Source organism: Massilia endophytica, assembly GCF_021165955.1.
Lineage (GTDB): Bacteria > Pseudomonadota > Gammaproteobacteria > Burkholderiales > Burkholderiaceae_D > Rugamonas > Rugamonas endophytica.
The window spans coordinates 2,549,828-2,606,303 of the sequence record NZ_CP088952.1; the positions used below are offsets into that span (position 1 = coordinate 2,549,828).

At 65.5% G+C, this 56,476-nt stretch carries 51 protein-coding genes and 1 tRNA gene (2 of these 52 cut by a window edge); 18 read left to right on the forward strand and 34 right to left on the reverse strand.

The window, feature by feature from the left end:
* The 4 genes from fdhF to LSQ66_RS11405 all read right to left on the reverse strand — a co-directional run.
* On the reverse strand, positions 1 to 1,951 hold the 5' portion of the coding sequence (gene fdhF, locus LSQ66_RS11390) for a formate dehydrogenase subunit alpha (RefSeq protein ID WP_231769891.1). The gene continues 827 nt to the left of window position 1, outside the view; the window shows 1,951 of its 2,778 coding nt (coding positions 1-1,951); its start codon is at positions 1,949 to 1,951; the stop codon falls past the left edge of the window.
* Complete coding sequence (locus LSQ66_RS11395; RefSeq protein ID WP_231769892.1) at positions 1,948 to 3,624, reverse strand: NADH-ubiquinone oxidoreductase-F iron-sulfur binding region domain-containing protein; 1,677 nt, start codon at positions 3,622 to 3,624, stop codon at positions 1,948 to 1,950. Before LSQ66_RS11395 ends, fdhF begins: the two co-directional genes overlap by 4 nt.
* An 81-nt stretch (positions 3,625 to 3,705) precedes the next feature.
* A complete protein-coding gene (locus LSQ66_RS11400; protein WP_231769893.1) occupies positions 3,706 to 4,725 on the reverse strand; it encodes an alpha/beta hydrolase family protein in 1,020 nt (339 codons plus the stop codon).
* Between the two features lie 262 nt (positions 4,726 to 4,987).
* Positions 4,988 to 6,562, reverse strand: a complete 1,575-nt coding sequence (locus LSQ66_RS11405; protein WP_231769894.1) for an MFS transporter — start codon at positions 6,560 to 6,562, stop codon at positions 4,988 to 4,990.
* 106 nt (positions 6,563 to 6,668) lie between these two features.
* Between LSQ66_RS11405 and LSQ66_RS11410 the strand changes: the two genes are divergently transcribed.
* Complete coding sequence (locus LSQ66_RS11410) at positions 6,669 to 7,004, forward strand: flagellar basal body protein (protein ID WP_231769895.1); 336 nt, start codon at positions 6,669 to 6,671, stop codon at positions 7,002 to 7,004.
* On the opposite strand, the gene LSQ66_RS11415 is transcribed toward LSQ66_RS11410, so the two are convergent.
* From LSQ66_RS11415 to LSQ66_RS11425, 3 genes are all read right to left on the reverse strand, one after another.
* On the reverse strand, positions 7,001 to 7,813 hold the full coding sequence (locus LSQ66_RS11415) for a phytanoyl-CoA dioxygenase family protein (RefSeq protein ID WP_231769896.1): 813 nt from the start codon (positions 7,811 to 7,813) through the stop codon (positions 7,001 to 7,003). The genes LSQ66_RS11410 and LSQ66_RS11415 overlap by 4 nt on opposite strands.
* Before the next feature lie 63 nt (positions 7,814 to 7,876).
* Positions 7,877 to 8,497 carry a PEP-CTERM sorting domain-containing protein gene (locus tag LSQ66_RS11420; protein WP_231769897.1) on the reverse strand — a complete coding sequence of 207 codons (621 nt, stop codon included), beginning with the start codon at positions 8,495 to 8,497 and terminating at the stop codon, positions 7,877 to 7,879.
* A 124-nt stretch (positions 8,498 to 8,621) separates the two neighbouring features.
* Positions 8,622 to 9,044: a response regulator gene (locus LSQ66_RS11425; RefSeq protein ID WP_231769898.1), complete on the reverse strand. Its 423-nt coding sequence runs from the start codon at positions 9,042 to 9,044 to the stop codon at positions 8,622 to 8,624.
* A 135-nt stretch (positions 9,045 to 9,179) separates the two neighbouring features.
* Here LSQ66_RS11425 and LSQ66_RS11430 point away from each other — a divergent pair, with 135 nt between their 5' ends.
* Positions 9,180 to 9,815: a phosphoribosyltransferase gene (locus LSQ66_RS11430; protein ID WP_231769899.1), complete on the forward strand. Its 636-nt coding sequence runs from the start codon at positions 9,180 to 9,182 to the stop codon at positions 9,813 to 9,815.
* Here LSQ66_RS11430 and LSQ66_RS11435 read toward each other — a convergent pair.
* From LSQ66_RS11435 to LSQ66_RS11445, 3 genes are all read right to left on the reverse strand, one after another.
* Positions 9,812 to 10,696: a ZIP family metal transporter gene (locus LSQ66_RS11435; protein ID WP_231769900.1), complete on the reverse strand. Its 885-nt coding sequence runs from the start codon at positions 10,694 to 10,696 to the stop codon at positions 9,812 to 9,814. The genes LSQ66_RS11430 and LSQ66_RS11435 overlap by 4 nt on opposite strands.
* Before the next feature lie 3 nt (positions 10,697 to 10,699).
* Positions 10,700 to 11,653: a manganese catalase family protein gene (locus tag LSQ66_RS11440; protein ID WP_231769901.1), complete on the reverse strand. Its 954-nt coding sequence runs from the start codon at positions 11,651 to 11,653 to the stop codon at positions 10,700 to 10,702.
* 121 nt (positions 11,654 to 11,774) lie between these two features.
* Positions 11,775 to 13,340, reverse strand: a complete 1,566-nt coding sequence (locus LSQ66_RS11445; RefSeq protein WP_231769902.1) for a hybrid sensor histidine kinase/response regulator — start codon at positions 13,338 to 13,340, stop codon at positions 11,775 to 11,777.
* 146 nt (positions 13,341 to 13,486) lie between these two features.
* On the opposite strand from LSQ66_RS11445, the gene LSQ66_RS11450 reads away from it, so the two are divergent.
* The 8 genes from LSQ66_RS11450 to LSQ66_RS11485 are packed head-to-tail and all read left to right on the forward strand — an operon-like array spanning position 13,487 to position 21,355.
* The gene (locus LSQ66_RS11450; RefSeq protein WP_231769903.1) at positions 13,487 to 14,278 is read left to right on the forward strand and encodes an IclR family transcriptional regulator; all 792 of its coding nucleotides are present in this window, start codon (positions 13,487 to 13,489) and stop codon (positions 14,276 to 14,278) included.
* The gene (locus tag LSQ66_RS11455) at positions 14,275 to 15,429 is read left to right on the forward strand and encodes an acyl-CoA dehydrogenase family protein (protein ID WP_231769904.1); all 1,155 of its coding nucleotides are present in this window, start codon (positions 14,275 to 14,277) and stop codon (positions 15,427 to 15,429) included. Before LSQ66_RS11450 ends, LSQ66_RS11455 begins: the two co-directional genes overlap by 4 nt.
* Positions 15,426 to 16,964 carry a class I adenylate-forming enzyme family protein gene (locus tag LSQ66_RS11460; protein WP_407659614.1) on the forward strand — a complete coding sequence of 513 codons (1,539 nt, stop codon included), beginning with the start codon at positions 15,426 to 15,428 and terminating at the stop codon, positions 16,962 to 16,964. The genes LSQ66_RS11455 and LSQ66_RS11460 overlap by 4 nt, the downstream gene beginning before the upstream one ends.
* 19 nt (positions 16,965 to 16,983) lie before the next feature.
* Positions 16,984 to 18,144 (forward strand): ABC transporter substrate-binding protein, encoded by a 1,161-nt coding sequence (locus LSQ66_RS11465; RefSeq protein WP_231769905.1) that lies wholly within the window; start codon positions 16,984 to 16,986, stop codon positions 18,142 to 18,144.
* A 9-nt stretch (positions 18,145 to 18,153) separates the two neighbouring features.
* A complete protein-coding gene (locus LSQ66_RS11470; RefSeq protein WP_231769906.1) occupies positions 18,154 to 19,026 on the forward strand; it encodes a branched-chain amino acid ABC transporter permease in 873 nt (290 codons plus the stop codon).
* Positions 19,023 to 19,955, forward strand: coding sequence for a branched-chain amino acid ABC transporter permease (locus tag LSQ66_RS11475; protein ID WP_231769907.1), 933 nt, complete (start codon positions 19,023 to 19,025; stop codon positions 19,953 to 19,955). The genes LSQ66_RS11470 and LSQ66_RS11475 overlap by 4 nt, the downstream gene beginning before the upstream one ends.
* Complete coding sequence (locus LSQ66_RS11480) at positions 19,948 to 20,661, forward strand: ABC transporter ATP-binding protein (protein WP_231769908.1); 714 nt, start codon at positions 19,948 to 19,950, stop codon at positions 20,659 to 20,661. The genes LSQ66_RS11475 and LSQ66_RS11480 overlap by 8 nt, the downstream gene beginning before the upstream one ends.
* Positions 20,654 to 21,355, forward strand: a complete 702-nt coding sequence (locus LSQ66_RS11485) for an ABC transporter ATP-binding protein (protein ID WP_231769909.1) — start codon at positions 20,654 to 20,656, stop codon at positions 21,353 to 21,355. The genes LSQ66_RS11480 and LSQ66_RS11485 overlap by 8 nt, the downstream gene beginning before the upstream one ends.
* On the opposite strand, the gene LSQ66_RS11490 is transcribed toward LSQ66_RS11485, so the two are convergent.
* A complete protein-coding gene (locus LSQ66_RS11490; protein ID WP_231769910.1) occupies positions 21,340 to 22,149 on the reverse strand; it encodes a helix-turn-helix domain-containing protein in 810 nt (269 codons plus the stop codon). The two genes, LSQ66_RS11485 and LSQ66_RS11490, sit on opposite strands and share 16 nt — an antisense overlap.
* Positions 22,150 to 22,206: 57 nt before the next feature.
* Here LSQ66_RS11490 and LSQ66_RS11495 point away from each other — a divergent pair, with 57 nt between their 5' ends.
* Entirely contained in the window at positions 22,207 to 22,653 is a 447-nt protein-coding gene (locus LSQ66_RS11495; protein WP_231769911.1) for a DUF3224 domain-containing protein, read from the forward strand.
* 65 nt (positions 22,654 to 22,718) lie between these two features.
* Positions 22,719 to 23,675, forward strand: a complete 957-nt coding sequence (locus tag LSQ66_RS11500) for a gamma-glutamyl-gamma-aminobutyrate hydrolase family protein (RefSeq protein ID WP_231769912.1) — start codon at positions 22,719 to 22,721, stop codon at positions 23,673 to 23,675.
* On the opposite strand, the gene LSQ66_RS11505 is transcribed toward LSQ66_RS11500, so the two are convergent.
* A complete protein-coding gene (locus LSQ66_RS11505) occupies positions 23,672 to 24,103 on the reverse strand; it encodes an ester cyclase (protein WP_231769913.1) in 432 nt (143 codons plus the stop codon). The genes LSQ66_RS11500 and LSQ66_RS11505 overlap by 4 nt on opposite strands.
* Before the next feature lie 81 nt (positions 24,104 to 24,184).
* On the opposite strand from LSQ66_RS11505, the gene soxR reads away from it, so the two are divergent.
* Positions 24,185 to 24,655 (forward strand): redox-sensitive transcriptional activator SoxR, encoded by a 471-nt coding sequence (gene soxR, locus LSQ66_RS11510; RefSeq protein WP_231769914.1) that lies wholly within the window; start codon positions 24,185 to 24,187, stop codon positions 24,653 to 24,655.
* Here soxR and LSQ66_RS11515 read toward each other — a convergent pair.
* Positions 24,652 to 25,770, reverse strand: a complete 1,119-nt coding sequence (locus LSQ66_RS11515) for a YbdK family carboxylate-amine ligase (RefSeq protein WP_231769915.1) — start codon at positions 25,768 to 25,770, stop codon at positions 24,652 to 24,654. The genes soxR and LSQ66_RS11515 overlap by 4 nt on opposite strands.
* On the reverse strand, positions 25,770 to 26,954 hold the full coding sequence (locus LSQ66_RS11520) for a cation:proton antiporter (protein WP_231769916.1): 1,185 nt from the start codon (positions 26,952 to 26,954) through the stop codon (positions 25,770 to 25,772). Before LSQ66_RS11520 ends, LSQ66_RS11515 begins: the two co-directional genes overlap by 1 nt.
* Positions 26,955 to 27,075: 121 nt before the next feature.
* Between LSQ66_RS11520 and fghA the strand changes: the two genes are divergently transcribed.
* Positions 27,076 to 27,921, forward strand: a complete 846-nt coding sequence (gene fghA / locus LSQ66_RS11525) for an S-formylglutathione hydrolase (RefSeq protein ID WP_269449172.1) — start codon at positions 27,076 to 27,078, stop codon at positions 27,919 to 27,921.
* Here fghA and LSQ66_RS11530 read toward each other — a convergent pair whose 3' ends face one another.
* Positions 27,922 to 28,878, reverse strand: coding sequence for a chemotaxis protein (locus tag LSQ66_RS11530; protein WP_231769917.1), 957 nt, complete (start codon positions 28,876 to 28,878; stop codon positions 27,922 to 27,924).
* A gap of 141 nt (positions 28,879 to 29,019) precedes the next feature.
* Positions 29,020 to 29,095 (reverse strand) — tRNA-Gly (locus LSQ66_RS11535).
* 90 nt (positions 29,096 to 29,185) lie between these two features.
* On the opposite strand from LSQ66_RS11535, the gene LSQ66_RS11540 reads away from it, so the two are divergent.
* The 4 genes from LSQ66_RS11540 (at position 29,186) to LSQ66_RS11555 (ending at position 33,992) form a co-directional block, all read left to right on the forward strand.
* Positions 29,186 to 30,823: a Na+/H+ antiporter gene (locus tag LSQ66_RS11540; RefSeq protein WP_231769918.1), complete on the forward strand. Its 1,638-nt coding sequence runs from the start codon at positions 29,186 to 29,188 to the stop codon at positions 30,821 to 30,823.
* Complete coding sequence (locus LSQ66_RS11545) at positions 30,823 to 32,019, forward strand: sensor histidine kinase (protein WP_231769919.1); 1,197 nt, start codon at positions 30,823 to 30,825, stop codon at positions 32,017 to 32,019. The genes LSQ66_RS11540 and LSQ66_RS11545 overlap by 1 nt, the downstream gene beginning before the upstream one ends.
* The gene (locus LSQ66_RS11550) at positions 32,007 to 32,717 is read left to right on the forward strand and encodes a LytR/AlgR family response regulator transcription factor (protein WP_231769920.1); all 711 of its coding nucleotides are present in this window, start codon (positions 32,007 to 32,009) and stop codon (positions 32,715 to 32,717) included. Before LSQ66_RS11545 ends, LSQ66_RS11550 begins: the two co-directional genes overlap by 13 nt.
* Before the next feature lie 90 nt (positions 32,718 to 32,807).
* Positions 32,808 to 33,992 carry an acyltransferase family protein gene (locus LSQ66_RS11555; RefSeq protein WP_231769921.1) on the forward strand — a complete coding sequence of 395 codons (1,185 nt, stop codon included), beginning with the start codon at positions 32,808 to 32,810 and terminating at the stop codon, positions 33,990 to 33,992.
* Here LSQ66_RS11555 and LSQ66_RS11560 read toward each other — a convergent pair.
* From LSQ66_RS11560 to araD1, 18 genes are all read right to left on the reverse strand, one after another.
* Entirely contained in the window at positions 33,985 to 34,914 is a 930-nt protein-coding gene (locus LSQ66_RS11560) for a sensor domain-containing diguanylate cyclase (protein ID WP_231769922.1), read from the reverse strand. The genes LSQ66_RS11555 and LSQ66_RS11560 overlap by 8 nt on opposite strands.
* Positions 34,915 to 34,982: 68 nt before the next feature.
* Positions 34,983 to 37,367, reverse strand: a complete 2,385-nt coding sequence (locus tag LSQ66_RS11565) for a penicillin acylase family protein (protein WP_231769923.1) — start codon at positions 37,365 to 37,367, stop codon at positions 34,983 to 34,985.
* A 76-nt stretch (positions 37,368 to 37,443) separates the two neighbouring features.
* The gene (locus LSQ66_RS11570; RefSeq protein ID WP_231769924.1) at positions 37,444 to 38,316 is read right to left on the reverse strand and encodes a pyridoxamine 5'-phosphate oxidase family protein; all 873 of its coding nucleotides are present in this window, start codon (positions 38,314 to 38,316) and stop codon (positions 37,444 to 37,446) included.
* 2 nt (positions 38,317 to 38,318) lie between these two features.
* Positions 38,319 to 38,927: a glutathione S-transferase family protein gene (locus LSQ66_RS11575; RefSeq protein ID WP_231769925.1), complete on the reverse strand. Its 609-nt coding sequence runs from the start codon at positions 38,925 to 38,927 to the stop codon at positions 38,319 to 38,321.
* A gap of 151 nt (positions 38,928 to 39,078) precedes the next feature.
* Positions 39,079 to 40,218 (reverse strand): esterase-like activity of phytase family protein, encoded by a 1,140-nt coding sequence (locus LSQ66_RS11580; RefSeq protein WP_231769926.1) that lies wholly within the window; start codon positions 40,216 to 40,218, stop codon positions 39,079 to 39,081.
* A 94-nt stretch (positions 40,219 to 40,312) separates the two neighbouring features.
* Positions 40,313 to 41,254 carry a LysR substrate-binding domain-containing protein gene (locus LSQ66_RS11585; RefSeq protein WP_231769927.1) on the reverse strand — a complete coding sequence of 314 codons (942 nt, stop codon included), beginning with the start codon at positions 41,252 to 41,254 and terminating at the stop codon, positions 40,313 to 40,315.
* 12 nt (positions 41,255 to 41,266) lie between these two features.
* A complete protein-coding gene (locus tag LSQ66_RS11590) occupies positions 41,267 to 42,229 on the reverse strand; it encodes a glycoside hydrolase family 43 protein (protein ID WP_231769928.1) in 963 nt (320 codons plus the stop codon).
* A 9-nt stretch (positions 42,230 to 42,238) separates the two neighbouring features.
* A complete protein-coding gene (yjfF, locus tag LSQ66_RS11595) occupies positions 42,239 to 43,225 on the reverse strand; it encodes a galactofuranose ABC transporter, permease protein YjfF (protein WP_231769929.1) in 987 nt (328 codons plus the stop codon).
* The gene (locus LSQ66_RS11600; protein ID WP_231769930.1) at positions 43,222 to 44,265 is read right to left on the reverse strand and encodes an ABC transporter permease; all 1,044 of its coding nucleotides are present in this window, start codon (positions 44,263 to 44,265) and stop codon (positions 43,222 to 43,224) included. Before LSQ66_RS11600 ends, yjfF begins: the two co-directional genes overlap by 4 nt.
* Positions 44,262 to 45,782, reverse strand: a complete 1,521-nt coding sequence (locus LSQ66_RS11605) for a sugar ABC transporter ATP-binding protein (RefSeq protein WP_231769931.1) — start codon at positions 45,780 to 45,782, stop codon at positions 44,262 to 44,264. The genes LSQ66_RS11600 and LSQ66_RS11605 overlap by 4 nt, the downstream gene beginning before the upstream one ends.
* 11 nt (positions 45,783 to 45,793) lie before the next feature.
* Complete coding sequence (locus LSQ66_RS11610) at positions 45,794 to 46,750, reverse strand: ABC transporter substrate-binding protein (protein WP_231769932.1); 957 nt, start codon at positions 46,748 to 46,750, stop codon at positions 45,794 to 45,796.
* 90 nt (positions 46,751 to 46,840) lie between these two features.
* Positions 46,841 to 49,171 (reverse strand): glycoside hydrolase family 127 protein, encoded by a 2,331-nt coding sequence (locus LSQ66_RS11615; RefSeq protein WP_231769933.1) that lies wholly within the window; start codon positions 49,169 to 49,171, stop codon positions 46,841 to 46,843.
* Complete coding sequence (locus LSQ66_RS11620; protein ID WP_307730261.1) at positions 49,168 to 50,175, reverse strand: arabinan endo-1,5-alpha-L-arabinosidase; 1,008 nt, start codon at positions 50,173 to 50,175, stop codon at positions 49,168 to 49,170. The genes LSQ66_RS11615 and LSQ66_RS11620 overlap by 4 nt, the downstream gene beginning before the upstream one ends.
* A gap of 5 nt (positions 50,176 to 50,180) precedes the next feature.
* The gene (locus tag LSQ66_RS11625; protein WP_231769934.1) at positions 50,181 to 51,713 is read right to left on the reverse strand and encodes an alpha-N-arabinofuranosidase; all 1,533 of its coding nucleotides are present in this window, start codon (positions 51,711 to 51,713) and stop codon (positions 50,181 to 50,183) included.
* Positions 51,714 to 51,733: 20 nt separating this feature from the next.
* A complete protein-coding gene (locus tag LSQ66_RS11630; RefSeq protein WP_231769935.1) occupies positions 51,734 to 53,641 on the reverse strand; it encodes a glycoside hydrolase family 97 protein in 1,908 nt (635 codons plus the stop codon).
* A gap of 2 nt (positions 53,642 to 53,643) precedes the next feature.
* A complete protein-coding gene (locus LSQ66_RS11635; RefSeq protein WP_231769936.1) occupies positions 53,644 to 54,411 on the reverse strand; it encodes an SDR family NAD(P)-dependent oxidoreductase in 768 nt (255 codons plus the stop codon).
* A 23-nt stretch (positions 54,412 to 54,434) separates the two neighbouring features.
* A complete protein-coding gene (locus tag LSQ66_RS11640) occupies positions 54,435 to 56,006 on the reverse strand; it encodes an aldehyde dehydrogenase (NADP(+)) (RefSeq protein WP_231769937.1) in 1,572 nt (523 codons plus the stop codon).
* A protein-coding gene (gene araD1 / locus LSQ66_RS11645; protein ID WP_231769938.1) for an AraD1 family protein crosses the window boundary here: on the reverse strand, positions 56,003 to 56,476 show its 3' end. Its footprint extends 507 nt past the window's final position; 474 of the gene's 981 nt are visible here — the last part of the coding sequence; its start codon lies off the right edge, out of view — the gene reads right to left on this strand; it ends in the stop codon at positions 56,003 to 56,005. Before araD1 ends, LSQ66_RS11640 begins: the two co-directional genes overlap by 4 nt.

Below are 56,476 nucleotides of genomic sequence, written 5' to 3' on the forward strand. Positions count from 1 at the left end.
CCTGCACGACGAGATGGTCCAGCGCGGCCAGCGCCTCGCGCGCATGGCTCGCGTCGGGATCGGACATGGCGGGGTTCTCGCCCATGATGTACATGCCGCGCACCTTGCCCGCGATGATGGCGTCCATCACTTCCACCACGGTGAGGCCGGGCCGCTCGTCGAGAGACTCTGGCGGCACCTTCCAGGCCTGCGCGAAGCGCTGGCGCACCGCAGGCTCGCTCACACGCTGATAGTCCGGATACATCATCGGAATCAGGCCTGCATCGGAAGCGCCCTGCACATTGTTCTGGCCGCGCAGCGGGTGCAGGCCGGTGCCGGGGCGCCCGATCTGGCCCGTCATGAGCGCCAGGGCGATCAGGCAGCGCGCGTTGTCGGTGCCGTGCACGTGCTGCGAAATGCCCATACCCCACAGGATCATCGATCCTTTCGACTTCGCGTACAGCCGCGCCACATAGCGGATGGTATCGGCATCGATGCCGCAGACCGGCGCCATGAGTTCGGGGCTGTAGCCCTCCACATTGGCGCGCAGCTCCTCGTAGCCGATGGTGCGGCTCGCAATAAAGTCTTCATCCACCAGGCCCTCGTGCACGATCACATGCATCATGGCGTTGAGCAGCGCCACGTCGGTATCCGGCTTGAACTGGAGATAGCGGTGCGCATGGCGCGCCAGTTCCGAACGGCGCGGATCGCAGACGATGAGCTGCGTCCCCTGCCGCACGGCGTTCTTGATCCAGGTCGCCGCCACGGGATGGTTCACCGTGGGATTGGCGCCGATGACCAGCACCACCTCGGCCTGCATCACGTCCATCACGGGATTCGACACGGCGCCCGAGCCTATCCCTTCCAGCAGCGCCGCCACGGACGAGGCATGGCACAGCCGCGTGCAGTGATCGACGTTATTGCTGCCGAAGCCTGTGCGCACCAGCTTCTGGAACAGATAGGCTTCCTCGTTGCTGCCCTTGGCGGAGCCGAAGCCCGCCAGCGCGCCCCGCCCGTGGGTATCGCGCAGCTGCGCCAGTTTGCCGCCCGCCAGCGCCAGCGCCTCTTCCCATGTCGCCTCGCGGAAGACGTCGGACACGCGCTCCGGATCCATGGTGAAGTCGCCGGACTTTGGAGCGTCCGCACGGCGGATAAGCGGCTTGGTCAGGCGCTGGGGGTGGTGGGCATAATCGAAACCGTAGCGTCCTTTGACGCACAGGCGTCCATGGTTGGCCGGGCCGTCGCGTCCCTCCACATACTGGATGCGGTTGTTGCTGACGTTGTAGGTGAGCTGGCAGCCCACGCCGCAATAGGGACAGACCGAATCCACGCGCTTTTCCGGCACTGGCAGCGCGGCGCCGCGCGCGGGCATCAGCGCTCCGGTCGGGCAGGCCTGCACGCATTCGCCGCAGGCCACGCAGGTGGAGGCGCCCATCGGGTCGGCCATGTCGAAGACGATGCTGGCGCGGTCGCCACGGAAGGCCAGGCCGATCACATCGTTCGCCTGCTCGTCGCGGCAGGCCCTGACGCAGCGCGTGCACTGGATGCAGGCGTCCAGGTTCACGGCGATCGCGGCGTGCGACAGGTCGGCCTGCGGCTGGGTGCGTGGCGCGAAGCGGGGCTTGCCCACCTCCAGCTTCGCAGCCCATTCGTCCACCTCGTTATGGCGGGTGTAGTCCGTTTCCGGCATGTCGGAGAGCAGCAGCTCCAGCACCATTTTCTGCGCGCTGAGCGCGCGCGGGCTGTCCGTCGCCACTTTCATGCCTTCGGCCGGGTAGCGGCAGCAGGACGGCGCCAGCACCCGCTCGCCGTCGATCTCCACCATGCACGCGCGGCAATTTCCAGCCACGTCCACGCCGTCCTTGTAGCAGAGATGGGGAATCTCCACGCCCTCGCGGCGCGCGGCCTGTAACACGGTCTCGCCAGGCGCCGCCTCCACGCTGCGGCCATTCAGTTCGAAGCGTACGCTCATGCCGACACCTCGTGCGGGAAGTAGCGCAGCACGCAGTCGACGGGGTTCGGCGCAGCCTGTCCCAGCCCGCAGATCGAGGCGTCGCGCATCACCTGCGACAGTTCGGCCAGCAGCCCCGCATCCCACTTCGGCTGCGCAATGAGCTCGGCCGCCTTGGCCGTGCCCACGCGGCAGGGAGTGCACTGGCCGCAGGACTCGTCGCGGAAGAAGTTCATCGTATTGCGCGCCGCGGCCACGGCGCTGTCATGGTCCGACAGCACCACAATGGCGGCCGAACCGATGAAGCAGCCGTAAGGCTGCAAGGTATCGAAGTCCAGGGGAATGCCGCTCATCGACGCGGGAAGAATGCCGCCCGAAGCGCCTCCCGGAAGATAGGCGTAGAACGCATGCCCGTCCTGCATGCCGCCGCAGTACTCGTCGATCAGCTCCTGGATTGTGATGCCCGCAGGGGCCAGTTTCACGCCCGGCGATTTCACGCGGCCGGAAACCGAGAAGGAGCGCAGGCCCTTGCGGCCGTTGCGTCCCTGGGCAGCAAACCATTCGGCGCCCTTCTCTATAATCTCGGGCACCCAGTAGAGCGTTTCGAAGTTGTGTTCCAGCGTGGGCCGTCCGAACAGGCCCACCTGCGCTACGTATGGCGGGCGTAGGCGCGGCATACCGCGCTTGCCCTCGATGGACTCGATCATGGCCGATTCCTCGCCGCAGATATATGCTCCGGCGCCGCGCCGCAGATGGATGCGCGGCAGCGTTGGCACGGGAGGCCGGGCGGCCAGCTGCGCCAGCGCCTCCGTGAGGAGCTTGCGGCAGTCGTGGTACTCGTCGCGCAGATAGATGTAGATTTCGTCGATGCCCACGGCCCAGGCGGCGACGAGCATGCCTTCGATGAAACGGTGCGGATCGCGCTCCAGGTAGTAGCGGTCCTTGAAGGTGCCCGGTTCGCCCTCGTCGATATTCACGGCCATCAGGCGCGGACCGGGCTCGTTGCGCACAATGCGCCACTTGCGCCCTGCCGGGAAGCCTGCGCCGCCGAGGCCGCGCAGGCCGGAGTGTTCGAGTTCCGCGATCAGCGAATCGGAGGTATGCACGCCTGCGTAACAGGCGCGCAGCAGCGCGTAATCCCAACCCTCCGGGGTCTGTCCCCGAACGGGGACAGACCCCTCAACTATTTCCTTCACCGCATCGCAGCTCGCATGGCCAAGCGCCGCCTGTCCAACAAGTGCAGCTGGCGCCTGCTCGCAGCGGCCGATGCACGGCGCCGCCAGCACGCGAACCTCGCGCCCAAGAATCGCAGGCAGGCGCTCGAGCAGTTCTACCGCGCCAGCCATTTCGCAGGACAATCCCGCGCAAACGCGCACAGTCAATGCGGGCGGAGCCTCGCCGCCTTCCTTCACGATGTCGAAATGATGGTAGAAGCTGGCCACCTCGAAGACCTCGGCCTGGGCCAGGCGCATCTCCTGCGCCAGTGCGGCGAGATGGGCCGAGGACAGGCAGCCGTAGCGGTCCTGGATCAGGTGCAGATGCTCGATCAGGAGATCGCGCTGGCGCGAGGCGCTGCCCAGCAAGGCCTGCACTTCAGCCAGCGCAACGGGATCGACGCGCCGGCCTTTGGGCGCCTGCCGCTTGCGTTCGCGGCTCGGCCCCTGCACGGCTATTGGAATTACCGGATGGTTCAATTGCTGCCTCATCTGAATTTGCACTGCATGCCGGTCCGGCAAAATGCTATTTTGTGCAATATTCAGCTTCGCAGCAAGAGGCTAATCGGTCCGGCCCGCGACGCCGTTCCTGCTATCGGTCCAGACCACGTCGTTATCCACCGAATACAGTCGGCAGGGCTCCTTGCTTGCGGACTGGCAGGCCGCCAGGGCGCGCGCATCGGGCGACTCGCCCTCCTCCGCCCAGCCCCAGGCGCCGCTGGACGACACCGCAAAGGCGCGCGGCAGCTCGCGCTTCAGGAAATCGCGGTACTGCTCGCGTCCACGCTCGGGCAGGAAAGGCACGGCGGCCACATCGTCGATCTTCGCGTAGTTGCTGGGCGGCTGGGCGGGCGGCTCGGCCAGGGCATAGACCTCGCGTGTCGGCATGCCCACCCTGGCCAGGAAGCGCTCGACTTCCGGCACCCAGATCTGCTGGCCGTCGCGGCTGCCCAGCATCGTGTGCGCATCGTTCTTGAAGGCGCCGTAGGCCACCAGCTGGGCCTTGCCGCCGTTGTTGCGGAAAGCCTGGTACATGCGGCTTACGAGCTCGGGGCCGAAGTAGCTGTCGTTCGCGCCATACATCCACAGGCTGTCGATCTTGTTGTTGCGGCCATACTCGCCGAAGGCATCCACCAGCGCCTTCTGCCAGTCGCAGCTACCGCCATGCATCTTCAGGCCGCCCGCGAAATTCATGATGCCGCGCACACCCGGCAGCTCGCGGGTGCTGAGCGCCACGCTGGCCAGGCCGCCGTAGGACTGGCCGGCGATGACGATATGTTCAGGATCGATCCATGGCTGCTGGCGTGCGTAGTCCACCACGTCCGCGATATCGCTGGCCTGGGTGTAGCCGTTGGCGGTCATATTGCAGCCATAGTCCACGTAACGGCCGGTGGACTGTGCGAAACCGGTGCGCATGGGCACCATGACGGCATAGCCGCGGCGCACGAACTGGCTGGCCATGTACACGAAACGGTCGCGCGTCTGCAGCTTCGGGTTGCCGGGCGCCTTGCCGTGATTGATGATCAACAGCGGGAAAGGCCCGGCTCCGGATGGCTTGTACAAGGTGGTTTCGAGCGCCACGGCGCGGCCTGCGCCCGCGGGAACGGAAATGACCTGCTCATTCAGGCGCGCGTCGAGGGGCAGCTGCTGCGCTTGGGCGGCGGGCGCCAGCAGGCTGCCGAGAATGGCAGCCAGGGCAAGCTGGCGGGCACAATGGAGGACGGTAAAAATGATACGCTCCGGAACTGTTTGCGTGAGGCAATGTCCCGATTCTGGTATCGATACCCGTCAATTGCAATCCCAAAACATTAATGCTGGTAAATTTTTAATGGCTGAGTTCGGGTCAGCTGTTGCGTTTTTGCTTGCCGATGGTGAGCCAGGCGCTGAGGGCGCTTAGCAGCGCCAGTGCGGCGGAGAGCCACATCACCCAGCGGAAGCCGGTCACGAATGCGCTTTTCACCGCTGCTTCGGCCTTGGCGCGCTCGGCCTTCGGCAGGCTTTCCGGCAGGGCTATCGCTGCGAGGCGGCTGCGCTGCTGTTCCACTTCGGCCCGCGTGCCGCCCGCCACTTCGCGCTTGGCCATCTCGTCTGTCAGCTGCCGGTTGAAGCCTGCCTGCATGGCGATGCCGAGCACAGCAATGGCCAGCAGCGCGGCGGCGCGCGATACGGCGTTGTTGATGCCGGACGCAGCACCCGCCTGGCTGGCCTGCACCGCATTCATTACCGTCGTCGTCAGCGGCGCCACGGCAATGGTCATGCCGATGCCCAGCACCAGCACCGCCGGAAAGAAGGTGGTCCAGTAGCTGCCGCCGATGCCCGGCACCGCGAACAGGGCGAAGCCCCCAGCAGCGATGGCCGGACCGATCACGAGCGGGAGCCGGGCGCCGAAGCGGTCGCTCAGGCCGCCCGTGAAGCGGGAGAAGAGGAACATGACAATCGTGAACGGCAGCAGCGCCGCTCCTGCCGCTGTCACAGAGTAGCCCTGCACCTGGATCAGGTTCAGCGGGAAAAAGAAGAGGCTGCCGCCCAGCGCACCGTACAGGAAGAGCGTGAGCAGGTTGGCGCCGGTGAAATCCAGGGAGCGGAAGAGGCCCAGCGGAAGCATCGGCGCCGGGTGCCGCTTTTCGTAGCGGATGAAGACCGCCAGCGCCGCCACGCCGCCCAGCGTGGCCCCAAGCACCTGCGCGTCGCGCCAGCCGCGCAGCGGCAGCTCGATGAGGCCGTACACCAGCGCCCCCAGCCCGAAGCTGGCCAGCAGCGCGCCGATCCAGTCCAGCCCGGGCGGCGCCTCCGGGTCGCGGCTTTCGGGGACGTGGCGCAGCGTGAGCCAGACCACCAGCGCCGCCATCGGAATGTTGACGAGGAAGGCGTAGCGCCAGGAGAGCTGCTGCACGAGGAAGCCGCCCGCCACCGGCCCGAGCGCCCCCGTGATCGCCGTGTAGCCGGACCAGGTGCCGATGGCCTTGCCCCGCCTTTTTTCCTCGAACGAGGCGCTGATGATGGCGAGGCTGCCCGGTACCAGCAGCGCCGCGCCCACGCCCTGCACCGCCCGCGCCGCCACCAGCTGGGCGATGGTCATGCTGAGGCCGCACGCGAGGGAGGCTGCGCCGAACAGCACCACCCCGATCAGGAAGATACGCCGCCGTCCGAAGCGGTCTCCCGCCGCCCCGCCCACCAGAAGCAGCGCCGCCAGCAGGAACGCATAGGATTCCACCACCCACTGCACGGCCACCACGTCCGCATGAAAGGCTTCCTGCAGCGCGGGCAGGATCACATTCACGATCGTGCCGTCGATGAAGGCCATGCTGGAGCCGAGGATCGTTGCCGCCAGCAGCCAGCGTTCCGATCCGGGTTTGCAGGGCGCCGCCGCCGCGCCGGAACGCAGCACGCCTTCGGCGCATGGCAGGGCTTGGGACATGGCGGACCTCCCTTTTCTTGGCGAACGGACAAGTCTGGCATAAATTTCCTGGCGCTGCCGTGCAGTTCGCACTACACTGTAGTTACTTTCCACAAGGAAATTCGCCATGAGCTCCACCACTGCCCTCAGCACCGGCCTTTCCAGCCTGCAGTCCAACCAGCGCGCGCTGGATGTGGAGGCGCACAACGTCGCCAACGCGAACACGCAGAATTTCCAGCCCCAGCAGGCGAAGTTCACCGAGGCGGCGCCCGCTGGCACGGGCGTAACGCTGTCGGTGGAAGGCCGCGAGCGTGCGGCTGATGTGGCTGGCGCTCCGAGCGGCACCGATCTGGCCGATTCGCTGACCAAGTCCCTGGTTTACGGCACCGGCGCCCAGTTTGCGGCCGAACTCATCAAGGCCGAGGACCAGCGGCTCGGCACCCTGCTCGACACGAAGGCTTAGTTCACGCCCATCAGCAGGCCCTCGATGGTGTGGCCCTGCTCGATCGTTTCCAGCCTGTCCACCACGCGGCAATGGATATGCCGCCGCGTTTCCTCGTCCAGGCTTTCGTAGTAGCTCCGGCTCAGCTGCAGGTCGTGCTTGTCCGCGTTGCTGCCGTCCGGCGCATCCACGCCCAGCACGAAAACGGGACGCGATTTCTGCGAGAGGTTGGCCGTGCCGCGGTGAATGGTGAGCGCCGAGCGCGCGGAAATGTCGCCCATGCTGGCGAGCTTGCGCTGTTTGCGCGCCTCGTAGCGCGCGTGCATTGACGCAGGCGGAAACATGGGATGCGCGCCTTCCCAGGTATCCCACTGGGTGCCGGGCGCGATCTCGAACGGTCCCATGTCCTCGCTCACGTCCACGGTGGTGATGTTGAAGGCGAGAGAATTCAGGCGGCGGCCGGTCACGGTCTGCGGCGGCGCGGGAAAGTCGCGGTGCCAGGGCTGCAGCATGGCGCCCGGTCCCGGCACGTCGAAGCCCGCTTCCACCACCTTGTAGTCCGGCCCCAGCACGGCGGCGCAGACGGCGCGCACCCAGGGGTGGCTGACGATATCGCGGAAGCCGCGCAGGCGCTCAGGGTGGATCTCCACGTAGTAGCGGTTCGGCCCCCGCTCCAGCGCACCGCCCGGCCGGGCCCGCGCCTCCTCGAACAGCACGGCGATGTCTTCGCCCAGCTGCGCCACCCATTCCCGGCTGAATGCTCCCTTCATGGCGATGAAGCCATCGCCGTACAGGCCGCCCATGATGGCGGCCGTGTCGAACTGTTCCATCTTGCCTTGCCTCCTTCGGCACAGTGTGCGCCAGCCGCACGCGGCCTGGCGCACGAACTGCGCTCAGGATTGCTTGCGGCGGCGCGCAGCGGCGGCGCCCAGCAGGCCCAGGCCGCCCAGCAGCATGCCCCAGCTTTCCGGCTCCGGCACCGGCGTCACGTCGCGGCCGAACACGGTGAGGTTGGAGAAGCCCGGCGTGCTCTGGTTATTGCCGGTGAACCAGTCGATCTTCCAGGTGCCGTTCAGGGTGGCGCCCGCGCCGATGGTCTCATTGTCGAAGAGGAAGGCGCCCGCGCCGTTGCCCGCGTGGATGGCGAAGGCCAGGTCCAGCGTCACGCTGCTGGCGCCCGTGTTGCGGATGGTCCAGGTGCCCTGGGTGTCGGAGCCGCTGGCGTGGGTGAAGGTGAACTCGAAGCCGCTGTTGCCCTGGAAGCCGGAGCCGCCGTCCATTTTGTCCAGGATGGACCAGGCGCCGCTGCCATAGCTGTCGAAGCTGGTGCCGAAGCCGCTGGTGTCGCCCGGATGCGGGTTCCAGCCCGAGGCGAAGACGAAGGCGTCGGCGTTCTGGCCGTTCAGCGTCACGTCGTCCACGGAGGTATTGCCGACGTCGGTGCCGCCTGCCGCGTGGGCGCTGGCTGCCAGGATGAGGGTGGCTGCTGCCGCTGCTGCTTTGTGTGCAAACATCACTGTGCTTCTCCTTGTTCTGAGTTGTCGTTGGGACTGCAGAGCCAAATATATGGCTATTGCAGAGCCCGCCTGCGCACGCTACCTTTAGGAAATTAATGCGCAGCGACAACTCACAAGGAGATCAGTGGAAGGTGGGGCAGAGCTTGAGTACGGGCCTGGGCCGTGCGATGCGGGAACAGGCGTAAGGCTGGGAACGTTTGGCGGGTTCGCGCAGCACATAGTCGAAGCAGCGCTGGCGGTCCAGCAGTTCCACGCCCCATGCCAGCAAGGCCATGGTGCGGGTGGCGCCGCAGCCGGGCAGATGGCGCACCGAGCGCGCTACCTGGAAGCCGTCCAGATAGGCCAGGTCCAGGCTCAGCACCAGCACGGAAGGCGCGAAGCGTCGCGCCTTCTGCAAGGCCGTCAGGCCGTCGCGCGCGCACTCCACTTCGAAGCCCGATGAGCTGAACAGGTCGGCCAGCTGGGCGCATTCTCCCTGGTCGCTGCAGGCGATCAGGATGCGGTTCCCTGGCAGGAAAAGCGAGCTGGTCGTTAAGTCGTTCATGAGTCTTCCTCCACTACGAATGCCGATTCTGGCATGCGGCGCAGGCGATGGCGTAGGACAATCACTTGTGGCGCAGTCGGAAATCGCGCGGCAGCAAAAGGCGCTATGCTTGTCCGATTCTGCGAGGGAGGAACCATGAGCGACTTTTCCCTGCCTTTCCGCGACCGCGAACAGGCGGCGGTACTGCTGGCGGAACGCCTCAAGCACCTGCACGGCACCCGCCCCCTCGTGCTCGCCATTCCCCGTGGCGCCGTGCCCATGGCCGCCCTTATCGCCAAGCGCCTGCACGGCGAGCTGGACGTGGTTTTGGTCCGCAAAATACCGTCCGCCATCGATCCCGAACTTGCCGTTGGCGCCGTCGACGAACATGGCCACCGCGAGCTGGCGCCCTATTTCAACCGCACGCGCACCAGCATGGAATGGGTGGAAGTGCAGACGCGGGAGCAGCTGGAACTCATGCGCCGCCGCCGCGCCGCCTACGGCAGGCCACAGCCGGCCGATGCGCACGGCCGCGTGGTCGTGGTGGTGGACGACGGCCTCGCAACGGGCTCGACCATGGCAGCCGCGCTGCGCACCCTGCGCGGCCAGCGCCCCGCCTTGCTCGTGGCCGCCGTTCCCGTGGCCGCGCAGGATGCGCTGGACCTGATCGCGCCGCTGGCCGATGAGGTGGAATGCCTGGCAACTCCCATGAACTTCACGTCCGTGAGCCAGCACTACCAGGCTTTCCCGCAGGTGGAAGAATCCGAAGTGATCCGCTTGCTGGCGGGCTAGGCCAGGGCCGTATCGAGCACCATCATGAGGATGAAGCCGGCCACCACAGCGCAGGATGCGCTGGTGCTGTGGCCGTTGCGGTGCGCTTCCGGAATCACATCATGGCTGATGACGAAGAGCATGGCGCCCGCCGCCAGCGCGAGCCCCCAGGGCAGGAGGCTTCCCGCATACTCGATCATCACGGCCCCGCCCACGGCGGCAACCGGCTCGATGAGACCCGAGGCCACGCCCAGCATGGCCGGGAACACGCGGCCATAGCCCACGGTGCGCAGGGCCAGGGCCACCACCAGGCCCTCCGGCACGTCCTGGATGGAAATGCCGGTGGCCAGGCTGTGGGCCTTGGCCATGTCCACGCCCGCGTAGGCGACGCCGATGGCCAGCCCCTCCGGCAGGTTGTGGATGGCGACAGCGGCCACGAACAGCCAGGCCCGTTTCAGCGTGTCGCTGCGCGCCGCATCCACGGTGGCCAGCACGGCCTCCTGCCGGGCCACGCGGTCCAGCAGCAGCACCACGCCCATGCCGAGCAGGATGCCCGCGCCCACCGTGAGGCTGGCTTCGAAGGGTCCGGCTCCCCTGCCCTTGCTGGCGGCAATGGCGGGCACAACCAGCGAGAAGGCGGTGGCGGCGAGCATGACGCCCGCGCCGAAGCCGAGGAAGCCGTCATACGTGCGCTGCGAAAACTTCTGCGACAGCAGCACCGGCAGGGTGCCGAGTGCCGTCGCCAGGGCGGCCGTGGCGCCGCCCAGCAGCGCGCCATGAATCTTCGCGTCGAATGCCGCCGCATCGCTGGCGGCCTCCTGCATGAGAACGAGCAGGCCGCCCAGGCAGATGGCCGCGCCCAGCGCATAGCGCCAGGAAGGAAGCATGCGCGCGATATTCATGGATCAGTGCACCGTACCGGGAGCGCCGGGCTGCTTGCCCTTGCCCTTACTGCCTTTGGCCCCGTCAGGCGGCATCATCTGGCTCTCGTCGGTGGCGCCCAGCTCGGCGCCCGTGGTGGGGTCGGCCGAAGGGTCGGACATGGAACGCGATGCCATGGCATTGAGCAGGGCCGCGTCGTCCGCATCGAGCTGCACGCTGGCTTCGCCGCTGCCGCCGTCCACGCCCATCTGCTGGTCGCGGTCGCTGACCACCTGCCACTTGTCGCCGCTGTTCCAGGAACCGTTGAGCTCGGGGCCGCCCTGCGACATATTGAAGTAGACGCTGGCGAACTCCGGCATGCCCGGCATTTTACCCGGAGGGAAGTTCGGCTGGATCGAGTACAGGGCCTTCTCGAAGGACTTCTGGTGCGCCACTTCGCGCGTCATGAGAAAGCCCAGGGCCTCTTTCACGCCGGGATCGTCGGTCAAGTTGATCAGGCGCTCGTACACGATCTTGGCGCGCGCCTCGGCGGCAATGTTCGAACGCAGGTCGGCGGTGGGCTCGCCGATGGTGTCGATATAGGCGGCCGTCCAGGGCACGCCTGCCGAATTGGTGAGCGGTGCGCCCGCGCCATACAGCACCTGGGTCAGGTGGCTGTCGTTGCCCGCGCCGGTGATCGAACGGTAGAGCTCGCCTTCCTTGTCCACGCCTTCGGCCAGGCGGCCCTTGGCGCCCTTGTTCAGCATGACCACGATGTGGCCGATCACTTCCAGGTGGCTGAGCTCTTCGGTCGCAATGTCGAAGAGCATGTCGCGCCGTCCGGGATCGTCCTCGGCCAGGGCCTGGGTGAAATAGCGGCAGGCCGCGGCGAGCTCGCCTTGCGGTCCGCCGAACTGTTCGAGCATGAGGTTGGCCAGGCCCGGATTCGGCTCGCTGACGCGCACCGTGTACTGCAATCGCTTGTTGTGAGCAAACATTATTCCCCCTCCTTCACTGTGAATGAAAGTCGAGGAGTCATGATGGCGTTTTCAGCGGCTTACGAACATAGGAATTCTGCGGCGGGCCGTGTAGGACTTCGCCAGCAAGGCCAGCAACAAGCTAGCGGGGAAGCAGGTGATCGATCTCGTCGCACAGGTCGTCGATGGCGATGGGCTTGGTGAGGTACGCCGAAAAGCCTGCGTCCAGCGCGCACTGCACGTCCGTCTCGCGCCCCAGCCCGCTGGCCGCAATGGCCGGCAGCGAAGCCAGCGCGGGCCGGCTGCGGGCGGCGCGGATGAATTCGTAGCCGTCCATGTCCTGCATGGCGATGTCCGACACGATAAGATCCACCCGCTCGCGCTCCAGAATCGCCAGCCCGTCGCGCGCCGAGGCTGCCGGCAAGACCTGCGCCCCCTCCAGTTCCAGCACGGTCTTGAACATGATGAGCGAGTCTTCCATATCGTCCACCAGCAGCACATGCAGCCCGGCCAGACGCGCGCCGGTTGCCGCGCTGCGTCCGTGCTGCTCTTCATCCCCGCACTGGACCATCGGCAGCCACAGGCTGAAGCGGCTGCCCAGGCCGATGCCTGCGGAGGCCGCTTCGACCCGGCCGCCATGCAGCTCGACGATATGGCGCACCAGGGCCAGCCCGATGCCCAGCCCGCGCTTGCTGCGCACGGCGGTGGCATCGCCTTGCCCGTACATGGCGAAGATCTGCGGCAGGTATTCGGGCGCAATGCCCGCGCCGGTATCGCTGACGTCTAGCCGCGCCCAGCCGCCTTCCGCATACAGGCATAGATCGATGCTGCCCCCTGCTGGAGTGAACTTCACCGCATTGCTCAGCAGGTTGAGCAGGACCTGCTCCATGCGCACCATGTCCGCCCTGACCATCAACGGGGCTGGCGGCGGCTGGTAGCGCAGGTGCAGGGAGTGCACCATGGGATCCTCCTGCAGCGTGTCCACCAGCTTGGCGGCGATGGACGCGAGGTCCACATCGCGCAGGCACAGCGACAGCTTGCCCGTGCTCAGGCGGGAAATATCCAGCAGGTCGTCGATGATCTTGGCCTGGCTGGCCACGAGGTCGCGGATCTGGTCCACCGCGCGCACGGCCGAAGCTGCCTGCTGCACTTCGGGCAGGCGCGACAGCAGCTCCGCGTTGATATTGATGAGATTCAGGGGATGGCGCAGCTCGTGCGACATCACGGCCAGGAACTCGTCCTTGATGGCGCTGGCGCTCCCGGCCTGCGTGGCGCCCTGGCTGCGCGACACGAAGGCGTAGCCGTCCTTGTCCAGGGGGGTCATGACGTCCAGGCAGAACAGGCGGCAGCCGTTCCTGTTCATATGCCAGCGGCCGTTCTCGGCGCGGCCCTGCTCGCGCGCCTGGCGCATGCTGGCCGCCGGCTCACCCGCCGCGCAGTCCTCGCCGGTAAAGATGAAGCCGATGGGACGACCCAGCGCCTCATCTTCCGCATAGCCGAAGGCGCGCTCGGCCCCGCGGTTCCAGGCGGTGACCTTGCCGCCCGCGTCCGCTGTGACGATGGCCACTTCCTCGATGCATTCGGCCGCACGGCGCAGCCATTCCTTGCGCGCTGCATCGGCTTCCCGGCCGCATATGGCAGGCTGCCCTGTCTCCTGGAATAGAACAAGGTTGGCCGGGAGGGCAGCCGCCCCGCTGGTGAGTGCCATAAAAGGGACCGTATCGAGTATCCGTTCCTTACAGTCTACGCCGACGCTGCAGGGCTGCAAGCAAGCACGGCCCTGATGTTCCGCTGTGCGGAATGCCGTTTTACAAAACCGTTGACATCGCCACAAGAGCACGCCACACTCCGGCTATGGACGACATGGAAACGTTCGACGAAGACAAGGACCGGCAGTTCGTCAACGCGCTGGCGCGGGGGCTGGAACTGCTGCGCTGCTTCCGTCCCGGCGAAGTCTTCCTGTCCAACGCCGAACTGGCGCGGCGCTGCTCCCTTGCCAAGCCCACCGTGACGCGCCTGACCTATACCCTCACCCGCCTGGGCTACCTGCACTACTCGGAAGCGCAGGGAAAATACCAGCTCGGGCCGGGCGTGCTGGCACTGGGCTACCGCATGCTTTCCACCCTCGACCTGCGCGCCATGGCCCGGCCGCTGATGGCCGAACTGGCCGAATATGCGCAGGCTTCGGTATCGCTCGGCGCGCGCGACCGTCTCAAGATGGTCTACCTGGAGACCTGCCGCAGCAGCGCCAACGTCACGCTGCGGCTGGATGTCGGCTCGCGCATTCCGCTCGCCACCACCGCCATGGGCAAGGCCCTCCTGTGCGCCCTGCCCCAGCCGGAGCGCGACTACCTGATGGACCATATGCGCCGCAAGGACAAGGAGCTCTGGCCGAAGGTGAAGGCGGGTATCGAACAGGGCTTCCGCGACTACCAGGACCGCGGCTTCACCATCTCCGCTGGCGAATGGCAGAACGACGTGCATGCCGTGGGCGTACCGGTGCTGGACGTGAACGGCGAACAGCTCATGGCCTTCAACTGCGGCGGACCCGCCTTCCTGCTGCCGCGCGAACGGCTGGAGGAAGACCTGGGACCGCGCCTCGCCAGGCTGGCGAGGACTATCGACAGCAATCTGGGAAGAATATGATCCGCGACGAAGAAACCCTCAATCTCCTGCTCGACAGCATCCGCCGCTTCGTGCGCGAAGTGCTGGTGCCGAATGAACAGGAGGTGGCCGACAGCGACGAGATTCCGCCCGCCGTGGTGGCGCAGATGCGCGAACTGGGCCTCTTCGGCCTTTCCATTCCGGAAGCCTACGGAGGCCTGGCGCTAACGATGGAAGAAGAAGTGCGCGTGGCCTTCGAGATCGCGCGCACCTCGCCCGCCTTCCGCTCCCTGATCGGCACCAACAACGGCATCGGCTCGCAGGGCATTGTCATCGACGGTACAGAGGAACAGAAACAGCGCTATCTGCCGCGCCTTGCTGCGGGGGAGATCATCGGTTCCTTTGCGCTCACCGAGCCGGAGTCGGGCTCGGACGCCGCCTCGCTGCGCACCAGCGCAGTACGCGATGGCGATTACTACGTCCTGAACGGCACCAAGCGCTTCATCACCAATGCGCCGGAAGCGGGCATCTATACCGTGATGGCCCGCACCGACCCGGCAAAGCGCGGCGCAGGCGCCATTTCCGCCTTCATCGTGGAACGCGGCACGCCCGGCCTATCACTGGGCAAAACGGACCGCAAGATGGGCCAGCGCGGCGCGCACACCTGCGACGTGATCTTCGAAAACTGCCGCGTCCCTGCGGCCAACCTTATCGGCGGCAAGGAAGGCGTGGGCTTCAAGACGGCCATGAAGGTGCTGGACAAGGGACGCCTGCACATTGCGGCCGTCTGCGTGGGCGCGGCCGAACGGATGCTGGAAGATGCGCTGGCCTACGCCATGGAGCGCCGCCAGTTCGGCCAGCCGATTGCGGACTTCCAGCTGATCCAGGCGATGCTGGCCGACAGCAAGACCGAGATCTACGCAGCGAAATGCATGGTGCTGGACGCGGCGCGCCGCCGCGACCTGGGCGAGGACGTGAGCACGGAAGCCTCCTGCTGCAAGCTGTTCGCCTCCGAAATGTGCGGCCGCGTGGCAGACCGCTCGGTGCAGATCCACGGCGGGGCGGGCTACGTGTCCGACTACGCGGCCGAACGCTTCTACCGCGACGTGCGCCTCTTCCGCATCTACGAGGGCACCAGCCAGATCCAGCAGCTGGTCATTGCCCGCAACATGATCAAGGCGGCGCAACCGTGATCGACTTGCAGGCCCTCCCCGCGCGCATCAGCGCCATTCCCTGCCGCTGGGCGGAAGTGGCGCCCCACGCGCCTGCCCTGCACGAAGACGGGCGAACGGTCAGCTACGCGGAATTATGGGCAGCGATCCAGGCGACTGCGGAAGGCCTGCGCGCGCAGGGCATAAGGCCTGGCGACCGCCTCATGCTGGTGAGCGAGAACTGCGCTGCCCAGGTGGCGCTGATCTTCGCGGCGTCCCTGTGCGACGCCTGGATAGTGCTCGTCAACGCACGCCTGTCGGCGCGCGAGGTGGACCAGATCCGCAGCCATTCGGGCGCGCGGCGCGTCGTCTACACCAGCGCAGTATCGGCCGAAGCCCGCGCTCATGGCGAGCGCCATGGCGCTCTTTCAGGCGCCGCTCCTTTTGGCGGCAGCTGGATGCTTGGCCCGCTCAGCGAAGAATGCCAGCCGGAGCCCGTGGCGGCAGCGGGCGAAGCGCAGCCTGCGGCGCTGATCTACACCACCGGCACCACGGGCCAGCCCAAGGGCGTGATGCTCTCGCACCGCAACCTGCTTTTCATTGCCGCCGTGTCGAGCCAACTGCGCGGACTGGCGCCGCAGGACCGCGCCTATGGCGTGCTGCCCATCACGCATGTGTACGGCCTCGCTTCCGTCATGCTCGGCACCCTCTACGCTGGCGCGAGCCTTCAGCTTGTGCCGCGCTTTTCCGCCGAAGCCCTGCTGTCCACGCTGCGCGAAGGCCGCCTGACCATCCTGCAGGGGGTTCCGGCCATGTATGCCCGCCTGCTGGAGCTGCAGGGCGGGCAGCCGCTGCGCACGGCGCTGCGCTTCATCTATGCGGGCGGTTCTCCCCTCGCGCCAAGCCTGAAAGCGGACGTGGAAAAGCTGCTAGGGCTTCCCCTGCACAATGGCTACGGCATGACGGAGAGCTCGCCCACCATCAGCCAGACCAGGCTCGATGCGCCGCGCAGCGACACCTCCGTGGGCTTTGCCATTCCCGGCGTGGAAACGCGCGTCGTCGACGAAGCGGGAAACGAAGCAAGGGCTGGCGAGGCTGGTGAACTGTGGGTGCGCGGGCCGAACGTCATGCTCGGCTACTACCGCGAACCTGAGCTGACCCAGGCTGTCATGCGCCCTGGCGGCTGGCTGAATACCGGCGACATGGCGCGGCAGGAGGCGGACGGCGCCCTCTTCATCGTAGGGCGCACGAAGGAGCTGATCATCCGCTCCGGCTTCAACGTCTACCCGCTGGAAGTGGAGACCGTGCTGAATGCCCACCCCGCCGTGAGCCAGTCCGCCGTGGTGGGCCGCTCCGCTCCGGACGGGAACGAGGAAGTGGTGGCCTTCGTGGAGCTTGACCCGCGCCACACAGTGCGCGACGATGAACTCCGCGCCTGGCTGGCGCGCTCGCTGTCCCCCTACAAATGCCCGAGCGAAATCGTGGTGATGCCCGCACTGCCCGCAGCATCCACGGGGAAGATTCTGAAAGGCCAGCTGCGGCAGCTGGCGCAGGACATGCCGCGTTCGACCTCATGACAAGCAAGGAGACAAAGCAATGAACAACACATTCAAACGCCTCGCCCTCGCCGCAGCGCTGGCCGCCGGACTCGCCAGCGCCCATGCCGAGGAATTCCTGGTCGGCGCGGAGCTGCCCCTTACCGGCTCCCTGGCCCGCGTGGGCGCGGGCATGCAGGAAGGGATCATGGTGGCCGCCGAGGTCTTCAACCGCAACAGCAAACACAAGATCAAAATCGCCACCGTGGACGACGAATCCGCGCCTGCCAAGGCGATTGCCGCCGTCGAGAAGCTGGCCAGCCAGGGCGCGGTGGCGATCACCGGCGGCTACGGATCGAACAATATCGCTCCGGCCTCCGACGCGGCGAACAAGCTGGGCATCGTCTACATCACCTCCGGCGGGGTGGACGACAGCCTCGTCTCCAGCGGGCGCAAGAACTTCTTCCGCATTAATAACACGGCAGGTTACGAGAAGGCCGTTCTGGGCCTGTTCAGCGACATGGGCGTGAAGAAGGTGTCCATCATCTATTCGACCAAGGACGCCACCTCCGACCTGGCCAAATCGGTCCAGAAGGCGCTGGAAGCCAAGGGCGTCGCCGTGGCGGAGCATTCCTTCGACCCCGCCATCACCGACTTCAAGCCCATCGTCAACAAGGTGCGCCTGCAGGACAAGCCGGACGTGATCTTCATGGTGGGCTACGAGAACGACTATGTCGGCATCCTGCGCGCGGCGCGCGTGCTGAAGCCGCAGGTGAAGGCCATGGTGGGCGTATGGTCGCTGGCGACGCCAAAGATGGCCGCCGAATTCCCCGACCTTATGCCCAATGTCTACGGTACCGCCCTTCTGCCCTTCCCCGCCACGTTCACAACGGAAGACGGCAAGAACTTCGCCGACACCTACAAGAAGATGTACAACAAGGAGCCGGACTACCTGGGCCAGTTCGGCTACGTGCAGTCCATGCTGCTGTTCGAGGCCATCGCGCGCGCGGCCGACAAGGGCACGGTGAAGAAAGGCGGCATCGCCGAAGAGCTGCGCAAGACCGACCGCGACACCCTGATCGGCCGCGTGCAGTTCGGCGCCAACGGCGACAACCTGAACTTCAGCCACCGCATGGGCCAGCACCAGGGCAAGAACATCGTGATCGTGTGGCCCAAGGAGCACGCCACCGGAAAGATGGCCTATCCGGCCCTTCCCTGGTAAGGCGGCGGCATGGGGGAACTGATCGCGCAAGCCCTGTATTCGGGCCTGCTGCAAGGCGGCTCGTACGCGCTCATTGCGCTGGGATTGGCGCTGGTGTTCGGCACCATGCGCATCATTAATCTCGCCCACGGAGAACTGGTGCTGCTGGCGGCCTATATCGCCTATACCATGGAGTCGAAGCTCGGCCTCGGGCCCGTGGCGGCGATTCCTGTGGCGCTTGTGGTGGTGTGCGTTGCCTCCAGCACCGTCTATCTGCTGGTCAGCCGCATTCGCGAGGACCGCGAGATCAATTCTCTGATCCTTACCTTCGGCATCGGTGTCATTCTTACCAACCTGATTCTGCTGGTCTGGTCCGCCGACGTGCGCTCCACCAGTTCCAGCTGGCTGCAAGAAGCCTTCGTCCTCGGTCCCCTTTACAGCATGCGCAGCGAAGTGCTGTTCTTCGGCGTCAGCCTGGCGATGATGGGAGGCCTGTGGTGGTGGCTCTCGCGCAGCTGGTACGGCCGCGCGGTGCGTGCCGTGTCCAGCAACCGCGACGCGGCGAAGCTGATGGGCATCGATCCCGGACGCACCGAGCTTGTGTCCTTCATTGTGGCGGGCGTGCTGGCCGCCTTCGCCGGCGTTGCGCTGTTCAGCTACGGCGTCATTCAGCCTGCCTACGGCGCGGCGCTCACGGTCAAGGCTTTCATCATCACCGTGCTGGCAGGCGTAGGCTCCATTCCCGGCGTGCTGCTGGGCGCCGTCCTGCTTGGCGTAGCCGAAGCGCTGACGGTGACGCTGGCCAGTTCCGCCCTGCAGGAACTGGCGGGCATGGCCCTCTTCCTGCTGGTGCTGTTCGTCATGCCCAATGGGCTCTTCGGCGCGGCCGGGAGGCGAGGATGAACAGGATTGCCATCGCGGCGCTGCTGGGCGCCTATGTGCTGGTGCCCTTGCTGCTCGGGTCCAATAACTACGTCATGAGCCTGATCGTCGCTGCGCTGGTGATCGGCGGCGTGGCGCTGGCCTGGGCGCTGCTCGGCAACCTCGGGGGCATGGTGAGTTTCGGTCATTCCGCTTTCGTTGGCGTGGGCGCCTATACCTCCGCGCTCCTGACTCTCAAGGCCGGGCTGCCCGTGCTTGCAGGCTTGCTGGCAGGCGGCATCGGCGCTGCCGTGGCAGCGCTCGCGATGCTGCCGGTGCTGCGGCTGCGCGGCCCCTACTTCGCGCTGGCCATTCTCGCCTATGCGCATATCTTCAAGATTCTGGCCACGGAATGGAGCACGGTCACGGGCGGTGCTGGCGGCGTGTCGAACATCCCTTCCTTCCCGGTGCTTGCAGGCGTGGACTTCGGCACCAAGACCGGCGCCTACTTCATCGGCCTCACCATCGTTACGCTGTTCGCCTTCGCCTACCAGCGCATCCGCGCCAGCCACTACGGCATTGCATTGCGCGCCATGCACGGCAGCGAGGACGCGACACGTGTGGTGGGCGTCAACAGCACGCTGCTGAAAGCGGCCATGCTGCTGGTATCGGCCTTTATGGCGGGGGTGATGGGGGCCTTCAATGCGCACTACATCAATTTCCTCGAACCGGATTACGCCTTTGCGGGCCTGTGGGTCACGCTGCCCATCGTGGCGGCCATTTTCGGCGGCTACCGCACCATTGCCGGGCCGCTGCTGGGCGCGATGGTGGTCTACCTCGTCGACCAGCTGGTGTTCAAGTCCCTGATCCCCACGGGCCACCAGCTCGTGCTTGGCGCGCTGCTGGTGGCGATGATCATCTTCAGCCCGCGCGGCCTGCTGCCGCTCCTGCGAGGCAAGAAACATGCTTGAACTGGACAATCTCTCCGTGCGCTTCGGCGGCCTCACGGCCGTCAATACCGTTTCGCTGAAAGTGGGCAGCGAGGACGTGGTGGGACTGGTCGGCCCGAATGGCGCAGGCAAGACCACGCTCTTCAACGCCATTTCGGGGCTGGTTCGCCCCAGCAGCGGCGCCATCTCCTTCCATGGCAAAAGCATCCTGCGCACCCCCATGCACCAGCGGGCCCGCCTCGGCATCGGCCGCACCTTCCAGATTCCCCAGCCCATGCACGAGCTGACCGTGCGGGAGAACCTCATCGTGGCCCAGCGCTTCGGCACCGGCAAGGTGAACGAACGCCGCATCGACGAGGTGCTGGACTTCACCGGCCTTGCGGACAAGGCGGAGCGCCATGCGGCCACCGAACTGGCGCTGACCGAACTGAAGGCGCTCGAAGTGGCCAAGGCGCTCGCCACGAACCCCTCTCTCCTGCTGCTGGACGAAGTGCTGGCCGGACTCGAAACGCACGGCAAACGGCGCTTCATGGGCATGCTGAAGGACCTGCATGCGCGTTTCAAGGTGGGCATCCTCATCATCGAGCACGATATCGAGACCATCAGCGCCCTGTGCCCGCGCGTGGCCGTGCTGAATTTCGGCCAGCTGATCGCGGACGGCGCTCCGGACGCCGTCTTCCGCGATCCCGAAGTGGTTCGGAGCTATACCGGAGCTGCCCATGCTTGAACTGCTCAATGTATGCGCAGGCTACGGCGCCATCAATGTGCTGTGGGACGTATCGCTCACGATGGCGCGCGGCCAGCTCACCACCATCATCGGCCCCAACGGCGCGGGCAAGACGACGCTCCTGCGCGCCATCATGGGCCTGCTGCCGCTCACGAACGGCGAAATCCGCCTCGACGGCCAGCGCATCGACAGCACGCCCGCCTGGCGCATGTCCGACGCGGGCGTGGCCATGATTCCTGAAGGCCGCATGGTGTTCCGCGACATGAGCGTGGAAGAAAACCTCATCATGGGCGCCTTCAACAGGGCGCACCGCGCACACGTGAAGCAGCGGCTGGAATCGTCCTACGACATGTTCCCACGCCTGCGCGAGCGCCGCAGGCAGCTGGCCGGATCGCTTTCGGGCGGCGAGGCGCAGATGCTGGCCATGGCGCGCGGCCTCATGTCCGACCCGCGCCTGCTGATCGTGGACGAGCCTTCGCTTGGCCTGGCGCCCGTGGTGGTGACGGAACTGTTCGAGATTCTGAAGCGCCTGAAGCAGGACGGCCGCACCATTGTGCTGGTGGAGCAGAACACGGAACGCGCAGTGGGCGTGGCCGATCACGTCTACCTCATGCAGGGCGGAAAAGCCGTACTCTCCCAGCCCGCCTCCGAAACCGACCTTGCGCAGCTGCACGAAGCCTATTTCGCGCGCTGAGACTTCCAGTATTCCAGCGGCGGTTTGCCCACCAGCGCCGTGAAGTGGCGCGTGAGGTGGGACTGGTCGAAGAAACCCAGTTCCAGCGCCAATTCGGTCAGGTCCGGCGTGCCAGGCCGCGCCAGGCGCCACATGGCTTCCTGAAGCCGGAAACGCTGCACCACCCATTTGGGCGGCACGCCAACATAGTCATGGAAGAGGCGCTGCAGGCCCCTTTCGCTCACGCCCGCCACCTGCGCCAGCTCGGCGACCGACACGGGACCGTGTTCCGCCTCCGCCGCCTTCACGGCGGCTTCCGCATGCGCCACACGCGGATCGGGGGCGCTGCGGCGAGCCAGGGGTGCAAGGAACTCCTCGGCCACTGCGATCATTCCCGGGTCATCCGGCTGCGCCAGCACTGCCTTTTCCGCGCAGGCGCCGTCGATGCCGAAGGCCTCATCCAGCGTCACCGTGCGGCCGCTCAGCGAAGATACGGGGCCCGAGAGCCAGGGACGCAGGCCTCCGGGCCGGAACCGTGCACCGAGCACTCGGCCCTCGCCCTCAAGATGCTTGTCGAATGGCCCCTGCACCACGCCGTAGAGGCCTGTCAGACCAGGCTCGAAGGCAATGTGCGCGTTGGGGTAAGGCAGCACGCGCTGGGTCTGCGGCTCGCGTCCCCGCATGTCCCATTCCACGATCCAGAAGAACTCCACGAAAGGCGCCAACGCCGCTGACGGAGCGTGCCTGCGCACTGCGAAGCGCTGCGCTGCCCCGGCCGGGTCCACAATGCCTTTCGCGCTGTCGTTTTTTTCCAATCCTTGCCTGCACGGTGTTATTAGACTGTCGGCATTATCACGTATGGGAGAGCAGACATGAAACAAATCATTGCATCGGTGGGACTGGCAGCGTTCTGCATTGGCAGCGCGGCAGCCCTGGAAGCCAAGGGCTCCTTCGATATCACCTTGAAACCCGTGAAGGCCGAGCAGCGCGACGGCGATTCGCGCGGCCGCATGCTGTTCGACAAGCGCTTCAGCGGCGGCCTGTCCGGCGAGAGCGACGGGGAGATGCTGACGGCGGGTTCACCGTCCAAAGGCAAGGCGGGCTACGTGGCCCTCGAACGCTTCCACGGAACACTGGATGGCCGTGAAGGCAGCTTCGTGATGCAGCATTCCGGAATCATGGATACCGGCCGCGAAGAGCTGAGCATCCACATCGTGCCCGATTCCGGCACCGGCCAGCTGGCGGGCATCCGCGGCACGGCAACCATCATCCGTACGGGCGGCAAGCATTTCTATACGCTGAGCTACACCCTGCCCTGATCCGCGCGCCCCGGCTGCGGGGAGTCATGGCAAACTGTCATCATGACCCCGCAACAGGAGAACACATGAGCGGCGAGCAAGACCAGCGCCAGCACGACCGGCGCGACAGCGACCGCGCGCAGCATCGCCGCAGGGAGGACGTGCCGCGCTATCTCGATCCCGGCGACACGGTATTCAGCCTGTGGGGCCGGATCATCAAGGCGCGCTACCAGCGCATTGCGGCGGCGGCCACCCGCCATATCATGCAGCGTCCCCTGCGCATCGGCATCTCGGCGCGCATCTTCCATCCCGAGCCGGGAGCGACGGGGCTGCGCAGCAAGAACCTGCAATATCTGGAAGAGTCCATTGCGCAGTGGGTGATGTCGCGCGATGTGCTGGTGTTCATGATCCCCACCGTGAACACGGATGGCCTGCTCCACCCTTCCAATATCCGCCTGCGCGACTACGCCCGCCACCTGGACGGCCTGGTGCTGCAAGGCGGCGCGGACGTGTCGCCGCAGAGTTATTCCGAAGTGCCCACGCGGCCCGAATGGAGCGGCGACCGCGCGCGCGACATGTACGAACTGGAGCTGCTGCACGAATTCGTGGAAGCAGGCAAACCCATTCTCGGCATCTGCCGCGGGTGCCAGCTGATCAACGTGGCCTTCGGCGGTACGCTGTACCAGGACATCGCCACCGATGTGCCGGAGGCGATGGCGCACGTGCATGCCGACTACGACCGCCACCGCCACGAGATCGTGCTGCCGGAAGGCTCATCCCTGAGTCGCATGCTGAAGGGCGCCAAGCGCGGGCTGGTCAACTCCATCCACCACCAGGCCGTGAAGACACTGGGGCGCGACATGTCGGCCGAGGCGCTGTCCTATCCGGACCAGATGGTGGAAGCCATCCGCTACCGCAAGGCGCCCTTTGTGGTGGGCCTGCAATGGCATCCCGAATTCCACCGCGCAGGCGGCGAGGAACTTCTGGATTGCACCGGAGTCCTCGACAACTTCCTGCGCGTGGCGCGCGAAACGCGGTTCTAGACCGGTTTGCTCTCGGCGAAGGAACGGGGCACGGCGCCTATCTGTTGCAGCACGCCCAGGCGATCCGCCTGCAGCCAGGCACGCACGATCCGCCCGTCGCGCACCTGGTAGATCACGTTGCCCTCCTGCGCTACTTCAGCGTGGCTGGGCGACAGGCCGACGAAGCGGCCGCCGTGGACCGCACGGAAGGTCCAGCGAACCGCCACCCTGTCGCCTTCGCCAAACAGGTCGTGGATCTCGAAGCGCACACCGGGGAATCCGGTCAGCACCGCTTCGATCGTCGCGCGGAATTCTCTCGGCCCCCGTTCGCCACGCGCCCCCGTAAAGTCCGGCGCGATCAGCACTTCCAGCTGATCCAGGTTCCCCGTGTTGATGCAGTCCTCGTACAGTGCGCGAACGAGTTTCTTGTTGTGTTCAGCGGTCGTCATGCCGGTTTCCTCCGTGTGGTTGCAATTCATCGGAGAGGAGTGTAAAACCTCAACTTAACTTGAGGTCAAGAGGAAAAATGAATGGCGAAACTGGATCCTGCGGATATTGGACGGCAGCTGACGGTGGGCGAGGTGGCGCGCCGCAGCGGCGTCGCCGTGTCGGCCCTGCACTTTTACGAATCGAAGGGCCTCATTCGCAGCGTGCGCAGCACGGGCCAGCAGCGCCGATACGGGCGCGATGTTCTGCGCCGGGTGGCGGTCATCAAGGTCGCCCAGCGGATCGGGATTTCGCTGGCGTCGATCAGCGCCGCTCTCGCCACGCTGCCGGAAGGGCGCACGCCGACCGTGGCCGACTGGGCACGGCTATCTAGCCTCTGGCGCGGTGAGCTGGACGAGCGTATTGCGCAGCTCACGCAGCTGCGCAACCAGCTGGACGATTGCATTGGCTGCGGGTGCCTGTCGATCGAGGCTTGCCGCCTGCGCAATCCATTGGACGAACTATCGGAGCAAGGCAGCGGTCCGCAGCGCTTGCTGAACCAGCGCCGCCCTTAGGCTCCCCTGAATCGCCGCACGGCGGCATCGACCACGCCCTCCACGCTGCCCGTTGCGGCAAACTGGTCGCGCAGGTACTGGGCATCGCTGCCCACGTGGGTCACCTGCATCAGGTGGTTCAGCGCCGCCGTGCCGCCCAGCTTCTCCGCGTACGGGTCCATGCGGCGCAGGGTGGTGAGGATGTCCTCGCGCAGGGAGAGACTCTCGTAGGTCTTGGGGTGCACCACCGTTCCGTCCAGCCCGAAGCGGCAGGCCTGGAAGCGGTTGTAGTTGTAGACGAGGTAGTCATCCTCCTCCGGCGCCGCCTCTCGCCGCTCCAGCAGATAGGCGCACAGCGCTTGCAGATAGCAGGCCAGGGCCGCCGCACGCTCCACGGTCAGCGGCGTGTCGCAGACGCGCAGTTCGATGGTGCCGTACTCCGGCTTGGGGCGGATATCCCAGTAGAAGTCCTTCATGCTCTTGATGACGCCCGTGTGCTCCATCTTCGAGAAGAAGCTGTGCTCGAACTCGTCCCAGCTGAGAAGGAAAGGCGCCCGGCCGCTCATGGGGAAGGCGAACACGGAATTCAGGCGCGCGGAGTTGAACAGCGTATCGCCGCCCTGCACGAAAGGCGACGAGGCCGAGAGCGCGATGAAATGCGGCACATAGCGGCTCAGCGAGTGCAGCAGGTACAGCGCATCGTCGCCGCTCGCACAGCCGATGTGCACGTGCTGGCCGAAAATGGTGAACTGCTTGGCCAGATAGCCATAGAGCGCGGATACCTCCTTGAAGCGCGGCTTGGCGAAGATGCGCCGCTCCACCCATTTCTGGAAGGGGTGGGTGCCGCCGCCCGCGATACCAACATTGAGCTTTTCGCCCGCGGTCACCAGCGTATCGCGGATCAGTTGCAGCTGCGCCAGCAGCTCCGAATGCTTCGTGTGCACGTCGGTGTTAATCTCGATCATGCTCTCGGTGATTTCCGGCGTCACATTGCCGGGGAATGGCTTGCGTCCCAGCAGGTGCAGCAGGTCCGGGCTCGATGCGGTGAGGTCGTAATCCGAGAAGCTGACCAGCTGGAGCTCCAGTTCCACGCCCATGGTGAGCGGCTGGGATGCCTTGAATTCTTCCAGTGCCATCAGCTTTCCTCCTTGTGAATCTCGCGAGCCCATGTCAGGGCGCGCTGGGTGATGATGGGGCCGAGCACCTCCATGAAGAGCGTCATGGCGGCCAGCGCCGCCAGTTCATCGACCAGCACAATGCCCATGTTCTTGGTCTGCTCCAGCAGCAGGATCACGAACACGGACATGGGCGACAGGGCCACGCCGCTGGCGAAGCCCTTTCGCCACGGCGTTCCGCTCACATGCGAGAACGCGCCCACGGCCAGCGTCTTCACGGCGAAACGCGCCATCAGCAGGATCATGCCGAGCCAGGCGCCGGTAACGACGCGGTCCCAGTCCAGCGTGGACACGGCAAACACGAACAGCAGCACCGTGAGCACTTCGCCGATGGCGCCGAAATTGCGCTGCGTGCGGGAGAAGGTAACGCGGTTGTGCCGGGCCGTAAGGCCGAAGGTCAGCGTAGCCAGCACAGGAGACAGGTCTGCCGCGTGCGTGATCGCCACCAGCAGCACCACCACCAACGCAAAGGCGATCGTCCCATCGCGCGCGAGGTTGCCCAGGTGGCGCAGGATGGCCGGCAGCAGCGCGCCCGCCACGACGCCCAGCAGGGCCGACGCAATCAGTTCGATGAAGCTGTGCGACACCGCCTGCGGCAGGCTGCCCGAGGTCTGGAACACCCAGAAGCCGACGATCACCTTGAACACGAAAACGGCCAGCACGCTGTTGATGGCCACCAGGTGCAGCACACGTTCGGTCACCTGCCCCGAGCTGCGTCCCTCGTTGATCACGCGCAGTACACCGGCGGGCGAAGTGGACATGGCCAGGGAGGCCAGCAGCAGCGATGTGAGGACCGGCATGCCCGACATGTTCGAGATGAAGTACACGGCGCCGAATGTGGCGATGGATTCCACCAGCCCGGATACCAGTATCCACGGGTTGATGCGCAGCCAGTGCAGGTTGATGCGGTAGCCGAATTCAAACAGGATCAGGCCGAAGGCGAGATTGGCCAGCAGCGTCACGGGGCTGGAGCTGTCCGTGGCGAAGAGCTGGGGGAAGCCCTGCGCAAGCAGGAAGCCAACCAGTCCATACACGCTGATGCGCGGAAGGCCTGACCAGCGATGAACGAATTCGCCGGCGAGCCAGGCCAGCAGGATAGCGAGCGGCCACGCCAGCTCCGCCGAAATCACCAGGATATCTGGCATGAAGTACCTCCTGTTTTTTTGAAGCGGGTGTAACCTTACAGCAATATCATTATCGGCGTCGCACAGCTGTACAGCCAGGCCTTACAATGCTCGCCATCGATAAGTCACATGAGGATACGCCATGCTGGAACTGCTCAGCGAACACGCCTGCTTCGGCGGCACGCAGCGCTTCTACAAGCACGATTCGCAGGCCATCGGCCTGCCGATGCGCTTTTCCGTCTTCATTCCGGCGCACGCGCAGAGCGCGCGGCTGCCCGCCCTGTTCTATCTGGCGGGCCTGACCTGCACCGAGGAGACCTTCATGATCAAGGCGGGCGCGCAGCGTTATGCCGCCGATGAAGGGCTTGTGCTGATTGCTCCGGACACGAGCCCGCGCGGTGCGAACGTGCCCGGCGAAACGGATTCCTGGGACTTCGGCGTGGGCGCGGGCTTCTACCTGGATGCCACGCAGGAGCCGTGGTCGAAGCACTACCGCATGGAGAGCTGGCTGGAGGAGCTGCGCGGGCTGGTGCTGCGCGAACTGCCGGTGGATGGCGAACGTATTGGTATCTTCGGCCACTCGATGGGCGGCCACGGCGCGCTCACGATGGCCCTGCGCCACCGCGACTGGTTCCGCTCCGTTTCCGCCTTTGCGCCAATTGCATCGCCTTCACACTGCCCGTGGGGCCGGAAGGCTTTCACCGGATATCTGGGAGAAGACCGCGCGCATTGGGCTGCGCACGATGCCAGCGCCCTGATGGCGCGGCAGAAGGAGGCGCCCTACCCGGCCGGCATTCTCATCGACCAGGGCCTGGCCGACAAATTCCTGGTGGAGCAGCTGCACCCCGAAGCGTTCGAGGAGGCCTGCCGCCAGGCGGGGCAGCCGCTTACGCTGCGGCGCCACCCCGGCTACGACCATGGCTACTACTTCATCAGCACCTTCATGGAAGACCATATCCGCTTCCACGCGGCGCAGCTGAAGTCCTGATTATTTGTGCAGGACCTTGCGGATGGTATCCGCGAGGTCTTCCGCCACGAACTTGGCCACATAGGCGTCCGCGCCCACGCCGCGCACATGGTCCTCGTTGGTCTTGCCGGACAGCGAAGAGTGGATCACCACGGGGATGTTGTTGAAGCGGGCGTCCTGCTTGACCAGGCGGGTCAGCGTGAAGCCGTCCATCTCCGGCATTTCCAGGTCGGTCAGCACCAGTGCCACGCGCTCGGACACCGCAATGCCTTCGGCCTTGCAGCCTTCGGCAATAGCCTGCAGCTTGTCCCAGGCTTCCTTGCCGGACTTGGTCATCACGTAGTGCGCGCCCATGGCGGTGAGGCCCTGTTCGATCAGGTTGCGCGCCACCACCGAGTCGTCCGCCGCCACGATCATGGAGCCTGGTTTAAGGGCGAGCTGCGGGCCGATGGTGTCGGGGTCCACGTCCTTGCCTTCATTCGGCACCATGCGGCGCAGGATGGTTTCCACGTCCAGCACCTGGGCCAGGCGCGTGCTGCTGATGTCGCCGTCCAGGCGCGCGATGCTGGTCACCATGCCGCCTGCATTGCTGCCTTCGGCACTCAGCACCTGGCTCCAGTCCAGGCGCACGATTTCGTCCACGGACTCCACGGCGAAGGCCTGGGTGGTGCGCGCGAATTCGGTCACGAGCATGATGTTCAGGCCCGTCTTCGGCTTCACGCCGACGATGGATGGCAGGTCCAGCACCGTAATAATCTGGCCGCGCAGGTTAACCACTCCCAGCATGTGGGGCTGCGAGCCCGCAACGGCAGTCACTTCCGGCATCGCCACGATCTCGCGGATCTTGAAGACATTGATGCCATAGAGTTCGGAGTGGTCGCCGTTTTCATCGCCGCCAAGGCGGAACAGCAGCAGCTCGAACTTGTTCGAGTTGGTCAGGTTGCTGCGTTCGTCGACTTCCTGTTGGACCGTTTTCATCGTTCATCCCTGTAGGTTTGCTTATGACTCCAGTATACAGAGTTTGTTACAAGGAACCCCGATTGTGGCTAATAAGCTATTGCGCAGGCGTGGGCTGGACCCAACAAAAAAGGACGCACAGGGCGTCCTTTCGAAGAATTCTGGAGCGGGAGAAGAGTCTCGAACTCTCGACCTCAACCTTGGCAAGGTTGCGCTCTACCAACTGAGCTACTCCCGCAGAAGAGGCATGATTATGACAGAAAGATTGCAGTTCCGCCAGCCCCTCGGCCCTCCCCTATAATGGCCCTGTCAAAATAAAAAGGGAACCATGGATTCGATCGAGATTGTGCTGGCCATGCTGCTGGCAGTGGTGGTCAGCGCCTACCTGGTGCGCATGCTACCCGTGTCGCTGCCCCTGCCCCTGGTGCAGATCGGCCTTGGCGCGCTGATCGCGGCCTACTCCGGCCACGGCGTGCAGCTCGATCCCGAGATCTTCTTCCTTCTCTTCCTGCCGCCGCTCCTGTTCCTGGACGGCTGGCGCATTCCCAAGAGCGGCCTGCTGCGGGACCGGGTCGTCATCCTTGAACTGGCCCTGGGCCTGGTGATCTTCACGGTGGTGGGAGCGGGCTTCCTTATCCATTGGCTCATTCCCGCCATGCCGCTGCCGGTGGCCTTTGCACTGGCTGCCATCGTGTCGCCGACCGATCCGGTGGCCGTGTCCTCCATCGCTTCGCGCGCTCCCATTCCGAAACGCCTGATGCACATCCTGGAGGGCGAGTCGCTGCTGAACGACGCTTCCGGCCTGGTGTGCTTCCGCTTCGCCGTGGCGGCGGCCATGACGGGCGCCTTTTCCCTGGCTAAGGCTTCGCTCACCTTCCTGTGGCTGGCCGCGGGCGGCATTGCGGCCGGCATCGCCATCACGCTCCTGATCACCTGGGCCCAGCGCTGGCTGTGGCGGCGTTTCGGCGAGCCCGCCGGTTCGCCCATCCTGGTCAACCTGCTCATGCCCTTCGGCGCCTACCTCGTAGCGGAGCGCCTGCACGCTTCCGGCATCCTGGCTGCCGTGGCAGCGGGCATCACCATGAGCTACGTCGAGTTGAGCGGCTATGCGCTGGCCGCCACGCGCATCCAGCGCTCCGCCGTCTGGGATACGGTGCAGTTTGCGCTGAACGGCGTGATGTTTGTGCTGCTCGGCGAACAGCTGCCGGACATCCTGCGCGGCGCGAGCTTGTCCCTGGAGCAGAGCGGCCACCTGAACCCGTGGTGGCTGGTGCTGTATGCGCTCTCCATCAGCGCGGGCCTGATGCTGCTGCGCTTCATCTGGGTCTGGGCCACGCTGCGCATTACCCTGTACAAGAAAGGCAAACGCGGCGAGCATGCGGAGCGCCCTCACTGGCGGCTGCTGCTGGCCTCTTCGCTGGCGGGCGTACGCGGCGCCATTACCCTGGCAGGCGTGATGACGCTGCCGCTCGCGCTGCCGAACGGGGAACCTTTCCCGGCGCGCGACCTGACCATTTTCCTGGCCAGCATGGTCATTCTTGTCTCGCTGCTCGCCGCCAGCATCGGCCTGCCCCGCATCCTGGGCGGCATGCACTTTCCTGAGGAGCCCATTGAGCAAAAAGAGGAGGACCTGGCGCGGTGCAAGGCTGCCACGGCTGCCATTGCCGCCATCGAGCGCGCGCAGCTGGAGCTGATGCCGGAGGCTCCCGATCCCGAAGTGTATCCGCAGGCGGCATCGCGCGTGATCGCCCTCTACCAGCATCGCCTGAACATGGCAGGCGGGGGCGACGACGACGAAATCAGGAAGTTCCGCAAGCTGGACCAGGCGGAACGCTCCCTGCGCATGGCGGCGCTGCAGGCCGAACGCAAGACCATCTTCCAGCTGGCGCGCAACGACGATATCTCGGACGCCACTTCGCGCAAGCTGGTGCGCGAAATCGACCTGATCGAAGCGAGGAACCGCTGATGCGCGCCGACCGTATCCGCCGCGTGATCTATACCGCCTGGTTCCTGTTCTGGGTGCTGATGACGACCACCGCCGTGCAGGAATTCCTGCGCGACGACGACGGGCCGCTCTGGCATCCAATACTCTGGGAGACTTCCTCGGCCGTGGTGGCGAGCCTGTTCATGCTCGCGCAGCGGCGCTGGACGCGGCGCTACGATGCGCTGGTGGCGCAGCCCGCGAAATGGTTCCTCGTCCAGCTGCGCTGGCTGCCCCTGTACTGGGTGTTCTTCGTTCCTGCGGCTTTCGGCATCCGCCACGCCGTGTATGCCATGGCAGGCGAGGTGTACCCGCACGCAGGCTGGCTGAACGTGTACCTCTATGAGGATGTAAAGATGACGATCTTCGTCGCCATTTTCATTGTCATCACCTTCGGGGTGCTGTCCTACCAGCGCATGCAGGACGAGAAGCTGCGCGCGGAGCAGTCGGCGGGCCTGCTGCGCAGCGCCCAGCTGCAGCAGCTCACGCAGCAGATGCAGCCTCATTTCCTGTTCAATGCCCTCAACACCATATCGTCTCTGATGCACACGGACGTGGCGCGGGCCGACGCCACGCTGATCCAGCTGGCCGATGTGCTGCGCGCAACGCTGGATGTGAGCGGCCAGCAGCAGGTGGCTCTGTCCACCGAACTGCGCCTGCTGCGCGGCTATACAGCCCTGATGTGCGAACGCTTTGCGGACCGGGTGGCGGTGGATTGGGATATCGAATCCGGCGCGGAGGTGTGCACGGTGCCGGTGATGAGCCTTCAGCCCTTGATGGAGAATGTGTTCAAGCATACGGTGGAGCAGCGGCGGGGGCCGGTGAGGATCAAGGTGGCGGCCCGCCGCGAAGCCGGGGTCCTGGCGCTCGAAGTCGAAGACAATACGGGCCTGCTTGCAGGGGTCAGACCCCGAACGGGGTCTGACCCCGGTGCAGGAATCGGCCACCGAACACAGTCGCTCGGACCCGCTGACCGTGGTCGGTTGTCGACTGAGTTACCGGGGTCAGACGCGGGCGGCGAGTCCCCCGTTCGGGGTCTGACTCCTGCTTCCCATGGCATTGGCTTGCGCAACCTGCGCGAGCGTCTGGCAGCGCTCTACGGCGACGCCGCCACGCTCGAACTCACGCAGCTCGCCCCCGCAGGCGTGCGCGCGGCAATGAGGCTCCCATGCGCATCCTGATCGTCGACGACGAGCGTCCGGCCCGCGACAAGCTGCGCCGCCTGCTCGCCCAGCAGCCAGGAATCACGGAATTGGAAGAAGCGCGCGACGGCGTCGAAGCCCTGGAACGCGCGGCCGCCTTCCGGCCGGACGCCATCTTCCTCGACATCCAGATGCCCGAAGTCAGCGGCCTCGAAGTCGCCGCTTCCCTGCCCGATCCCGCGCCGCTGATCGTCTTCGCCACTGCCTACGACGAGTATGCGATCAAGGCCTTCGACGCCAACGCCGTCGATTACCTGCTCAAGCCCTACGACGAAGCGCGCCTGCAGCGCGCCCTGCAAAGGCTCCACGCCCGGTTCGCGGACCGCAAGCCCGCGCCGCAGACCGGCTTGCCCGTGCGCCAGCTGCTGGTGAGCGAACGCGGCGCCACGCGCATCGTGCGCGCCGAAGACATCCAGTGGCTGGAAACGGCGGACAACTACGTGGTGCTCCACACGCCCCAGGGATCCCCCCTGCTGCGCCAGACCCTGGCCGCCCTGCTCGACTCCCTTGGCCCCGCCTTCATCCGCACCCACCGCCGCGCGGCGGTGCAGCGCAGCTGGGTGGAACGCGTGGAGGCGGACAGCAAGGGCGACGGCCAGGTGCTGCTCCGGGGCGGCGCCAGCGCGCCGCTCAGCCGCCAGTACCGCCCCGCTCTCATGGCAGCCCTTTCCGGCTGACCCCAGCGGCGCCCCGGTTCGCCCCAAAACGCTGGTTCCCGCGCGCGCCCGGCGCTAGTCTGGCCGCATCCATAACAAGAGGGGAACACCATGAACCAGCCGAACCAGCGCCTTTACTTCCTGGACTGGATACGCATCTGCGCATTCTTCGTCCTGATTCTCTACCACACCGGCATGTACTACGTTACCTGGGACTGGCACGTGAAGAGTCCCTTCGCCAGCCACGCCATCGAGCCTCTGATGATGCTTTCCTCGCCGTGGCGCCTGAGCCTTCTCTTCCTCGTGGCGGGCGTGGCTTCCGCCTTCCTGATGCAGAAGCTGGCGACTGGCCGCTTCCTGCGCGAACGCAGCAAGCGCCTGCTGCTGCCCCTGCTCTTCGGCATGCTCGTGATCGTGCCGCCGCAGCCTTACTACGAGGTGGTCGAGCAGGTCGGCTATACGGGCAGCTATCTCGATTTCATGGGCCTCTACGTGAAGGCCTACCACGGATTCTGCGACAAGGACGGCTGCCTCGACCTGCCAACCTGGAATCACCTGTGGTTCGTGGCCTACCTGTGGGTGTACACGATGGTGCTCGGCCTGATCGCAGTTGTCGCCGGCGCGGAACGCATCAAGGCGGCTTCGAACTGGCTGGCGCGCCAGCTGCGCGGCTGGAAAATGATCGTGCTGCCCGCGCTCTTCCTTGCGCTGGTCCGCATCGCCCTGCGCAGCCGCTTCCCGAACGCGGGAGGCCTGGTGGACGACTGGTTCAACCACGCGACCTATCTGCCCATCTTCCTGGCGGGCGTGCTGCTGGCGACCCAGCGGGAATTCTGGCAGGAGGCGGAAGAGAAGCGTTTCGCCGCGCTCGGGATTGCGCTAGCCTGCTGGGCTTCCATTGTGGTCGTCGATGCGATGCCGAACGTATCGTCCGGCTGGACGCCCTTCTTCCGCTGCGTGTACACCAGCTGCCAGTGGTGCGCGATTCTTGCGGTGTGCGGTTTCGGCCACCGCCACCTGAACTTCGACAGCGCCAAGCGCCGCTACCTCACCGAGGCGGTGTTCCCGGTGTATATCCTGCACCAGACCCTGATCGTGGTCTTCGCCCACAACATGAAACCGGCGGGCCTGCCGCCGGTGACGGAGGGACTGGTGCTGATCGTGCTGACCTTCTGCGCCAGCTTCGGCATCTTCGAAATCGTGCGCCGGATTCCCGTGCTCCGGCCCTTCTTCGGGCTGGGACGGGAGGCGCAGCGCCCGCAGCTGGCCGCCGCCCCGCTGCGCGCGGCTAGTTGAGCACCTTGCGGCTGCGCTTGGCGCGGTACATCTCGGCATCGGCCATGGCGAAGGCCTCGTCCAGATCGTAGCCCGCCTTGCGCAGGGCCATGCCGAGCGATGCCCGCACATCGTAGGCCGCCAGGGTTTCCTGCACCCGCATCAGCAGGGTCTGGGCGTCGAAGTAGTCGCACTCCACCATCAGCATGCCGAATTCGTCGCCGCCCAGGCGTGCCACCACATCGCAGGCGCGGGTGACTGCCTGCAGGGCCTTCCCGGCCCGCATCAGCAGCGCGTCGCCTGCCGCCTGGCCCTGCGTATCGTTGGTGAACTTCAGGTCGTCCAGGTCGATGGAAACCAGGCAGGCCGAGTGGCCATAGCGGCTGCAGCGCTCTTCCTCGCGCTGCAGCAGCATTTCCCAGCCGCGCCGGTTGTACAGGCCCGTGAGCGCATCGCGCGTGGCATCGAGTTCGGCGCGCTCGGCGCGGCGGGCCGCATCCGCCGCATTCAGCTCGGTGTTCAGCAGACTGCCCAGCAGATCGCCCAGCAAGGTGACCATTTCCAGCTGTTCGCGGATATCCGGCGGCTGGGGGTTGGGATCGAAGCCGCACAGGGTGCCGAACAAGGAGCCGTCCGTGCGGCGCAGGGGAATGCCGACATAGGCGCGCACACCAAGCTTGTTCACAAGTGGAGCATCGGCATAGACGGGCAGCTTGGCGACGTCGGGCGCGATGTTCGGGCCCTGGTCCATCACCATGCGCGCGCAGAGCGAGTCGGACCAGCGCAGCACCTGTCCCGGACTCACGCCATAGCCCGCATCGTCCGCAAACAGCACGATCCAGTCATCCCCCTCGGTGCGGGTCACCATCCATAGTTTAAAGCCCAGGCGGCGGCGCAAAAAGGCCATGGTGGCCTGGGACGCGGCGGCGAAATCGTCGATCATGCTTGCCTCATCTGTTCGTTTCGGGGTGCGGGCGCTGATGGCCATTATGCACCCAAAGGCAGCAGGAATCAGTTGGAAAATACAAGGGTGTGGCGCGCCGCCCCCGGAAGGAGCGGCAGCGGCGTGCCGCGCACCCATTCCGCATGCCCGGCCAGGAAGAATGGCGAAAGCGGATGGCCGCTTTGCCCTCCCGGCATGTCGAACAGGCCCTGCTCTTCCTTGCCCGGCGACACAGTGAGCCGCTCGCTCTGGCCGAAGCCGCGGCCCGACACGCGCGGCATGTGCGAGTCGCCCGGGAGCTGGTCGGCCGGAGCACTCAGCCATTTGCGCAGGGCCGGAACGGCGTTCGCGATGGGGTGAGCGATGCCCGCCGTGTTGCGCTGGCCCCAGGTGGCCGCCGCCAGGGGAGCGCCATTCGGCCCCAGGTCGGCAATGGTCAGGTCGATGGCGGCCAGTTGGAAGTCCCTCCAGCTGGCGTAGCGCTTTGGCAGCCACGCGGCGGGCTGCTCATCCAGGAGACGCTCCACCACGGCCTGCCAGCGCCGGTTCGCGGCGGCGGCGTTGGCGCCCTCGCCCAGCTTGGCCAGTTCCGCGTTCGCCGCGCCGTACAGGAGTTCATAGACAGACCACATATAGGCGCGCGCGAAGCGGTAGGAGGCAGAATCCACGCTGGCGCGGCCGCCCCACTGCTCTCGCAGCAGCTTCGCCGCCTCCGCGCGGCGCGGCTGGCCTTCCAGCGCCTGCGCATCCAGCACGGCCAGCGCACGCTGGCGCCAGCCGTCGATGAAGAGCGCGCGGTCATCGAGCATCACGCCATAAACGCTGCGCTCCGTGCTGCGCGCGCCCAAGGCAAGCAGGGCATCCCTCGCCTGGCGGGTGCGTGCGCCGATATCGTAGCCGCCGTCGCCGAGCAGCTCCGCTCCGCTGCCCGCCAGTTGGCGGCTGTTGGCCGTATTGAGCTGGCCGCTGGCGGGATTGCGCACCACAGGCACCTGCGCAGGGGGCAGCGCGCCGGTCCAACCATCACCGGCGTCCTTAAGCGGGAAGGTGGATGCGACGCCGGGCCGCGCGCGCTGCGGCACGGGACCGGCGATAGTCCAGCCGATCTGGCCGGATGCGTCGCCCGCCACGAAGTTCTGCGCCGGGATACCGGAGCGCTGCGCAATCGACAGCGCCTCGTCCACGGAGTTGGCGTGTTCGAGGCCAGTCAGCTTCACATTCAGCAGCCCGGGTTCGTGTGCAATCCAGTGCACGGCGTAGCGGCCGGACAGCGACTCGCGGATCGGGCCGAGCGAGGTTTCGCTCACCTGCATGGTGTGCGCCGGTTCGCCTTTCACGAGAATGGTTTCCGCATGCCGCACCGGCGTCTCCCAGCGGCCGTTCAGCTCCACGTGTCCCGGCCTGGACGGATCGCTGTTGGCCGGAATCAGGTCGAGATGGTCGCCGTAGCTGTTGGTGAAGCTCCAGGCCACGCGGCCGTTGCTGCCCACGACCACCACCGGCGCGCCGGGCAGGGTCACGCCCACCACGCGGCGGGTGCCGCCGCTGCCTTCCGGTATCTGCAGCACCATGCGGTACCAAGTATTGGGGAGCTTGATCCCGAGATGCATGTCGTTGGCGACGATGGCGCCGCCCGTGGCGCTGCGGCTGCCCGCAATCGCCCAGTTGTTGCTGCCAACGGAACCCGCCCATGCGCTGGCTGCGACGGTATCGGGATCATGGGGAGCAGGTTCGCCCCACCACTCGGGAGCCGAATCCGGCAAGGGCGCCGGTGCGGCCGTGATGCCGTCCGCATCCAGCGGCGCATCCCAGCGCGAGGCCTCGGGCAGCAGGAAGGCCAGCTGCTCCGGCGTGCTGTGGTCGCGCAGCCAGCCGCGCGCCAGCTCACGGCCTTCCAGGCTGCCCTGAAGGTCGAAGTACATGGCCCAGATGACGAGCAGGGAATCGTCCGCCGACCAGGCGCGCGGCGCCATGCCGATCAGCGCATATTCGAAGGGACGCGTGCCCAGCGCATTGACGCCGTCGTTGACGCCTGCGGCATAACGCTGCAGCAGTTCGCGGCCGGCGGGATCGAGTGCGGCCAGCGCCCGGGCGGCGCGGGCGCGGAAACGGTGAAGACGGTGTGCGCGGTCCAGCGGCAAGGCCTTGGCTCCGAAGAGCTCCGCCAGTTCTCCTGCGGCGACGCGGCGCAGCAGGTCCATCTGGAAGAAGCGGTCCTGGGCATGCACGAAGCCCGTGGCATAGGCTACATCCAGCCTGTTGCCGCCCGCAACGGTGGGCACGCCCATGTCGTCGCGCTGCACGGTGACGCGGCCGTGCAGGCCCGCCGACGTCACCTTGCCATCAAGCTGGGCCAGGCTGCCGCGCAGGAAGAACCACAGGGCCAGCACGGCCAGCAGCAGGAGCGCCACAACGCCCACCGCGATTCTCTTGATCCAGCGCCCAGCCCCCATCCGCTTTCCCCCTTCGGTGATCTGAAGCGCAATCTTGCCAGAAATTCAAGGGGACGGCAGCAAAAAATGTGTAAGTTCAGCTGGTACTGTTCCAGCGCAAAGGCAAGGCCTGCGCGCGGCGCACGATGCGGCGCGGCTGGAAGCGCCATGAGCGCTGGTCTCCATCCACCAGCACCTGCGCCTCCCCGCTCAGCTGCAGCAGGCTGCCCTGCCCGAAATCCACGAACACGAGGCCCGCCTTCCCGTTCAGGAGCATATTCCCCAGGGTGCTGAAGAAGCGATTGCCTTCGTAGTCCGGCACGAGCACGCTGCCGTCCGGGGAGAGCTGCACGAAGCCGGGCGCGCCGCCACGGTGCGAGACGTCCACCCGGCGTTCGCCTTCGTCGGAATAGGTGGCCACGAAGAAGGTGGCCGCGCCGGCAATGAGGGCGTGCGCTGCATCGTCCAGCGCCGGAAGCTCCTGCCTTTCGTCGGCGGCAGGGGCTGCGCTCACCTGCCGCAAGGTGATGTACTGCGGGCAGTTGCCGAAGGATTCCGCCACCGACAGGTGCGCCGGCCCCTGCGCCGGGCGGTGCAGCGTGCCGTTCACCCGGTTGCGGCGGCGCGTGTGCAGCTCGATGCCGAGCAGGCCGATGGCGTCGCCGTCCTCCATTCCCGCATCCGCCGGATCCTGCGGCACGCGGGGCAAGGCCAGCGTGAGCGTTTCCGGATCGGGCGAATGGAGAAAGCCGGGCTGCCCCGCGCGCAGCGTCGCCCAGGGCATGCCTTGGGGATCGACCGCCCCCATGACCGCGAACGGCAGCTGGGCGAAAAAGTCGCGGTGCTGGTCGGGCATGTAGCGGCGGATCACCTTGCGGCCGATTTCGTCCATGCGCTGCTCGGCGCCGAGGGTGCGCTGCAGGGTGCGTTCGCCCTCGTGCCAGGGCGAGGGGGCGGCGACGGTATCCATGGTCAGGCCGCCAGTCCGACGGGGGTGCGCACGAAGGGCACGAATCCCGGCAGCGCCTCCACGCGCGCCAGCCAGGCCTGCACGGCGGCATAGGGAGCCAGGTCCACGTTGCCTTCCGGCGCGCGGGCGATATAGCTGTACAGCGCCACATCGGCGATGGTTGGCGCTGCGCCCGTGATCCAGCTGGCCGCCTTCAGCTGCGCCTCGATCAGGCCCAGGATGCGGTGGGCGCGCTCGATCATCGCCGTCGTATCGTCCTTGCGGCCGAAAAGCTGCACGATACGCGCGGCGGCCGGACCATGGGCGATCTCCCCTGCCGCCACCGACAACCAGCGCTGCACAGCCGCCGCACCGGCTGCATCCTCCGGCAGCCACTGCTGGCCGTAGCGCTTCGCCAGATAGACGAGGATCGCATTCGAATCGCCGATATGGCGGCCATCGTCCTCCAGCACTGGAATCTGGCCGAAAGGATTCATGGCCAGGAACTCCGGCGACTTGTGCTCCGCCTTCGTGATATCGACCAGCTTCAGCTCGAACGCCAGGCCGAGCAGGCCGAGGAACAGATGCACACGGTGAGCGTGGCCGGACAGCGGATGGTAATAAAGCTTCATGGTGGCTCCTTGTTGTCAGAAACCACAGTTTGACCATACCGGCACAAAAATAGAATCACCGCCAAAAGCAATTCACCATTCCGCCCAGCGAAACATTTCTTAAAGGGGACAGACCCCTTTAAGAAATATTGCTTAAAGGGGTCTGTCCCCTTTAAGGAATAACTTCGAAGAGGAGGAATTGGGTGACCTGGCGGGCGCTGAAGTTGTCGTCGGAGACGAAGACCAGGGTGTCGTGGCCGTTCGGCAGTTTGGGACCGAAACTGAAGCCTTCCACGTTGTCCAGCACTGGCAGGCGCAGCGTGTCGAAGTCGAGGACCAGGCGCTTGGCGGCGGGCGTGAAGCGTGCCCCCTGCAGCGAGTCCATATGCTGCACGTCCGTCGCGCTGCGCACGTCCATTTCGTAGAGGCGGACGTAGTTGCGGTATTTGCCGCTCGCGGCCTGCACTGCCGACCGTTCGAGCACCAGCACCGAGTGCGCGCCGTTTGCAACGATTTCCGATACGCCGTTGTCGGCCGCCTTGCCCAGGCCCGGCCGGTCTGGAATCGCTTCGATGGGATAGACATATTGCGCCAGAACGCGGCCGCTGCGGTCCATCTGCGTGATGCGGGACAGGCCGCCGTGCTCCGGCGTGGGAACGGGGCCATCCTGGTACAGCGGCGCCTCCATCGCCAGCCACAGGCTGCGCCCGTCCGGGGCGAAGCTGAGGCCTTCGAAAGAAAGATTGGTGCGCGCGCCGTGCTCCTGTCCCGGGCCGGCCAGGAACATCGCAGGCAGCTGAATCTCGCGGATAAAGCTGCCATCCGGCTTCGCCTGCCGCAGGAAGGGTTCCTGGATCAGGCGCCGGTCCCCTTCGCTGGCGTACCATACCGTGCCGTCCTGCGGATCGATGCGTACGGCTTCGATATCGGCCACCGTCTGGTGATGGATATTGTCTTTTGCGTCCGGATAGGTGCTGCCGTCTTCCTGCCTGAAGAACCCCGAACCGGTGATCGTTACGGCGTCGAAGGAGGCGGCGCCGAAGCGCAGCTCCGCCTTGTAGAAGCGCGAGGGGTTGATGATGGAGCGGTCGTCGCTGGCGATGATCCAGCTGCCGGTGGACGCATCGTAGTCGAAGCCGGAGAGGCCGCCGACCGTGGTGCCGCCGAATTGCTGCTTCAGGGGGATGCGCTGCTCGCCAATGAAACGCAGGCTGCCGACGCGGTGCGCGGGGTCTGTGGCGCCGGGCGCTGCGCAGCCGGCCAGCAGGCTGGCGAGGCAGACGGCGCCTGCCAGCGCGGTGAAACTCTTCATGGATGTCATTGGTGTCGGGTTCGGGTAAGCCACCGCTCCATGAGCGCGGCAGCTCGACATTATGCACGATGCGGCGGCAGGCCGCTTTTTTCCTTCAGTAGACTTCCTTCGCCGCCGCACGCACCGCCGAAAGCAGGAGATTGGCGCCGGGCGACAGCAGATGGTCCTGCTGGCGGACGATGCCGAAGGCGTCCATCTTGAACGGCAGCTCGATCGGCAGAATGGACAGCACATTCAGCGACTGGTAGTAGCGCGCCACATCCACCGGCATCACGTGCAGGAAGTCCGTCTGCTGCAGCAAGGCCGTAATCAGCAGCAGCGCCGTGGTGTCGACCACGTTGGCGGGCGGCTCCAGCCCCGCGCGGCGGAACATCATGTCGCAGCGGTGGCGGAGGATGCTGCCCTGAGGCGGCAGAATCCACGGGTAGCCCGCGATCTCCTTCAGGTTCAGGCTCGCCTTGTCCATCAGCGGGTGGCCCACGCGCGCAACGGCACACGCGGGTTCCTCCGTCAGTTCTTCGTAAATGAGGCTGGAGCTGTTCTCGCGTTCCAGCACCCGGCCGATCATGAAGTCCAGCGTGCCCCGCTCCAGCATGTCCAGCAGCGTGTTCGATGGCTCGAGGTGGACGCCGATGCGCAGCAGAGGCGCGGTCTGCTTGACGCGCGCAATGGCTTGCGGCAGCAGCGACATGGCGGGCGTCATGATCACGCCAACCTCCACCTGCCCCGCCAGGCCTGCCTTCAGGGCCAGCACGTCGTCGTGCGCTAGGGAGAGGCTGGTGAGGGCCATGCGGGCGTGGCGTATCATCGTTTCGCCGTACAGCGTGGGCTCCATGCCGCGCGGCAGGCGCTCGAAGAGCTTCACGTCCAGCATCTCTTCGAGGTCCCGGATCTGCTTCGAGGCGGCGGGCTGCGTCATGTGCAGCGCTTCGGCCGCGCGGTGGACGTTCCGGTGTTCGTCCAGCGCGATCAGCAGCAGCAGGTGGCGTGTCTTGAGGCGGGCCCGCAGGAACCAGTTGGGATTGAGTGTCTCCATCGGCAGATCATATCATTGCCGAATCACCTTGCAGCCCGGACCGGGGTTGGGCGCAGGTCCATCCGCCGTCTGCGGCACGAAGGCGATGGTCCCGTCGCTCAGGTAGCGCAGCTCTTCCACCGCCACGGAGCGGCGGTATTCTCCGCCGCCGGGAAGCCTGGCGTTGTGGTAGAAGATATAGGACTTGCCGTTGAAGTCCACGATGGCGTGATGAATCGTCTTCACGCCTTCGTTCTTCTTCATGATCACGCCACGGTAGGTCCACGGTCCGGTGGCGCTCGGCCCCGTCGCATAGGCTGTCTCTTCGGGGAACTCGCGCGACCAGGAAAGGTAGTAGACGCTCTTGTGCTTGTGCAGGTAGGAGGCTTCCTCGAACTTGTCCACGCCCACCGTGTGAATCGGGCCATCCAGTTCCACCATGTTCGGCTTGAGTTTCGCGTATTTCAGCACGCGGTTGCCCCAGTACAGATAGGCCTGGCCGTTATCGTCGATGAACACGGCGGGGTCGATGTCGTCCCAGGAGATATCCGTTTCCTTCGTCATGTCGTTCGTGACAAGCGCCGTGCCGCGCGCATCGCGGAAAGGTCCCGTGGGGCTGTCGGACACCGCCACGCCAATCGCCTTTCCAGGAACCGCCTTGTGCTCCACTGTCGCATAGAAGTAGTACTTTCCATCGCGCCTGGCGATGTCGGAAGCCCAGGCGTCGGCCTTGGCCCAGCCGAAGGTCTGCACGTTCAGGGGCGAGCCATGTTCGGTCCAGTTCTTCATGTCGCAGGAGGAGTAGACCCGCCACTCGCGCATCAGGTAGTCCTTGCCGCCTGCGGGCGCATCATCCTTGCCTACGTAGAGGTAGACGCGGCCGCCATCCACCAGCGCGGCCGGATCGGCCGTATACAGCTTGGGAAACAGCGGATTCGCCGCCTGCGCGAGCATACAGGCCGCAGCCAGAAGGCCGCCCAGCGTCTGCTTGATCATGATGTCTCCTTATTGTTGTTGCGAGCGGGACGAGAGCAGGCGCTGCACCACGCAGAATAGGAACAGCAGGCCGCCGATGACGATTTTCGTCCACCAGGAGCTGAGGGTGCCGTCGAAGGCGATGAGGGTCTGGATGGTGCCCAGCACCAGCACGCCGGACAGGGCGCCCGCAACATAGCCGCAGCCGCCCGTGAGCAGCGTTCCGCCGATGACGACGGCCGCAATGGCGTCGAGCTCCATGCCCTGCGCATGCTGGCCGTAACCGGACAGCATGTAGAAGGAGAACAGCACGCCGCCCAGCGCCGCGCACAGGCCGGAAAAGCCGTAGACGAGGATCTTGTTGCGGCCCACGGCAAGCCCCATCATCAGGGCCGACTGCTCGTTGCCGCCGATGGCGTAGATGGCGCGGCCGAAGGCCGTGCGGCGCGAGACATAAATGCCTGCTGCAAGCACCGCCAGCGCAATGGCCGCGGCGGGCGAAATGAAGCCACCCAGCACACCAAGCTGGGTCTGCGACATCGTCACGAACAGCGGATTGTCGATGGTGATGGATTCAACGCTGATCAGGTAGCACAGGCCGCGCGCCAGGAACATGCCCGCCAGCGTGACGATGAAGGGCTGCAGCTGGAAGAAGTGGATGAACGCGCCCATTCCGGCGCCGAAGGCAAAGCCCATCGCCAGCACGGCCGCGATCACCGCCAGCGGCGGCCAGTGCGCCACGTTCAGCAGCCACGCCGCCACCATCGTGGCCAGTGCCAGCACCGATCCCACGGACAGGTCGATGCCGCCGGAGAGAATGACGAAGCTCATGCCCACCGCGATCACCAGCAGGTGCGCATTGTCGATGAGGAGGTTCAGCATCACCTGCCAGGAGAGGAAGCCTGGATAGGCCGCGCCTCCGGCCAGCAGCAGCACTGCCAGCAGCAGCACGGTGACCAAGGAAGTGAAGTACGGCGCAGCCGTGAGGCTGGCGGGTCTGTTCAGGATGGCGTTCATCGGCGAATCTTCACTGCGGACTGGGAGAGGCAGACGGCAAACACGACGATTGCCTTGACGACCATGTTCACTTCCGGCGGCACGCCGAGGGAGTATATGGTGTAGGTCAGCGTCTGGATGATGAGGGCGCCGATCATGCTGCCAGCCAGGCTGAATTTGCCGCCGGCGAGCGAGGTGCCGCCCAGCGTCACGGCGAGGATCGCGTCGAGCTCCAGAAGCAGGCCTGCGTTGTTCGCGTCCGCGCTCTTGATGTTGGAGCTGATCATGAGGCCTGCCAGGCCTGCGCAGGCGGAGCAGAACACGTAGACGAAGAAGATCAGCGTGGCAGTGCGGATGCCCGCCAGGCGCGAGGCGATGGGATTGATGCCTACCGACTGGATGAAGAGGCCCAGCGCCGTCTTCTTCAACAGCATCCCCACCACCAGCAGCACGGCCGCCACCACCCAGAGGGCAAAGGGAATGCCCAGCAGGTAGCCGCTGCCGAGGAAGAAGAAAGGCTGGTAATAGACGGTGACGATCTGGCCGTCCGTCAGCAGTTGGGCGAGGCCCCTGCCCGCCACCATCAGGATCAGCGTGGCCACGATGGGCTGGAGCTTCAGCCCCGCCACCAGCACGCCGTTCCAGGCGCCGCACAGAAGGGCTGCGCCCATCGCTGCCGCCAGGGCCAGGGGCATGGGGGTGTTGGCGACGTATTCCGGCACGCCGTTGTTCACCACCATGGTTCCCCCGACCAGCATGCAGGCCATGGTGCCGGAAAGCGCGACCACGGCGCCCACCGAAATATCGATGCCGCGCGTGGCGATCACCAGGGTCATGCCCAGGGCCGCCAGCATCAGGGGCGCGGCGCGGTTGACGATGTCGATCAGGGGGCCATACAGGTGCCCGTCGCGCACTTCCAGCCGGAAAAAGCCGGGAATGAAGACGAGGTCCAGCAGCAGCAATGCGAACAAGGCCAGCAGGGGCTTGGCCAGCGGATGCTTCAGGAGCGCCAGCGGTGCTGGAGCGTTTGGCGCAGCGGCTTTCAGCGAGCTTACGTTCATGCGCCCTCTCCCGCGATCACCTGCAGCACGGTTTCCTCATTCAGTTCACCGCGCGCATACTCGCCGCAGTGCACGCGGTCGCGCAGCACCACCATGCGGTCGCTCACGCGCAGCACTTCCGGCAGCTCGGAGGAGATGAACAATATCGACATGCCCTTGCGGCACAGCGTCGTCACGTAATCCATGATCTCCTGCTTGGCGCGGACATCGATGCCGCGCGTGGGTTCGTCCAGTATCATCAGCCTGGGGTCCGTCGCCAGCCAGCGCGCGAGGAGCACCTTCTGCTGGTTGCCGCCGGAGAGCGATCCGATCGGCGTTTCGATGCTGGCGGTCTTGATGCCCAGCCATTTCACGTAGTCCTCGGCCAGCTGCTGCTGGCGCCGGAATGGAATCGCGCGCAGCACGCCCGCCTTCGCCTGCAAGGCCAGCACGAGGTTTTCCCGTACCGAGAGCGAAAGGATTGCGCCTTCGAGCTTCCTGTCTTCGGAGCAGAAGCCGATACCCGCGGCGATGGCGTCGCGCGGCGTGGCGAAGGTTTCCTCGCTGCCGCCGATGGCGATGCTGCCGCTGTCCGCCTTGTCCGCGCCGAACAGCAGCCGCGCAAGCTCGGTGCGGCCGGAGCCCAGCAGGCCGGCGAGGCCGAGCACTTCGCCCAGGCGGATATCCAGGTCGACAGGCGTCAGTGCGCCCTTGCGCCCAAGACCTTTTGCGGAAAGCAGCACCGGGGCATCCGGAGCGGGGGCCTGCGCCGGCGCGGGAACCTCTGGGGCGTCAGCCGCGTTTGCGGGCGCGCCGATCATCTTGTTCACCAGCGCGAGCCGCGACAGTTCGCTGGCGGGATACTCCCCTTCCCGCTCGCCATTGCGCATGACGGTGATGCGGTCCGAAATGGCGTAGGTCTGCTCCAGGAAGTGCGTGACGAAGAGGATCGCCATGCCCTGCTCGCGCAGCCTGCGCAACACGCGGAACAGAAGCTGCACCTCCGCCTCATCCAGGCTGGAGGTAGGTTCGTCCAGGATCAGCACTTTGGACGAAATGTTCAGGGCGCGCGAAATCGCCACCATCTGCTGGATCGCCAGCGGATAGCGCGCCAGCGGCGCCGTCACGTCGATATCGATTTCCAGTTGCTTCAGCAGCGCCGATGCCTGCTCTCGCATGGCGCGCCAGTCCACCCCGAACCAGGTTTTCGGATAACGCCCGATGAAGATATTCTCGGCCACCGAGAGATTGGGGCAGAGATTCACCTCCTGGTAGACGGTGCTGATGCCCAGCTGCTGCGCCTCCAGCGTGGACGCAGGCTGCACGGCCCGGCCTTCGAGCAGGATGCTGCCCGCGTCCGGCGCATACACCCCCGTCAGCACCTTGATCAGCGTGGACTTCCCGGCGCCGTTCTGGCCCATCAGCGTGTGCACTTCGCCGGGGAAGAGGCGCAGGCCCGCGTCGGACAGCGCCTTCACGCCGGGGAAGGCCTTGTGAATGCCGGCCAGTTCCAGCACCGGCGTGTTTGATTCAGCCATCGGGGAAGCGATCAGTATTTACGGTTCGGGAATTCTTTGGCGGCCACTTCGGCGGGGAATACCTTCTCTTCCGTCACGATGCGCTTGGGCAGCGGCTTGCCCGCCACCACGTCCTTCGCGGCCTGCATCAGCTGTGGGCCAAGCAGGGGGCTGCATTCCACGGATACGTTCATCTTCCCGAGCATCATGGCCTCGAACGCGCCCTTCACGCCGTCGATGGAGACGATGACGATATCCTTGCCCGGCTTCAGGCCCGCCTCCTCGATGGCCTGGATGGCGCCGATGGCCATGTCGTCATTGTGCGCGTACAGCACGTTGATACTGCGGCCGTTCGCCTTGAGGAAGGCTTCCATCACTTCCTTGCCCTTGGCGCGGGTGAATTCGGCCGTCTGCGTGCGGATGATCTTCAGCTGCGGATTGCCCTTGATGACTTCCTCGAAGCCCGTCTTGCGGTCGATCGCGGGCGCCGAGCCCACCGTGCCTTGCAGCTCCACGATATTGAAGGTCTTGCCCGGCTGCTTCTTCGCGTAGTCGGCCAGCCAGCGGGCAGCGCGGCGCCCCTCTTCCACGAAGTCGGAGCCGATCAGGGTCACGTACAGGGATTTGTCCGCCACGTTGACGTCGCGGTCGGTCAGGATGACAGGGATTTTTGCTGCCTTGGCCTCGCGCAGCACCGTGTCCCAGCCCGATTCCACCACCGGCGAAAACGCGATCACGTCCACCTTCTGGGCAATGAAGGAACGGATGGCCTTCACCTGGTTTTCCTGGCGCTGCTGTGCATCCGCGAATTTGAGCGTCACTCCGGCCTTTTTGGCGGCATCCTTGATCGACACGGTGTTCGCCGTGCGCCATTCGCTTTCCGCGCCCACCTGCGAGAAGCCGATCACGAGAGGTTTGGCGGCGTAGGCGCTGCCAGCCAGGCCAAGCGCGATGGCGCCTGCGATAAAGGTCCTGCGAGTGAGGGTCATACCTGTCTCCATTGTGTTCTTGAGCCTATAGTAGGGGAAAACCACCATACCAATCTAATCACTTTTTCGAGGCGAGCTATACCTGTTTTGTTATCGCAACAGCCTCAAGCCGTACAATCCACCCGCCACGGAACCGGGACGGGCGACAAATTTGACTTCCAGCTTGCCATTCTCGGCGGCGCCGAGCGGCAAGGCAATATCACGCGTGTAGAACGCCTGCCCTTCCCTCGCCAGCTCGATGGCCTGAAGGGGCCGGCCGTTCAGCAGGATATCGAACTTCCGGCCCGCGTCGGCGGAAGCGAAGGTGAGGCGCAGCGTGCGCGCGGCCCCTTCGCGGTCCGTCAGCTGGTAGCTGAACCACCGGCTCGCGTGGCGCCAATGGAGGCCGCTGTTGATACCCGCGTCCGCGCCCTCGCCCTGGAAGAAATGGTCAGATTCGGGCTGCTGCTCGCCGGGCGCCACCTGGTCAATGGTCCTGGCATCCAGGGCCAGGCGCTCGGCTTCGGCGGCTGCCGTGGCCTGCTTCATCTGCGCCAGGCCTGCGCTGGTCGTGGTCTGCCAGTACAACATGTAGCGCGAATCGTGCAGGCGGAAGAAGGGAATGAAGCGGATGGACGACGCATCCTTGCCCTGCACAAGGCCGTGCGCCGTGAAGGTCAGGGGCTGGCCTTTGACGGGCTTGAACTTGTCCAGGAAGTCCTTCGCATCGCTCACGAACAGCGGCGCCGCCTCCTGGGGGCACACCGGGCCGCCGGCAATGTGGCCCATGCGCGAATCGTCGGCTACGAAGTTGAGCTTTTCGTGGACGAAGGGCGCCGTTTTCGCGGCCAGCACAACGGGACCGTGCAGCACGGCGTAGTAGTTCGAGCGGTCCGGCATCTGCTCCAGGGTGGTGCGCATCGGCAGCTTCAGGTCCACGGTATCGCCCTTGCGCCAGTTGCGCGCCAGCTCGATATAGCCACCCGGCGCCCCGCTGACTGCCTGCGGTTTTCCGTTGATGCGCACTTTGAGCGCGCCCTTCTCCACCCATGCGGGATAACGGATTTTGAGCGTGAAGCGCTGCGCCCCGCCGATGGTCAGCCGCGTGGTATCGCTGTCCGGGAAGCTGCCCGTCTGCGTGATGGTGACGCCGTGCGCCTTCCAGTTCAGGCGCGAGGGAATGAACAGGTTCACATAGAGGACGCCGTTCTCGTGGGCATAGATGAACTCACCGTACTTGGCGTGGCTTTCGACGCCCGAGCCCACGCAGCACCACATGCCCTTGTCCACATCGGAATACACGCGGTAGTGGTTGGCGCGCATGGGAGTGAAGTAGACGAAGCCGCCGGTTCCCGGATGCTGGGAAGCGAGAATGTGGTTGTACAGCGCGCGTTCGTAATAGTCGCCGTAGCTGGCCTTCGGCTCCTGCATGTAGAGGCGCTCGGTCAGCTTCAGCATATTGTAGGTGTTGCAGGTTTCCGGCCCCTCCACTTCGGTGGCCATGGACGAGAAATCCTTATCGTCGTGGAAGTGCTCCTTGACGCTGTTGCCGCCGATGGCCACAGTGCGGTGGTCGTGAACAGTCTTCCAGAAGAAGTCGGCGGCTTCGTGGTATTTGCGGTCGCCCGTCATTTCCGCGATGCGCTGAAAACCGATCACTTTGGGGATCTGGGTGTTGGCGTGCAGGCCGGTGAGCTGGTCCCTGCCCTCTTCCAGCGGCTTCAGGATGGCCTGGTGGGAGAAGCGCATGGCCAGAGCGAGATATTTTCTTTCGCCCGTGATCTCGGCCACGTCAGCGAGAATCTCGTTCATGCCCCCGTGCTCGGCGCGCAGCATCTGCTGCATCTGCTCGTCGCTGAGATGCGTGCTGAGGGCCAGCGCCCAGTCGGACATGGCGACCAGCATTGTTCTGGCGTGTTGATTCCCGGCGTACTTCCATGCATCGCGCAGGCCCGCATAGAGCTTGTGGAGGTTGTACCACGGGACCCACTTGCCGTTGACGCTGAAGTTATCGGCATGCAGCTTGCCGCTGGCAATGTCCTGCCACGCGGCGGCACCGCCGGGAATGCCGCCCAGGTAGCCGTCCGGCTGCTGGCACTTCTGCAGCTCGGCCACGAAATAATTCAGGCGGCGCAGGACTTCTTCGTCACCCGTCGATGCGTACATGAGCGCCAGCGCAGAGAGATAGTGGCCTCCCATGTGGCCATCCAGCCCGCTTGACTCCCAGTTGCCGTAGGATGGCTTGGGCATCGGCTGGCCGGCTTCGCGGCGGAATGGCGCAAGCAGGCGGTCCGCGTCCAGCGCAAGAATGTAGCGCAGGTCCGTGTCCTGGGCTTGGAGGAAGGGGCCGGGCAGCAGGCGAACATCCTGCAGGGGAAACAGGTCGGCCGCCGCCGCACCCTGTGCCGCCAGCAGGCCAGCCAGTACCAGGGCGCGCATCATTGCAGCTGCCCGCTCTGGTAGCGGTTCAGGTCTGCCGGATCGACGGCGGGCCAGCCAGCGGCGTCCCACTTCATCTCCAGCACCTTGAGCTTCTGCACGTACTTGTCCGACGTTTCATAGGCATGCAGGACCATGTAGTCCTTGCCGCCCAAAGTATAAGCGCTGTTGTGGCCGAGCGCTTTCCAGGCGCTGTCGCCACGGATCACGACCGTGCCGCCGCCCTTCGCCATGTCCCTGCCCTCCTTGTCCAGGAAGGGCCCCGTGACTTCGCGCGAACGGCCGACAGCCACGTGATAGGTGCTCTTCTCCTTCTGGCAGCACAGCCCCCAGGACACGAACAGGTAGTACCAGCCGTTCTTCCGGAAGATGAAAGGCGCCTCGATATCGTCCGGCTGGCGGTTCTCGCGCGCGGCAATGGTCTTCCATTCCTGCGGCTCGGCCGGAAGGGTCCAGTCCGCATTCAGCTTGAACATCTTGATGCCGGACCAGAAGGAGCCGAAGGCCATCCACGCATTACCTTTTCCATCCTCGATTACATTGGGGTCGATGGCATTCCAGTCGTCGCGTTGCGGCACGGACTGCACAACAATGCCCTGGTCCTCCCATTTGTAGTCCGGGGAGCGCGGGTCTAGCGTCCGATTGACCGTCACGCCGATGGCCGAGGTGTTCTTGCCGAAGGCGGACACCGAGTAGTAAAGGTAGTACTTGCCGTTATGGTGCTGGATGTCCGGCGCCCACACGTGGCCATCGAAAGTGGGCGCCACGCGCTTTGCCCAGGAAGGCTCGTGCGGGAAAACGCGGCCTTCGGGGCGCCAGTTCCTCATGTCCTGCGACGAATAGAAGCTGATGCCCGGCCCGGTGCTGAAGACATAGTAGGTATTGCCCTCTTTCGCCATGACCGGGTCGTGCACCTGCACCTGGGCTGCCTGCGCCATGCCGATGGCAGGCGCCAGGACGAACAGGCCCGCTGCGGCCAGGCCGCGGAACACCGCAGCGCGTTTCATGGCGATCACTCCACGGCGCCGACGAGCACGGACTTCGCGGGCAGCTTCACCACCACCTTGCCGCCGCTGGCCGCAGCGCTGAACGGCGCGGGCTTCACGGCTTCAGGATGGGCAAAGGTGTTGTGCGCATCCATTGCCTGGGCGGTCAGAACCTGGCCAGTCAGCTTGCCCGCCTTTGCGCCGGACAGGTTCACCGTCACGTCCACCGCCTTGTTCGGGTTGGTGTTCACCAGGGCCACGTAGACCTTGCCGTCCTTGGCGCGGGCAGCCGATGCGCTCACCTGCGGCACGGTGGTCGAACCCAGCGTGTACTTGCCGTTGTTCGAGATCTTTGCCGGAAGATAGGTCGCGTCCTGGAACGGCACATACATCTTGTAGGCGTGATAGGTCGGCGTGAGCAGCATCTTGTCCTTGTCGGTCAGGATCATGGCCTGCAGCACGTTCACCATCTGCGCGATATTGGTCATGCGCACGCGGTCGGCGTGGTCGTGGAAGATGTTGAAGTTCAGCGCCGCCACCACCGCATCGCGCAGGGAGTTCTGCTGGAACAGGAAACCAGCGTTCGTGCCCGGCTCAACGTCGTACCAGGTGCCCCATTCGTCCACGTAGAAGCCGATCTTCTTCTGCGGATCGTTCTTGTCCATCACGGCGACATTCTTTCTGATCGAAGCGTCCATCACCAGGGTGTTCTTGATAGTGGAGATCCACTCGTTTTCCTGGAAGCCGGTAGCGGCGCCCTTCTTCTCCCATACGCCGGTCGGAAGAGTGTAGTAGTGGTAGCTGATGCCGTCAACATTGCTTTTCAACTTGCTCAGCGCGTCGGTCCACGCGGTGCTGCTGTCGTTGCCGCCGCTGGCGATCAGCTTCGGACGGCTTCCCGGCGGCGCTTTCAGGAACACGGTGGCGGTCTTGTAGAGCTGCGTGTAATGTTCGGGCGACATCTCGCCGCCGCAGCCCCAGGCCTCGTTACCGATGGCGAAGTAATCCACCTTCCATGGCTTGTCGCGGCCGTTCTTGCGGCGCAGTTCGGCCAGCGTCGACTTGCTGTCAGACGTCATGTACTCGATCCATTCCGCCATTTCCTGGTTGGAGCCGGTGCCCAGGTTGCCGTTCACGTAGACTTCCGCCCCCAGCTGTTCGGCCAGGTCGAAGAATTCATGGGTGCCGACAGCATTGCTCTCTTCCACGCCGCCCCAGTTGGTATTGACCTTCACCGGACGCTTGTCGCGCGGGCCGATGCCGTCGCGCCAGTGGTATTCGTCGGCAAAGCAGCCGCCCGGCCAGCGCACCAGCGGCACGTGCATGTCCTTCAGGGCGCCGATCACGTCGTTGCGCCAGCCCCTGGTGTTGGGGATCTTCGAATCGGGACCAACCCACATGCCCTCATAGATACCCGCGCCCAGGTGCTCCGCGAACTGGCCGTAAATATTCTTGTTGATGACGGGACCCGGCTTGGCCGTGTCGATGGTCACGCTCACCTGGGCGAACGCTGCACCGCTGGCGGCGATGCCGAGGGCGAGGATGGTCTTCTTGAACATGCTGTCTCCTGTTGTTATCGTTACTTGAAGGTGGCCACGAAGCCGCCATGTGGCTTGATGGTGATCCGCGTGGCTTTCGCCGCGCCGATATCGGACTGGATGAAGCTGCGCTCTCCCGCTCCATCCGTAATGAGCTTGCCCCGCTTGCCGATGAAGGCGAGGTCGAGGGTCAGGGTCATTTCACTGCCGCTGCCGTTGAAGCCCGCGACGTACCAGGCCTTGCCCGCGCGGCGCGCGATCACTGCATACTCGCCCGGGAAGCCGTCGACGAACCTGCTGTCGTCCCAGCTGCGCGGCAGCTCGCGCAGGAAGCTCTTCACGTAGGCTGGCGCCGTAGCCATGCCTTCGGGGATCTCGGCGAAGTGCTGGATGCCGGACACGAAGAGCACCGATTCGGCCAGTTCGAAGCCGTTGCGCGTGGTGCGCCTGATGTTCGGGATATCGCCGAAGACCATGGGCGTGAAGTCCATGGGATCGAAGAGGTTGCGGGTGAAGGGAATCATCGCCGCGTGGGGCGCAACCGGGTCCTGGAGAGACTGGTCGAACGTGGCGAACTCGAAGCCGCGGATGGCCTCGGCCGTCATCAGGTTCGGCCAGGTGCGGGACCAGCCGCGCGGCAGCGTTGCACCGTGGAAGTTCACCAGCAGCTGCGCATCGTAGGCGTCCTTCAGGATATCCACGTAGTAGGCGATCATGGACTGGCCGTCGCCGCCAAAGAAGTCGACCTTGATGCCCTTGATTCCAATTTCGTGCAGACGCTTGAACTCGGCCACGCGCGATTCGCGGGTGAGCAGCTTGTCCTTGGGCGTCATGTCGGTATCGTTCCACGAACCGGCGGAGTTGTACCAGACCAGGATGCCGATGCCCTTTTTCTTCGCATAGCCCGCAAGCTCGCGCACCTTGTCGTAACCGATCTTCTGGTCCCAGAGGGCGTCGATCAGGGTGTAGTCCCAGTGCATGTCCGCCGCGTAGTCGATGAACTTCTTCTGGGTGTCGTAGTTCGTGAAATCGTCCTTCAGGATGGCCCAGCTCCATGAGGCATGGCCCGGCTTGATCCAGCTGGCGGCGGGCCGCGCGGCCGGTGCAGCGAGGTCGGTGCCCAGCGTGGAGTTCACCAGCGTATCGAGGCCACCAATGGCCATCACGCGCCACGGCGAAACCAGCTCTCCCTCGGCGTGCGCCAGCAAGGCTTCGCCGGGGCGCGCCTCCTCCGGCGCGGGTCCCGCAATGCGGTAGACGCCACCTTCGCTCCGGACCGCCAGGCGCGAGGCGTGGAAGCTGCCGTCCATGCCCGCCTCGGTCAGCGCAATCCAGTTGTCGCCGCTGCGGAACAGAGCAGGGAAAACCCAGCCCGCCATCGGCGACGGCGTACCGGCAGGGATATCCTTCTGCCAGTACTCCTCGTAGGAAGGGTTGGTACGCGCAAAGCCGGTCTTGGCAGCAGCCATGGGCTGCAGCCAGGCCCGCGCCGAAGGCGCGAAGGCAAAACCAGTGGCTTCGGACAGGAACTTCAGCTGCGGCCCGCGCACGGTGTAGCGGAAGGCCACGCCGTCGTTGGACACGCGGAAGGTCACATCGAGCGCCTGCTGCTGCGGATTGCGCAGCGTCCAGGTCTGCTCGTTGGCCACATAGCTGTTCTTGCGGCGCTTGCCTGTTGCGAGCTCATAGCTCTCGCGCACCGCGTGTACTGGCGACGCGGCGCCGAGCGAAAGCCTGTCCGCCAGATCCATGCCTTCGAGCTTCATGCCCAGCGGCGAAGGCAGCAGCACCTCTGCGCCATCGCGGCGCACGGCGTACCGGGCCTCGCCCTGCGGCGAAACAGTCACATCGACCGACAGACGCCCGTCCGGGCTGCTCAGCGCCGCGTAAGCGGGCAGGGATGCACCCAGCGCGAGTGCGAGGGCGGCTCTCTTGAAAAATGCCTTCATGATCAGATCCATCCCGCGTCGACGATGAACTCCTGCGCGGTGCACATGGCGCTGTCGTCGGCTGCCAGGAAGAGCACCATGGAGGAAACGTGTTCCGGCATCAGCATGCCCGGCAGGCACTGGGCCCTGGCGATTTCCGCCTTGGCCGCGTCGTCCACCCACAGGTCGAGCTGACGCTGTGTCATCACCCAGCCGGGCGTCACGGTGTTGACGCGGATGCCGTAGCCGCCCAGGTCGCGCGCCAGCGAGCGCGTAAGGCCGATCACGGCCGATTTCGATGTCGCGTAGACCGGATAACCCGCGCCCTTGGCATGGAAGGACATGGAGCTGATATTGATGATGGAGCCTCCGCCCTTCTTCCTCATGCCCGCAATCACGGACTGGCAGGTGAAGAACATGGGGCGCTGGTTGATGGCGATGCGCTGGTCCCAGTATTCGAGCGTGACTTCCTCCGCCTTGTGGCGCTGGTCGTTGGCGGCATTGTTGACCAGGACGTCGAAGTCGCCGATGTCCGCGGCCAGATCGGCCATGGTCTTCTGCAGCGCGGGGATATCGGTGATGTCGCAATGGCGGAACAGGGGGGCCGAGTGGCCTGCCGCCTTGATCTTCTCCACCAGCGCCTCGCTCGCATCGCGCAAGATGTCCACGAAGGCCACCTGCGCGCCCTGCTCCGCAAACGCCGTGACGATGGATTCGCCGATGCCGCTGCCGCCTCCCGTCACAAATACGCGCTTGCCGCGCAGGCTGCCAAACTTGGCCAGATCAGTCATGCTTTGTCTCCATTCTGTTCTTCTTAATCTTTCGTCAGCGCGCCGTCGCGGCGGCGCCAGATGCCGAGCGGGTTGCCGTCGCGCAGAGCCTCCGGCAACAGCGCCTGCGGAATATTCTGGTAGCACACGGGGCGCAGGAAACGGTTGATCGCACCAGTGCCCACCGAGGTGCTGCGGCCATCCGCCGTGGACGGGAAAGGTCCGCCGTGCACCATGGCCGTCGACACTTCCACGCCGGTGGGGAAGCCATTGGCCAGGATGCGGCCCACCTTGCGCTCCAGTACCGGCAGCAGCGCTTCGGCGGCTTCATAGTCGCCTTCGTCCAGCTGCAAGGTGGCGGTCAGCTGGCCTTCGAGGCGCTCGATCACGTTCTTCACTTCTTCCAGCGACTCGCAGGCCACGATCAGCGAGGCGGGACCGAACACTTCGTCCTGCAGCGCATGCGTCTTCAGGAAGTCCGATGCGCGGGACTGGAACAACGCGGGAGCGCCCTTGCCCTCTTCCTGCGCGGCCAGCGCTACGGTCTTGACGCAGGACTCGGCGGCGAGCTTCGCCACGCCTTCCTGGTAGGCGCCGGCGATACCGGGGGTCAGCATCACACCTGGAGCGGTGTTGCCCAGGGCTGCGGCGGCATCGGCCGCAAACTTGTCCAGCTCCGGCCCCGCCAGGCCGACGACCATGCCGGGATTGGTGCAGAACTGGCCCACGCCCAGGGTCAGCGAGGCGGCGAACTGCTGGGCGATGCTCTCCCCGCGCGCTGCCAGCGCCTTCGGCAGCAGGATCACGGGATTGATCGAGCTCATTTCGGCGTAGACCGGAATCGGCTGCGGACGCGCTGCGGCCACCGCCATCAGCGCCGTCCCGCCTGCGCGCGAACCCGTAAAGCCTACGGCCTGGATGGCAGGATGCGCCACCAGCGTGGTGCCGATATGGCGGCCGGTGCCGGTCAGCAGCGAGAACGTGCCCTTCGGCAGGCCGCAGCGTTCGACGGCGCGCGTGACGGCGCGGCCAACCAGCTCGGAGGTGCCCGGGTGGGCCGAGTGCGACTTCAGAACGACGGGGCAGCCCGCCGCAAACGCGGACGCGGTATCGCCGCCAGCCACGGAGAAGGCGAGCGGGAAATTGGAGGCGGCGAAGACGGCCACGGGGCCGACGCCGATGAGGCGCATGCGCAGGTCGGGACGCGGCGGGGTGCGATCGGGCAGCGGCGTGTCCAGGCGCGCATCCCGCCAGGAGCCCTCGCGCAGCAGGTCGGCGAAGAGTTTGAGCTGGTTCACCGTGCGGCCGCGCTCACCTTCCAGGCGTGCACGCGGCAGTCCGCTCTCGGCCATGGCCCGCCCGATCAGCTCATCGCCGAGGGCCACGATCTCTTCGCCCACGGTTTCCAGGAATTTTGCGCGTTCCACGTCCGATGTGGCGCGGAAGCTGTCGAAAGCCTCGCCTGCCAGGCGGCAGGCCTGGTCGATCTGTGCTTCGCTCACGGCGCTGAAGGCCGGTTCGATGTATTCGCGTTTCGCGGGATCGAAGGCCTTGACGCTGCTGCCCTCCCCTTTGACGGCCGCGCCGCCAATCAATGCTTCGCCGGTAATGGTCACAGTGGTTTCACTTTCGCATAAGAGGTTTCAACGACGGCCAGCGGATTGCGCAGCGCGGGGCCGAATACGGGAGCTTCGATTTCGAAGATCTCGCCGGGCTCGACGCTGATGCCGTCCGCGAAGCTCAGGGTCGCCGTGCCGAAGAAGTGGATGTGCACATCGCCAGGGCGCTTGAACAGGCCGTACTTGAAGTGGTGGTGCTCCAGGTTGGCGATGGTGTGGCTCATGTTCTGCTCACCGCTGACGAAAGGCTTCTCCCAGCGCAGCTTGCCGTCCTTGCCATACACGCGGGACACGCCCTCGACATGCCCAGGCAGTTCGCCCACCAGCAGGGCCGGGCCCACGCCGCAGGAGCGCAGCTTCGAGTGTGCGAGGTAGAGGTAGTTCTGGCGTTCGGTCACATGGTCGGAGAACTCGTTGCCGATGGCGAAGCCCACGCGGTAAGGCTGGCCGTCGTCGCCGATCACGTA

Coding starts and splice junctions, on each gene's coding strand:
- LSQ66_RS11440 (WP_231769901.1), bottom strand. CDS start 11,653: ATGTTTGCTCACAACAAGCGATTGCAGTACACGGTGCGCGTCAGCGAG.
- LSQ66_RS11585 (WP_231769927.1), bottom strand. CDS start 41,254: ATGGAGACACTCAATCCCAACTGGTTCCTGCGGGCCCGCCTCAAGACA.
- fghA (WP_269449172.1), top strand. CDS start 27,076: ATGCTGGAACTGCTCAGCGAACACGCCTGCTTCGGCGGCACGCAGCGC.
- LSQ66_RS11520 (WP_231769916.1), bottom strand. CDS start 26,954: ATGCCAGATATCCTGGTGATTTCGGCGGAGCTGGCGTGGCCGCTCGCT.
- LSQ66_RS11445 (WP_231769902.1), bottom strand. CDS start 13,340: ATGGCACTCACCAGCGGGGCGGCTGCCCTCCCGGCCAACCTTGTTCTA.
- LSQ66_RS11560 (WP_231769922.1), bottom strand. CDS start 34,914: ATGATCGACGATTTCGCCGCCGCGTCCCAGGCCACCATGGCCTTTTTG.
- LSQ66_RS11515 (WP_231769915.1), bottom strand. CDS start 25,770: ATGGCACTGGAAGAATTCAAGGCATCCCAGCCGCTCACCATGGGCGTG.
- LSQ66_RS11475 (WP_231769907.1), top strand. CDS start 19,023: ATGAACAGGATTGCCATCGCGGCGCTGCTGGGCGCCTATGTGCTGGTG.
- LSQ66_RS11405 (WP_231769894.1), bottom strand. CDS start 6,562: ATGTCCCAAGCCCTGCCATGCGCCGAAGGCGTGCTGCGTTCCGGCGCG.
- LSQ66_RS11500 (WP_231769912.1), top strand. CDS start 22,719: ATGAGCGGCGAGCAAGACCAGCGCCAGCACGACCGGCGCGACAGCGAC.
- LSQ66_RS11625 (WP_231769934.1), bottom strand. CDS start 51,713: ATGTTCAAGAAGACCATCCTCGCCCTCGGCATCGCCGCCAGCGGTGCA.
- LSQ66_RS11435 (WP_231769900.1), bottom strand. CDS start 10,696: ATGAATATCGCGCGCATGCTTCCTTCCTGGCGCTATGCGCTGGGCGCG.
- LSQ66_RS11630 (WP_231769935.1), bottom strand. CDS start 53,641: ATGAAGGCATTTTTCAAGAGAGCCGCCCTCGCACTCGCGCTGGGTGCA.
- LSQ66_RS11415 (WP_231769896.1), bottom strand. CDS start 7,813: ATGGAACAGTTCGACACGGCCGCCATCATGGGCGGCCTGTACGGCGAT.
- LSQ66_RS11455 (WP_231769904.1), top strand. CDS start 14,275: ATGATCCGCGACGAAGAAACCCTCAATCTCCTGCTCGACAGCATCCGC.
- LSQ66_RS11530 (WP_231769917.1), bottom strand. CDS start 28,878: ATGAAAACGGTCCAACAGGAAGTCGACGAACGCAGCAACCTGACCAAC.
- LSQ66_RS11495 (WP_231769911.1), top strand. CDS start 22,207: ATGAAACAAATCATTGCATCGGTGGGACTGGCAGCGTTCTGCATTGGC.
- LSQ66_RS11605 (WP_231769931.1), bottom strand. CDS start 45,782: ATGGCTGAATCAAACACGCCGGTGCTGGAACTGGCCGGCATTCACAAG.
- yjfF (WP_231769929.1), bottom strand. CDS start 43,225: ATGAACGCCATCCTGAACAGACCCGCCAGCCTCACGGCTGCGCCGTAC.
- LSQ66_RS11430 (WP_231769899.1), top strand. CDS start 9,180: ATGAGCGACTTTTCCCTGCCTTTCCGCGACCGCGAACAGGCGGCGGTA.
- LSQ66_RS11465 (WP_231769905.1), top strand. CDS start 16,984: ATGAACAACACATTCAAACGCCTCGCCCTCGCCGCAGCGCTGGCCGCC.
- LSQ66_RS11620 (WP_307730261.1), bottom strand. CDS start 50,175: ATGAAACGCGCTGCGGTGTTCCGCGGCCTGGCCGCAGCGGGCCTGTTC.
- LSQ66_RS11575 (WP_231769925.1), bottom strand. CDS start 38,927: ATGAAGCTTTATTACCATCCGCTGTCCGGCCACGCTCACCGTGTGCAT.
- LSQ66_RS11425 (WP_231769898.1), bottom strand. CDS start 9,044: ATGAACGACTTAACGACCAGCTCGCTTTTCCTGCCAGGGAACCGCATC.
- LSQ66_RS11545 (WP_231769919.1), top strand. CDS start 30,823: ATGCGCGCCGACCGTATCCGCCGCGTGATCTATACCGCCTGGTTCCTG.
- LSQ66_RS11410 (WP_231769895.1), top strand. CDS start 6,669: ATGAGCTCCACCACTGCCCTCAGCACCGGCCTTTCCAGCCTGCAGTCC.
- LSQ66_RS11420 (WP_231769897.1), bottom strand. CDS start 8,497: ATGTTTGCACACAAAGCAGCAGCGGCAGCAGCCACCCTCATCCTGGCA.
- LSQ66_RS11485 (WP_231769909.1), top strand. CDS start 20,654: ATGCTTGAACTGCTCAATGTATGCGCAGGCTACGGCGCCATCAATGTG.
- LSQ66_RS11565 (WP_231769923.1), bottom strand. CDS start 37,367: ATGGGGGCTGGGCGCTGGATCAAGAGAATCGCGGTGGGCGTTGTGGCG.
- LSQ66_RS11610 (WP_231769932.1), bottom strand. CDS start 46,750: ATGACCCTCACTCGCAGGACCTTTATCGCAGGCGCCATCGCGCTTGGC.
- LSQ66_RS11480 (WP_231769908.1), top strand. CDS start 19,948: ATGCTTGAACTGGACAATCTCTCCGTGCGCTTCGGCGGCCTCACGGCC.
- soxR (WP_231769914.1), top strand. CDS start 24,185: ATGGCGAAACTGGATCCTGCGGATATTGGACGGCAGCTGACGGTGGGC.
- LSQ66_RS11615 (WP_231769933.1), bottom strand. CDS start 49,171: ATGATGCGCGCCCTGGTACTGGCTGGCCTGCTGGCGGCACAGGGTGCG.
- LSQ66_RS11540 (WP_231769918.1), top strand. CDS start 29,186: ATGGATTCGATCGAGATTGTGCTGGCCATGCTGCTGGCAGTGGTGGTC.
- LSQ66_RS11505 (WP_231769913.1), bottom strand. CDS start 24,103: ATGACGACCGCTGAACACAACAAGAAACTCGTTCGCGCACTGTACGAG.
- LSQ66_RS11470 (WP_231769906.1), top strand. CDS start 18,154: ATGGGGGAACTGATCGCGCAAGCCCTGTATTCGGGCCTGCTGCAAGGC.
- LSQ66_RS11450 (WP_231769903.1), top strand. CDS start 13,487: ATGGACGACATGGAAACGTTCGACGAAGACAAGGACCGGCAGTTCGTC.
- LSQ66_RS11580 (WP_231769926.1), bottom strand. CDS start 40,218: ATGAAGAGTTTCACCGCGCTGGCAGGCGCCGTCTGCCTCGCCAGCCTG.
- LSQ66_RS11550 (WP_231769920.1), top strand. CDS start 32,007: ATGCGCATCCTGATCGTCGACGACGAGCGTCCGGCCCGCGACAAGCTG.
- LSQ66_RS11555 (WP_231769921.1), top strand. CDS start 32,808: ATGAACCAGCCGAACCAGCGCCTTTACTTCCTGGACTGGATACGCATC.
- LSQ66_RS11590 (WP_231769928.1), bottom strand. CDS start 42,229: ATGATCAAGCAGACGCTGGGCGGCCTTCTGGCTGCGGCCTGTATGCTC.
- LSQ66_RS11600 (WP_231769930.1), bottom strand. CDS start 44,265: ATGAACGTAAGCTCGCTGAAAGCCGCTGCGCCAAACGCTCCAGCACCG.
- LSQ66_RS11570 (WP_231769924.1), bottom strand. CDS start 38,316: ATGGATACCGTCGCCGCCCCCTCGCCCTGGCACGAGGGCGAACGCACC.
- LSQ66_RS11635 (WP_231769936.1), bottom strand. CDS start 54,411: ATGACTGATCTGGCCAAGTTTGGCAGCCTGCGCGGCAAGCGCGTATTT.